Genomic DNA, 57671 nt, shown 5'->3' with positions numbered 1-57671 from the left:
ACTTGAAAAAGCCTTGTAAAAAAGGTATAACTTATAGTGACTATAAAAAAGTGATAACAGTAATTGTTATCACTTTTTGTTATACTTAGGTAAAGAGGAATTGTAACGATAGATTTAGCTTTGAAAATCGAAAGGGGTAACCTCATGACAAAGGAAGTTCGTGTACGTTATGCACCAAGTCCAACAGGAGATTTACACATTGGAAATGCACGTACAGCATTGTTTAATTATCTATACGCCAAACACTATAATGGAAAGTTTATTATTCGAATTGAAGATACGGATGACAAAAGAAACGTAGCTGGTGGAGAAGAAAGTCAGCTGATGTTCCTGAAATGGCTTGGTATTGAGTGGGATGAAGGGGCCGATGTTGGTGGTAATTATGGTCCATACCGTCAATTGGAGCGATTGGATTTATATAATAAGTATGTTGATGAGTTATTAGAAAAAAACTTAGCTTACAAATGTTATATGACAGAGGAAGAGCTTGATGAAGAGCGAGAAGCACAGCGAGCACGTGGACAAGTTCCTAAATATTCTGGAGCACACTGTGATTTAACTGCAGAGCAAATTGCCCAATTTGAAGAAGAAGGCCGTCAGCCAAGTATTCGCATGCGTGTACCAGCAAATCATACGTTCACATTTAATGATCTTGTTCGTGGCAAAATTACATTTGAATCAGCTGATTTTGGTGATTGGGTTATCGTAAAGAAAAATGGTATTCCAACGTATAACTTCGCGGTTGCTGTTGATGATCATTTAATGGAAATTACGCATGTACTTCGTGGCGAAGAGCATATATCTAACACACCGAAACAAATGATGGTGTATGATGCATTTGGATGGGAAGCACCAACGTTTGGTCATATGACATTAATTTTAAATGAAGAACGTAAAAAATTAAGCAAACGCGATCAGCATATCTTACAGTTCATCGAACAGTACCGTAACTTAGGTTACTTGCCTGAAGCGCTGTTTAACTTTATTACATTGTTGGGCTGGTCACCAGTCGGTGAGGAAGAGATCTTTACCAAAGAAACGTTAATTGATATATTCGATCCGGAACGATTATCTACATCAGCAGCAATCTTTGACAGACATAAGTTAAAGTGGATGAACAACGAATATATTAAAGCTGCTGAACTTGATAAAGTGATTGAGCTTGCAATGCCACATTTGGTAGAGGCCGGTAAGGTCCCTGAGAATATGGATGCGAAACAGAAAGAGTGGACAGAAAGAGTGATCGCTCTTTACCGCGAACAATTAAGGTATGGAGCAGAAATTGTAGAGCTGACCGAGTTATTCTTTAACGAAGAAATCTCCTATGATGAGGGCGCGATGGATGTACTGCAGGAGGAGCAGGTACCTGAAGTACTTCAGGTGTTTGCTGATAAACTCATTCATTTAGATGACTTTACAAAAGATGATATTAAAGCACAATTCAAAGCTACGCAAAAAGAAACTGGGCATAGAGGCAAAAAGCTATTTATGCCGATCCGGGTGGCTACGACGGGGCAAACCCATGGACCGGAACTCCCGCTGGCGATTGAACTGCTAGGAAAAGAAGTTATATTAGCTCGTCTGGATAAAATTTTGAAGCAATTGGGAGCTTAAATGATTCACAATCAAACGGAAATGTAATATAGTAATAATACAAATTAGAACGTTGATGAGGGAAAGTAGAAGATATATACCTTATTCAGAGAGGATCACCTAGGCTGTGAGTGATTCTAAGGATTATTTTTGAAGTGCCCCTCGGAGTCTGTTATGGAATTACAGTACATAACAGCGGAACTCTTCCGTTACCGAGAGCACAAGTTGGGAGGAGGAATCCTCCAAACAGAGTGGAACCGCGCCAAAAGCGTCTCTGTGTATTTTTTACACAGAGACGCTTTTTTAATTTCTGCCAGTAAAGGAGGTTTTACAAATGGGCTTTTTTAAAAGGATAAAGGAAGATATGGATGTTGTATTTGAACAGGACCCAGCAGCAAGAACCTATTTCGAAGTGTTTCTAACTTATTCGGGATTACATGCAGTTTGGTTTCATCGGATTGCTCACGCTTTTTATAAAAAGAAACTTTTTTTCCTTGCACGTGGCATTTCCCAAGTAAGTCGCTTTTTTACAGGAATTGAAATACATCCAGGTGCAATAATAGGCAAGCGTCTGTTTATTGACCATGGAATGGGTGTTGTAATTGGAGAAACATGTGAAATCGGAGAGAACGTCACCATTTTTCAGGGAGTGACTCTGGGTGGGACAGGAAAAGAAAAAGGAAAGCGCCATCCAACCGTTAAAGACAATGCCCTCATTTCAACAGGAGCTAAAGTGCTTGGATCCATAACAATCGGTGAAAATTCAAAAGTTGGTGGCGGGTCTGTCGTACTGAGGGATGTGCCAGATAACTCTACTGTTGTTGGGATACCGGGCAGGATAGTTATTCAAAATGGTGAAAAGGTACGGAGAGATTTGGATCATCATAAAATGCCGGATCCAGTTGAAGAACAATGTGCCAATCTGCAAAAAGAAATTGACCGATTAAAAATAGAAATAGCTAAATTAAAGGAAGTGACTCACTATGACAATAAACATATTTAACACACTCACCCGTCAGAAGGAAGAATTTAAACCACTACAAGAAGGAAAAGTCAGTATGTACGTTTGTGGCCCTACTGTCTATAATTATATTCATATTGGAAACGCACGTCCCGCCATTGTCTTCGATTCTGTACGCAGGTACTTTGAATACAAGGGCTATGATGTGGATTATGTGCTAAATTTTACAGATGTTGATGATAAAATTATTAAAACTGCAAAGGAGTTAGGGGAAGAGGTCCCGGCTATCGCGGACCGGTTTATTAATGCTTATCTGGAAGATGTAAGTGCATTGGGAGTTAAGGAAGCAACACATAACCCACGTGTTATGGACACGATGAATGATATAATCAGCTTTATAAAAACGCTTGTTGCCAAGGAATTTGCTTATGAAGCGGATGGGGATGTCTATTTTAAGCCTCGCTCATTTGAAGGATATGGAAAGCTATCTCACCAGTCGGTTGATGAACTACGCTCAGGTGCGAGAATTCAAGTAGGAGAGAAAAAAGAGGACCCACTGGATTTTGCTTTATGGAAGAGTGCAAAAGATGGGGAAATTGCATGGGATTCGCCTTGGGGTAAAGGACGCCCGGGATGGCACATCGAATGCTCTGCCATGGTAAAGAAATACCTTGGAGACACGATTGATATTCACGCTGGAGGTCAGGACTTAACCTTTCCGCATCACGAAAATGAAATTGCCCAATCAGAAGCGATGACAGGTAAATCCTTCGCGAAATATTGGATGCATAATGGGTATATTAATATTGATAACGAAAAAATGTCAAAGTCATTAGGTAACTTTGTCCTAACCAGGGATTTAATTGAGAAGCACGATCCCCAGGTTTTGCGATTCTTTATGTTAAGTGTTCATTATCGTAATCCAATTAATTTTACGGAGGAGTTATTGGAGGGTGCAAAAAATGGTTTAGATCGTATTAAAACAGCATATATTAACCTGGAGCACCGTAAAAAATCTAGTATGAATTTAGCAAACGACACCGAGCAGTGGTTGAAAAAAACAGCTGCATTCAAGCAGCAATTTGAAGTAGAAATGGATGATGATTTTAACACGGCGAATGCAATTTCAGTTTTATTCGATATAACAAAGGAAGCTAATGTTTATTTGCAATCCAAGCAGACTTCAACAGCTATTATTGATGCTTTTCAAGACTTGATTCTATCATTGGCTCATGTTCTAGGTATTAACATAGCGGAAGAGAGAGAGTTGCTGGATGGAGAAGTTGACAGCCTGATCGATGAGAGAAATGAAGCCAGAAAAAATCGGGATTTTGTTCGTGCTGATGAAATAAGAGATTTACTGAAAGAAAGAGGTATTATTTTAGAAGATACGCAACAAGGGATTCGCTGGAGAAGAGGCTGATCATGGACTTAAATGTAAAACAAATGAAAAGCTTAGCTCTTGCTTATATGGGGGACGCGGTTTATGAGTTACATGTTAGGGAGTACCTCGTACAAGCAGGTCAGGTCAAGCCAAATGATCTTCATAAAAAAGCGATTCAATTTGTATCAGGGAAAGCTCAAGCTGAGGTTATATTGTACTGGCTTAAGGAAAAAGTGCTTACAGAAGAAGAAGAACGTGTAGTTGCAAGGGGGAGGAACGCCAAATCAGGTTCCATCCCTAAAAATACAGATGTTATAACATATCGATACAGTACTGCATTTGAGGCGCTTATTGGCTATCATTATTTGATGAAAGATAAGGAACGGCTAATGGAATTAGTACAAAGGGCAGTTCAGTATACAGAAGGGAGGAACGTATAAAATGGATCAGGAAATGATTATCGGAAAAAATCCGGTTATTGAAGCATTAAAGTCAGGACGCTCTGTAAACAAAATACTTATTTCAGAACAGCTTAACTCTAACACGCAAGGAAAGTTTCATCAGTTAGGGAAAGAAGCGGGGACAATTGTTCAAAAGGTACCAAAAGTAAAGCTCGAACAGCTTACAGGCGGAGATGGAAATCATCAAGGTGTTATTGCCTATGTGGCTTCTTATCAATATGCATCGCTGGACGACTTATTCCAAAAGGCAGAATCAAGAAACGAGGATCCTTTTTTTGTTATTTTAGATGAATTGGAAGACCCGCATAATTTAGGCTCAATTTTACGTACAGCAGATGCTACAGGAGCGCATGGTGTAATTATTCCCAAGCGACGCTCAGTTGGATTAACTGCTACAGTGGCGAAAACAGCTGCAGGTGCTATAGAGCATATTCCTGTTACACGAGTTACCAATATAGCAAATACGATAGAAGAATTGAAGGAACGAAATGTATGGGTAGTGGGCACAGAAGCTGATGCCACAGAAGATTACCGGAAGCTGGAAGGTACACTTCCTATTGCTCTCGTGATCGGAAACGAAGGAAAGGGAATGAGCCGATTAGTGCGCAAGAAATGCGATTGGACGGTAAGTCTACCCATGAGAGGTCAAGTATCATCATTAAACGCCTCTGTCGCATGCAGCCTATTATTATTTGAGGTATACCGCAAAAGGTTTCCGGTTGGTGATTAATGATGATTGTTCTACTGGTGGACGGCTATAATATCATTGGCGCTTGGGATGAACTTCAGAAGTTAAAGAAAACAGACATTGGACAAGCTCGTGACAGGCTTATCGAAATGATGGCAGAGTACCAAGCATATTCCGGACATCGTGTTATTGTTGTATTTGATGCGTATTACGTTCGGGGGATTGCGAGTAAATTAGAATCCTATAAAGTAGAGATTATTTTTACCAAAGAAAAAGAAACGGCTGATGAGTGTATTGAGAAGCTCGTTAAGAAGATAAAAAATATTAAAACACAGGTCTATGTGGCTACATCAGATTATGCGGAACAGCGTACTATATTTGGGCAAGGGGCGTTAAGGAAGTCAGCACGAGAACTGTTTATTGAATTAACAAATATAGAAAAAGAAATTAAAAAAAGTATAGATCATCATACAAAAGTTCAAGCACAATCAAAAATTATACTCAATCAGGAAGTTCTGGATAAATTTGAGAAATGGCGGCGAGGAGATATGTAAGTTGGTACCCACCCGCCCAATTGACTCGCTATGCCTGATAAACGGCCATTTTAGCTTTCAGATCTTATATTGACTAAGAGGAAGCGCTTACGGTATAATGTGTTAAAGTGACTGCACTGTAGTCAGGGGGGCATACTTGGTGAATGTCAAGCAGTTAGAGACAGATAATAAAAGCTTAAAAATGCTTGATGATGACGAGATATTACAGTTGACTCATCAAGGGGATAGTCATGCGCTTGACTATTTAATACATAAGTACCGTAATTTTGTCCGAGCCAAAGCACGCACCTATTTCTTAATTGGTGCAGATAAAGAGGATATTATACAAGAAGGAATGATTGGACTCTACAAGGCGATACGTGATTATGACGGGGACAAGCTGTCTTCATTCAAGGCATTTGCTGAACTGTGTGTCACCCGGCAGATAATCACTGCAATTAAAACCGCAACAAGGCAAAAGCATATTCCACTGAACTCATATGTATCATTGGATAAGCCAATCTATGATGAAGAATCAGACCGCACATTGCTGGATGTTATTGCTGGATCAAAAGCAATTGACCCGCAAGATTTACTTGTAAACAGGGAAAATTTCGGAGATATGGAAACGAAATTATCGGAATTATTAAGCGAGTTAGAAAAGGAAGTACTGCATTTATACTTAGATGGACGTACCTACCAGGAAATTTCCATAGAGTTAAAGCGGCATGTTAAATCCATTGATAATGCACTCCAGCGTGTTAAACGGAAATTAGAACAAGTAATGGAAGCTAACGGAGTAAACTTCTAAAGGAATAACCCCGGAACACATGGAAGAAGCGTTGACAGGTACGTGTAACCATGCTACATTAAAAGTAATAAAAACCCTACGGTATGGGGTGATAGAATGAGTAAAAAGGTATCCTTAGCGTGTTCAAGTTGTTCAAGCAGAAATTACACAACCAGCAAGAATGTATCCACACAACCTACGCGCTTGGAAGTAAATAAATATTGTAAAGTATGTGGGAAACATACCTTACACCGCGAAACGAAATAATAGAGTAGTATTTTCTGGTAGAGTTTAGGGGGTACAAGCATGTTCAAGTTTCTAAAAGATGTATCAAGAGAAATGAAAAAGGTCACATGGCCTAAAGGGAAAGAATTATCAAGTTACACGATAACTGTTATTGCAACAGTAGCCTTTGTGGCACTCTTTTTCTTTGTAATAGATCTTGGAATTACACAGGTTTTAAACTTGTTTTAAAGGCTTTAGACGATTAAATGAATAATCACGATACAATTATGCTATAATGAGTTTAATATCTTTAAATTTAAAAAAAACCCGGATGACGGGTTTTTTAATATTGGATTAAAATTCTATAGTAATGTAAACAAGTGAAATGAAACTGCAATAAAGGGAGGGAAGGGCAGTTACGTTGTCCTGATTAAATGGAGAAAAACTGGTATGTTGTTCATACGTATTCTGGGTACGAAAATAAAGTGAAGTTAAATTTGGAAAAGCGTGTGGAAACAATGGGGATGGAAGATAAGATTTTTCGTGTCATTGTCCCGGAAGATGAAGAAACTGAAATTAAAAATGGCAAAAAGAAAGTAACTAAGAAAAAATTCTTTCCAGGTTATGTGTTAACAGAAATGATTATGACAGATGATTCCTGGTATGTTGTGAGAAACACGCCTGGAGTGACAGGGTTTGTCGGCTCAAGTGGGTCAGGTTCAAAACCAACGCCTTTGTGGCCGGATGAAATGGATGCCGTATTGAAACGTATGGGTGTGGCGGAATCTGTTGTACAATTTGATTTTGAGTTAAAAGAAAATGTCCGTGTTACAGATGGTCCATTTAATGACTTTACAGGTTCGATTGAGTATATTGATACTGATAAACAAAAAGTAAAGGTACATGTTAATATGTTTGGTAGAGAAACACCTGTTGAGCTCGACTTCTCGCAGATTGAAAAGCTGACATAGTTGCTGAAAAGTAATCGAATGAGGAGATAACAGCAAATAAGGACTTGCATTATTTTAAAATACATGCTAAAATTCTTTTGTTATTCATGTCCTCAAATATAAGGAAAAATGAGTAAATATGAGTGGGAGGGGAAAACCCCTATTACCACATCACGGACTTTAAGGAGGTGTGTCTCGTGGCTAAAAAAGTTATCAAGTTAGTGAAATTACAAATTCCAGCTGGAAAAGCTAATCCGGCACCGCCAGTAGGACCTGCACTAGGTCAAGCGGGTGTTAATATCATGGGATTCTGTAAGGAATTCAACGCACGTACTCAAGATCAAGCGGGTATGATTATCCCTGTTGAAATTACGGTATTTGAAGACCGTTCATTTACATTTATTACAAAAACTCCACCTGCAGCTGTTCTGTTGAAAAAAGAAGCTGGCATCGAAACTGGATCTGGGGAGCCTAACCGTAATAAAGTCGCTACTATTAAACGCGACAAAGTAAGAGAAATCGCAGAAACAAAAATGCCTGATCTAAACGCCGCTGATGTAGATGCAGCGATGCGCATGGTTGAAGGAACTGCACGTAGCATGGGTATCACAATCGAAGACTAATCTTAAAAAGCGGAAGTGACCGTTTTGCGACTAGTCACTGAAGAATTCTAATACGGCATAGGTTGCGATGGCTTGTGCCATGACTCGCAACCTTTTTCGTGAATAGGATAGTACGTTGAGGAAAACCTTTAGATAATTAGTAACCTGTAAGTTTTATAAAAGCTGTCTTGCTTTTATAAGTGGGAGGTATAACCGTTATAACCACAATAGAGGAGGAAATAAAATGGCTAAAAGAGGTAAAAAAATTCAAGAAGCGTTAAAGCTTGTTGACCGCACTAAGTTATATGAAGTAAAAGAAGCTGTTGCTTTAGCAAAAGAAGCTTCTAAAGCGAATTTTGACGAAACAGTTGAAGCTGCGTTCCGCTTAGGGATAGACCCTAAGAAAGCAGATCAGCAAATTCGTGGCGCAATGGTACTGCCACATGGAACGGGTAAAACACAACGTGTCCTTGTATTTGCAAAGGGCGAAAAAGCAAAAGAAGCTGAAGCGGCTGGAGCAGATTATGTGGGAGAGTCAGATTACATTAATAAAATAAACCAAGGATGGTTTGAATTTGATGTGATTGTAGCAACTCCTGATATGATGGCTGAAGTTGGTAAACTTGGTAGAGTACTTGGACCAAAAGGACTAATGCCAAATCCAAAGACAGGAACAGTTACATTTGAAGTAGAAAAAGCTGTTAAAGATATTAAAGCTGGTAAAGTTGAGTATCGTGTAGATAAACAGTCTAACATTCATGTTCCTATTGGAAAGCTTTCATTCGACAACGATAAGCTAATCGAAAACTTTATAGCTCTTACAGAGCAACTTGTGAAAGTTAAACCACAAGCTTCTAAAGGGACATATATGAAGAATGTTTCTATCTCTTCAACAATGGGTCCTGGAATTAAGGTTGACGTATCAGGTTTTCGTAAATAGGCATTGACTTATTTTAAACAATTAGTTATACTAAGTTGCGATATATAAATGAATAAATTGTACCGTAGACAGTAGGGGTGAGTTATCGCTTAATATCCTGCCGAGGTGTTTATAAACAAATTGGATAATCCGTTTTGATTGTCAATTGTTATATTAAGCTCCCATGTCTGCATGGGAGCTTTTCTCATGTCTGGTTATAGTCAGGAAGCTTTCGCTTTCGAACGGTATAATTATGAATGCTAATAGGAGGTGGAACAATGTCTGGTATTATCGAAAAGAAAAAACAGATTGTAGAAGAGATCGCTGAAAAATTCAGCGCAAGTCAAACAGCTGTAGTTGTTGACTATCGAGGACTTGACGTATCCGAAGTTACGGAATTGCGTAAAGAACTTCGCGATGCAGGTATCGATTTCAAAGTCTACAAAAATACAATGGCACGTCGTGCGGTGGAATCTGTCGAGTTAAATGATCTAAGTGAGATACTAGTTGGACCAACGGCTCTTGCATTTAGTAATGATGATGTAGTCGCGCCAGCTAGAATTCTTAATAACTTTGCGAAGAAACATGAGGCATTGGAAATCAAAGGTGGAGTAATTGAAGGTAAGGTAGCATCACTTGAGCAAATCAAGGAACTTGCAGATCTTCCGAATTACGAAGGTATGGTTTCTATGTTGCTTAGTGTACTTCAAGCGCCAGTACGTAACTTTGCTTATGTTACAAAAGCTATTTCAGAACAAAAAGAAGAACAGGGCGCATAGGGTTAACCCAACGTTGCCTAAATTAATTTTAATATAAAATAGGAGGAAATATATCATGACTAAAGAACAAATTATTGATGCAATTAAAGAAATGTCAGTATTAGACTTAAATGATTTAGTAAAAGCAATTGAAGAGGAATTTGGAGTAACAGCTGCAGCTCCAGTCGCAGCAGCAGGTGCTGGTGGCGCAGAAGCTGCTGAAGAACAATCTGAATTTGATGTAGTACTTACGGGTGCTGGACAATCAAAAATCAAAGTTGTTAAAGCAGTACGCGAAATCACAGGACTTGGTCTTAAAGATGCAAAAGACATGGTTGATAACGCACCAAAAGCAATCAAAGAAGCAGTATCAAAAGAAGATGCTGAAGAAGTTAAAGCTAAGCTTGAAGAAGCGGGCGCATCTGTAGAAGTTAAGTAATTTCATCAAAAGAGCTCGTCGTAACAATTTGATACGACGGGCTTTCTATATATCAATAAATATGACTGACGCAAACGGACTCCCTTTTTAAATTTTCTAGGGGGATACCATTGCTTTAATTTTTTGCTTGCGCTTTTCATATCTTCTTAATTATATTAAAAAGTAGGTGCCAAATGTCTGAGCATTACTTTTCGAAAAAACCTCAATCAAAAAGTTCACCAAAGACATGGAAATACCAGTTAAGAGAAAAAGAATATACGTTTACCAGTGATGTCGGTGTGTTCTCGAAAAACGAAGTGGATTTCGGGACCAAGTTGTTAATTGAACAATTTAAGGAACCGGCTATTCCAGGAGATGTTTTAGACCTTGGTTGTGGCTATGGGCCTATTGGGATTACATTGGCAGATCAACTAAGAGACCGAACGATTTTAATGGCGGACATTAATGAACGGGCGTTAGCGCTTGCGAAACAAAATGCAGCTCATAACCACGTTAAAAATGTTGACTTTGTCTATAGTGACCGGTTTTCAAATTTATTGCATCGTAGATTTGCAGCTATTCTTACAAATCCGCCTATCAGAGCGGGGAAGAAAGTTGTCCACAATATGTTTGAAGAATCAAAAACAGCATTATCTGAACAAGGTGAGCTGTGGGTTGTTATTCAAAGGAAACAAGGTGCACCTTCGGCAATACAGAAGTTGGAAGAATTATTCGGTGAAGTAGAAGTAGTAACAAAGTATAAAGGTTATTTTATTTTGCGGGCCCGTAATATTTGACCCGAAAATATTCTTGTGATAAGATAGGAAAATGCTAACATGGGGATTCTTCTGTCAAGAGGAATTTTTATGAAATTTGAAACGTATATTTCGTTGGCGAACGGAGACACTGATAAAATCGAGAAAATTTAAAGACCGGGTTTTTAATAAAAAAGCCTTTTTTCTATTTCTTTTCAAAACTTTGTCAGCGTCATATAGTTGATTTCTTGCCAATCTAATATAGGTGGAATTGGCTTGTGATAACTTCTTATTGCAAGTTTGTTCAGCATGTTTTATCAGACTGTTGAACCACATATGGTAGGATGCGGAAAACAAAACTGAAATCAGGTATTTCAGTACGTTTTTCTAAATATAATAACCATTTTAAGTAGATAATAATCTGCTTTAAAATGCTTGATTTAAGGGGTGAAGCAGTTGACAGGTCAACTAGTTCAGTATGGACGGCACCGCCAACGCAGGAGCTACGCGCGTATTAGTGAGGTATTAGAGTTGCCAAATCTAATCGAAATTCAAACAGCTTCTTATAATTGGTTCTTAGAAGAAGGTTTGAGGGAAATGTTTAAAGATATTTCTCCTATTGAAGACTTTACAGGGAACTTATCACTAGAGTTTATAGATTATAGTTTAAGTGACCCTAAATACCCTGTTGAGGAATCAAAGGAAAGGGATGTCACGTATAATGCTCCACTTCGCGTGAAGGTTCGTTTAATTAATAATGAAACCGGCGAGGTAAAAGAACAAGAAGTGTTTATGGGAGATTTCCCACTGATGACAGATACTGGAACATTTGTGATTAATGGAGCAGAACGAGTTATTGTATCACAGCTCGTGCGTTCACCGAGTGTCTATTATAATGAAAAAATCGATAAAAATGGAAAACGAGGCGTGGCTGCTACTGTAATTCCAAACCGCGGTGCGTGGCTGGAATTTGAGACAGATGCCAAAGATGTCGCATATGTCCGCATTGATCGAACTCGAAAATTGCCAATAACCGTGTTGTTGCGGGCCCTTGGTTTTAGTACAGATCAGGAAATCATTGATATCTTAGGAGACAATGAGTACCTGAAGAATACACTTGAGAAAGATAACACTGAAACAACTGAAAAGGCATTATTGGAAATCTATGAGCGTCTGCGTCCGGGTGAACCACCTACCGTAGAGAATGCAAAGAGTTTACTTGTATCACGCTTTTTTGATCCAAAACGATACGATCTTGCGCATGTAGGTCGTTATAAAATGAACAAAAAATTACACATAAAAAATCGTTTATTTAATCAAGTGTTGGCAGAAACAGTTGTCGACCAGGAAACTGGTGAAGTTTTAGCTCAAAAGGGTGACAAACTAGAGCGTAAACTATTAAATAAACTTATTCCATATCTGGAAAATCAAGAAACAAGACTTGGAGAGAAAATTGTAAAGCCTCAAGAGGGTGTTCTGAATGATGAGATTACTCTTCAATCGATTAAAGTTTTAGACCCAACTGACCCAAGTGGTGAGAGAGAGCTAAACATTATTGGGAATGGACATGTCGAATCAACAATTAAAAACATAACACCAGCAGATATTTTATCAGCAATAAGTTATTTCTTTAATTTACTCCATCATGTTGGCGATACAGATGATATTGACCACTTAGGTAATCGTCGGCTTCGTTCAGTTGGAGAATTGCTGCAAAATCAATTTCGTATTGGTTTGTCGCGCATGGAACGCGTAGTGCGTGAAAGGATGTCAATACAGGATACATCAAGTATTACACCACAGCAGTTGATCAATATCAGACCTGTAATTGCTTCTATTAAAGAATTCTTTGGTAGTTCCCAATTATCCCAGTTTATGGACCAAACAAATCCCTTGGCAGAACTTACGCATAAACGTCGTTTATCTGCATTGGGACCTGGTGGATTAACGCGAGAACGTGCAGGGTTTGAAGTTCGGGATGTTCATTATTCCCACTACGGCCGCATGTGCCCGATTGAAACTCCAGAGGGACCGAACATCGGGTTAATTAACTCCTTGTCAAGTTATGCAAAAGTAAATAAATTTGGTTTTATTGAGACACCTTATCGCAGAGTTGATCCGGACTCAGGGAAAGTAACGGCTCAAATTGATTACTTAACAGCAGATGAAGAAGATAACTATGTTGTTGCCCAGGCAAATGCCAAGTTGGGAGACGACGGTAACTTTGTTGATGATGAAGTTATTGCGCGTTTTCGAGGGGAAAACACGATTGTTCCACGTGATCAGATTGATTATATGGATGTTTCTCCAAAACAGGTTGTGTCTGCTGCAACAGCATGTATTCCATTCTTGGAAAACGATGACTCAAACCGTGCCTTGATGGGTGCGAACATGCAACGTCAAGCTGTTCCATTAATGAATCCAGAGGCACCAATTGTAGGTACTGGTATGGAATATGTTAATGGGAAGGATTCGGGAGCTGCTATTATCTGTCGCAATGATGGTGTAATAGAGCGAGTCGAAGCAAAAGAAATACTCGTACGACGCATTTCTGAAGTAGACGGTAAAGAAGTCGAAGGTGATTTGGACCGGTATAAACTGCAAAAGTATATCCGTTCAAACCAAGGGACTTGTTACAACCAGCGCCCGATCATAGCAGAAGGCGACCGTGTTACTAAAGGCGAGATACTTGCTGACGGACCTTCTATGGAAGACGGAGAACTTGCGTTAGGACGTAACGTTCTTGTTGGCTTCATGACATGGGAAGGCTTCAACTATGAAGATGCGATTATTATGAGTGAACGACTTGTTAAAGATGATGTTTATACATCTATTCATATTGAAGAATACGAGTCAGAAGCTCGCGATACAAAGCTTGGACCCGAGGAAATTACAAGAGATATCCCTAATGTAGGTGAAGAAGCACTGAAAAATCTTAATGAGCATGGAATTATCCGTGTTGGTGCAGAAGTTACAGATGGAGATATCTTAGTTGGTAAAGTAACTCCTAAAGGTGTAACAGAATTATCTGCTGAAGAGCGATTATTGCATGCCATTTTTGGTGAAAAAGCCCGTGAAGTACGTGACACGTCACTTCGTGTGCCGCATGGCGCAGGTGGGATTGTCTTAGATGTTAAGATATTCAACCGTGAAGACGGTGATGAACTGTCTCCTGGTGTGAATCAATTGGTTCGTGCGTATATTGTTCAAAAGCGTAAGATACACGAAGGCGATAAGATGGCGGGACGTCATGGTAACAAAGGGGTAATATCCAAACTATTGCCTGAAGAAGATATGCCATTTTTGCCAGACGGTACGCCAATTGATATTATGTTGAACCCACTAGGTGTTCCATCACGTATGAATATCGGACAGGTATTTGAATTACATCTGGGTATGGCTGCAAGAGAGCTGGGCATTCACGTTGCTTCACCAGTTTTTGATGGAGCTACAGAGGATGATGTTTGGGACACACTGGAAGAGGCAGGAATGCCGAAAGATGCTAAGTCCATTCTTTATGATGGAAGAAGCGGAGAACCATTTGATAACCGTGTGTCTGTGGGTGTAGCTTATATGATTAAACTTGCACACATGGTTGACGATAAGTTACATGCACGTTCTACTGGTCCTTACTCACTTGTTACGCAACAACCGCTGGGTGGTAAAGCTCAATTTGGTGGTCAGCGCTTTGGAGAAATGGAAGTTTGGGCACTGGAAGCATACGGGGCTGCATACACACTGCAAGAAATATTAACTGTGAAATCAGATGATATTGTCGGCCGTGTTAAAACGTATGAAGCCATCGTTAAAGGTGAAAACGTACCGGAGCCTGGAGTTCCGGAGTCATTTAAAGTGCTTATTAAAGAACTTCAGAGTCTTGGTATGGATGTTAAGATGCTCTCAAGTGATGAACAGGAAATTGATATGCGTGAACTAGAAGAGGAAGAGACACAGGCAGCAAGTAAGCTCAATTTAGAAGTAGAAGGAATTTAATAAGTTTGGAAAGTTGATCCTATGACGGATCAACTTATCCATCTTTTTATAGAAATACTGTCGATCAAAACTTGTGGTCAAATCGGACACTAAAAGGGAGGTAGCCCCTTGCTAGATGTAAATAACTTTGAGTATATGAAAATCGGTTTAGCTTCTCCTGAGAAGATTCGCTCTTGGTCATACGGTGAGGTAAAAAAACCAGAAACAATTAATTATCGTACATTAAAGCCAGAAAAAGATGGCTTGTTCTGTGAAAGAATATTTGGACCGCAAAAAGACTGGGAATGTCATTGCGGAAAATACAAACGTGTACGTTATAAAGGTGTTGTATGTGATCGTTGTGGTGTCGAGGTTACCAAAGCCAAAGTACGTCGTGAACGTATGGGTCACCTTGAACTAGCAGCGCCAGTTTCGCATATTTGGTACTTTAAAGGTATCCCCAGTCGTATGGGCCTTGCACTGGATATGTCTCCACGTGCCTTGGAAGAGGTTATTTATTTCGCAGCTTATATTGTTACAGATCCTGGCAATACGCCTTTGGAGAAGAAACAGTTATTATCTGAGAAGGAATACAGAGCATATTATGACAAATACGGAAAGACTTTCAAAGCTCAAATGGGAGCAGAAGCAATTCGTAAACTTCTTTTAGACATTAATCTCGAAAAAGAAGCTGACATATTAAGGGAAGACCTTAAAACAGTGCAAGGGCAAAGAAGAACACGAGCAATCAAGCGCTTAGAAGTGTTGGAAGCGTTCCGTCATTCAGGAAACGATACGTCGTGGATGATCCTTGATGTGTTACCAGTAATTCCGCCAGAAATCCGCCCAATGGTGCAGTTGGATGGTGGACGATTTGCAACTTCTGATTTGAATGATCTGTATCGTCGTGTTATTAACCGTAATAATCGCTTGAAGCGCTTATTGGATCTCGGTGCACCAAGCATAATTGTTCAAAATGAAAAAAGAATGCTGCAGGAAGCTGTGGATGCTTTAATCGATAATGGTCGTCGCGGACGTCCGGTTACTGGACCTGGTAATAGACCATTAAAATCCCTGTCCCATATGTTAAAAGGAAAACAAGGCCGTTTCCGCCAAAACTTACTCGGAAAAAGGGTAGACTACTCTGGTCGTTCCGTTATTGTCGTTGGACCCAACCTGAAAATGTATCAGTGCGGTCTGCCGAAAGAAATGGCATTGGAGTTATTCAAACCATTTATTATGAAAGAGTTAGTGGCTAAAGGTATTGCTCATAATATTAAGTCGGCCAAACGTAAAATTGAACGAGTACACCCTGACGTTTGGGATGTGTTGGAAGAGGTAATCAAGGAACATCCTGTTCTGCTTAACCGTGCACCAACCCTTCACAGACTAGGTATTCAAGCATTTGAACCGACATTGGTTGAAGGTCGTGCGATTCGTCTGCACCCATTAGTTTGTACGGCGTATAACGCTGACTTTGATGGTGACCAAATGGCAGTTCACGTACCACTATCAGCCGAAGCGCAAGCAGAAGCACGAATTCTAATGCTTGCAGCTCAAAATATTTTGAATCCAAAAGACGGTAAGCCAGTAGTGACACCTTCTCAGGATATGGTATTAGGAAACTATTACCTAACACTGGAACGAGAAGATGCAGTAGGTGAAGGCTCGGTGTTTAAGGATCTTAACGAAGCGATACTTTCATATCAGAACGGTTACGTACACTTGCACACGAGAGTTGCAGTGCAAGCATCTGGTTTGAAAAACAAAACATTTACGGAAAAACAAAATAATCAATTGCTGATAACTTCAGTAGGTAAACTTATTTTTAATGAGATATTACCAGAATCGTTCCCTTATATAAACGAACCTACGAAAAGTAATCTGGAGATTAAGACACCAGAGAATTATTTTGTAGAAAATGGAGCGAACATAAGAGAAGAAATTAAATCACGTGATATTATTAATCCGTTTAAGAAAGGCTTCTTAGGGGATATTATTGCGGAAGTATTTAAACGATTCAAAATTAGCGAAACGTCAAAAATGCTTGATCGCATGAAGGACCTTGGCTTCAGCTATTCAACTAAGGCAGGTATGACAGTTGGTATCTCAGATATCGTTGTACTAGCAGAGAAGAAGGAAGTTCTGGAAGAAGCCCAAATTAAAGTGGATAATGTACTGAAGCAATTCCGCCGTGGTCTGATAACGGATGAAGAAAGATATGACAGGGTTATTGCTATATGGTCTAAGGCTAAGGATACAATCCAAGAAAAGCTAATGAAATCGTTGAGTAACCGAAACCCTATCTTTATGATGAGCGACTCTGGAGCAAGGGGTAACGCGTCCAACTTCACCCAGCTTGCAGGTATGCGTGGTCTGATGGCCAACCCGGCAGGTAAGATTATCGAACTTCCGATTAAATCAAGCTTCCGAGAAGGGTTAACAGTTCTTGAGTACTTTATATCAACGCATGGTGCACGTAAAGGTCTTGCGGATACAGCATTGAAAACTGCTGACTCTGGTTACTTAACCCGCCGACTAGTTGATGTTGCACAGGATGTTATCGTTCGCGACGATGACTGTGGAACGGATCGAGGCTTAAGTGTATCTGCATTAGTAGATGGAACAGAAATAATTGAACCACTTATCGATCGTTTAATTGGCCGTACAGCCTTTCTTGCTGCAGTACACCCTGAGACAAATGAAGTTATTGTTGAGAGTGATTCTTTAATTTCCGAGGATCAAGCTAAGCAAATTGTCGAAGCTGGTATTGAATCAGTGACTATACGTACTGTGTTTACATGTAATACTAACCATGGTGTCTGCAAGAAGTGTTATGGTCGTAACCTTGCAACAGGCGCGGATGTAGAAGTTGGTGAAGCAGTTGGTATTATTGCCGCACAATCCATTGGAGAACCGGGTACACAGTTAACAATGCGTACATTCCATACTGGTGGAGTTGCCGGGGATGATATTACCCAAGGTTTACCTCGTATTCAAGAGTTATTTGAAGCACGTAATCCAAAAGGTCAGGCTGTTATCAGTGAAGTCCTTGGTACAGTTCATGAAATCAAAGAAGTTAAGGATAAGCAGGAAATCATTGTGCAAAGTGATGTCGAACAGCGTGCTTATGCAGTCCCTTACAATGCACGCATGAAGGTATCTGTAGGTGATGAAGTAATCGCCGGGCAGGAACTGACGGAAGGTTCTGTTGATCCAAAAGACTTGTTACGCGTAAGAGGTGTTGAGGGCGTACAGGATTACCTGTTACGTGAAGTTCAACGCGTTTATCGTATGCAGGGTGTTGAAATTGGCGATAAGCACGTCGAGGTCATGGTACGACAAATGCTGCGAAAAATCCGCGTAACTGAATCTGGCGATACAAAAGTACTTCCTGGTTCATTACTTGAGTTGCACCAATTCAAAGACGCAAACCATACAGTCTTAAATGAAGGACGTCAACCAGCTGTCGGGAAACCTGTATTGCTTGGAATCACAAAAGCGTCTCTTGAAACAGATTCATTCTTATCGGCAGCATCCTTCCAAGAAACAACACGTGTTCTAACGGATGCAGCAATTAAAGGTAAACGTGATGAGTTATTAGGTCTGAAAGAGAATGTAATTATCGGTAAACTTGTGCCAGCAGGTACAGGAATGCAACGGTACCGTAACATAAACGCATCTCTGGACAGTCTGGCAGATGTTACAGACGAATCAGAAGAGGTCGAACCAGTTAAATAAAAAAGTGTACTGTTTTAAGGCGCTCATAGAAGTGCAAGCGATAGATAATGCAATTTAAACAAGTGATAAAAATGTTCGGGAGCACCAAAAATATATCTATATATATATTGACATACAAATATGTGGGTGATAGAATATTCAAGGTGCTTCCGATTTATGCTTGTTGCTTTGGAGGATAGAATAAATGTCTTATGAAAAAGTGGCTCAAGTTCAATCACGCATAATTATCGGGACAAAACAAACACTTAAAGCCATGAAAAATGGTGAAGTAAGTGAAGTGTTTATTGCTGATGATGCTGATCAACAAATAACACAAAAAGTAGCTAGTTTAGCAAATGATCTAGCCATACCATGTGAGCATGTAGAGTCTATGGAAAGATTGGGCGCTGCCTGTGGTATAGAGGTTGGAGCATCAACCGTTGCTGTAAAACGACAGTAGTTTTGGCGAACTATTCGCGAAAGCTTTGTTTTTTGCAAAAAGATGAACCACCTGGCTATGTGGTCTTACAATAACCTAAACTATTGGGTGGTTACTAGAACACAATCTGAGATTTAGAAAGGAGGATATTCAATGCCTACAATTAATCAACTAGTACGCAAAGGTCGTATAAATAAACCTAAAAAGTCTGACTCTCCAGCACTTAATAAAGGGTATAACAGTTTCAAAAAGAAACTTACTAACCAAAACTCTCCGCAGAAACGTGGGGTTTGTACTCGTGTTGGTACATTGACACCGAAGAAGCCAAACTCGGCACTTCGTAAATATGCCCGTGTTCGTTTGTCAAACAACATGGAAGTAACAGCATATATCCCTGGAATTGGTCACAACCTACAGGAACATAGTGTTGTACTGCTTCGTGGTGGACGTGTTAAAGACTTACCTGGTGTACGTTATCACATCGTTCGTGGTGCGCTTGACACTGCAGGAGTAGAGGGACGTGCACAAGGACGTTCAAAATACGGAACAAAAAGACCAAAAGCAAAAAAATAAGTAAAATAATAATGATGTGAAAGGAGGAGGACATATGCCACGTAAAGGACCAGTACCTAAACGCGATGTCTTGCCAGATCCACTTTATAATTCAAAATTGGTGACTCGTTTAATTAACCAAATCATGGTAGATGGTAAGCGCGGAATTGCCCAAAAAATTCTTTATAATGCATTTGAGCTTGTAGGACAAAGAAGTGGTGAAAATGCTATGGAAGTTTTTGAACAAGCAATGAAAAACGTTATGCCAGTACTTGAAGTTCGTGCACGCCGTGTTGGTGGTTCAAACTACCAAGTACCGATGGAAGTTCGCCCTGAACGCCGTCAGGCACTAGGCTTGCGTTATATCGTTAACTATTCACGCTTACGCGGTGAAAAGACAATGGAAGAACGTCTTGCTAATGAAATTCTGGATGCTTCTAACAATACAGGAGCTTCTGTCAAGAAACGCGAAGAATTGCATAAAATGGCTGAAGCAAATAAAGCATTTGCTCACTACCGTTGGTAAGATAAATCTAACAAAGCTTTTAAGAGGAAGGAGAAGAATACATGGCTAGAGAGTTCTCCTTGGAAAAGACGCGCAATATTGGTATTATGGCACACATTGATGCAGGTAAGACCACTACTACTGAGCGTATTCTTTTCTACACAGGACGTATTCATAAAATTGGTGAAACACACGAAGGCGCTTCACAGATGGACTGGATGGAACAGGAGCAAGAGCGCGGAATCACAATCACTTCCGCTGCAACTACTGCTGCATGGAAAGAACATCGAATAAATATCATTGATACACCTGGACACGTGGATTTCACAGTAGAGGTTGAACGTTCACTACGAGTGCTTGATGGAGCAGTAACTGTTCTTGATGCGCAATCAGGTGTTGAGCCTCAAACTGAAACAGTGTGGCGTCAAGCTACAACATACGGAGTGCCACGAGTAGTCTTCGTTAATAAAATGGACAAAATTGGTGCAGACTTCCTGTATTCTACAGGAACTCTAAAAGAACGTTTAGGAGCTAACGCACATCCGGTTCAGTTACCTATCGGCGCTGAAGATAACTTCGAAGGTATTATTGACCTAATTAATATGGAAGCACATTTCTATTTAGATGATCTTGGCACAAAAGATGAATCTCGTGAAATTCCTGCAGAATATATGGATAAAGCGAATGAGTTACGCGCAAACCTAATCGAAGCCGTATCCGAACTGGACGAAGACTTGATGATGAAGTTTTTAGAGGGAGAAGAAGTCTCTAACGAAGAACTTAAAGCTGCTGTTCGTCAAGCTACGTTAAATGTGGAACTTTACCCAGTATTCTGTGGTTCAGCTTTTAAAAACAAAGGTGTCCAATTAATACTAGACGGAGTTATTGACTATCTACCTGCTCCAACAGATGTTGCATCTATCGAGGGAATTGTCCCTGGAACAGAAGATAAAGTTGCTCGTCCAGCTGATGATAAAGCACCATTCTCGGCATTAGCGTTTAAAGTAATGACAGATCCATACGTTGGAAAGTTAACATTCTTCCGTGTATATTCTGGAACTTTAGATTCTGGTTCCTATGTGAGAAACTCAGTAAAAGATAAACGTGAACGTGTGGGACGTATCCTGCAAATGCACGCAAACTCCCGCCAGGAAATCTCAACAGTTTATTCTGGTGAAATTGCGGCAGCGGTTGGTTTGAAAGATACTTCAACTGGGGACACACTGTGTGATGAGAAAGAACTTGTTATCTTAGAATCTATGGACTTCCCAGAGCCAGTTATTGGTGTCGCGATTGAGCCAAAAACAAAAGCAGACCAGGATAAAATGGGGATTGCTTTAGCAAAACTTGCAGAAGAAGATCCTACTTTCAGAACAGAAACAAACGTTGAAACAGGTCAAACGATCATTTCTGGTATGGGTGAACTTCACCTTGATATCATTGTTGACCGACTAAAGCGTGAGTTCAAAGTAGAAGCAAATGTTGGTGCTCCGCAAGTTGCGTACCGTGAAACTTTACGCTCATCAGCTGAAGTTGAAGGTAAATTCGTACGTCAATCCGGTGGTCGTGGACAGTATGGTCACGTTTGGGTGAAATTTGAGCCAAACGAAGAAGGTGCAGGCTACGAGTTTGTAAACAAAATCGTTGGTGGTACGGTTCCACGTGAATACATCCCATCTGTTGATGCAGGAATTGCTGAATCAATGGAGAATGGTGTGCTAGCTGGATATCCGTTAATTGATGTAAAAGCAACATTATATGACGGTAGCTATCATGACGTTGACTCGAATGAGATGGCGTTTAAGATTGCTGGATCTATGGCTTTAAAAGCTGCTAAGACCAAATGTAACCCAGTACTTCTAGAGCCAATGATGAAAGTTGAAATCGTTATTCCTGAAGAATACATGGGAGATATCATGGGAGATGTTACATCTCGCCGTGGACGTGTAGAAGGAATGGATTCACGCGGTAACGCTCAAGTAGTTAGAGGTTTTGTGCCTTTAGCTGAAATGTTTGGTTATGCTACGGCATTACGTTCAAACACGCAAGGGCGCGGTGTTTTCACAATGCATTTCGATCATTATGAAGAAGTACCGAAGAGCATTTCTGAAGAAATCATTAAGAAAAACGCTGGTGCATAATTGATTTTTTAGTTATGATCACGTATAACTTTTAATGAAGGCTTAGAAAAACAAATCTATGTTATTTCTAAGTTGAGCATACTATTAAAAAATACTTTTATTTATTTAAAGGAGGAACTATAAATGGGTAAAGAAAAATTTGATCGTTCGAAAAGTCACGTAAACATTGGTACTATTGGACACGTTGACCATGGTAAAACTACATTAACTGCTGCAATTACAACTGTAATGCACAAGAAATCTGGTAAAGGGTCTGCGATGGCTTATGACCAAATTGATGGTGCACCAGAAGAAAAAGAACGCGGTATTACTATCGCAACATCTCACGTAGAATATGAAACAGATACTCGTCACTATGCACACGTTGACTGCCCAGGTCACGCTGACTATGTTAAAAACATGATCACTGGTGCTGCACAAATGGATGGAGCTATTCTAGTAGTATCTGCTGCTGATGGCCCAATGCCACAAACTCGTGAGCACATTCTTCTTTCACGTAACGTAGGAGTGCCTACAATCGTAGTATTCCTTAACAAAACGGACATGGTGGATGATGAAGAATTACTAGAGCTAGTAGAAATGGAAGTTCGCGACCTACTAACTGAATATGATTTCCCTGGTGACGATGTACCAGTAGTTAAAGGTTCAGCTCTTAAAGCTCTTGAAGGCGATGCTGAATACGAAGAAAAAATTGTTGAACTAATGAACGCTGTTGATGAGTATATTCCTACTCCAGAGCGTGATAAAGAAAAACCGTTCATGATGCCAATTGAGGATGTATTCTCAATTACTGGACGTGGTACTGTAGCAACAGGACGTGTTGAGCGTGGAGAAGTTAAAGTACAGGATGATGTAGAAATCATCGGTCTTAACGAAACTGCTACGAAAACAACCGTAACTGGTGTTGAAATGTTCCGTAAGCTTCTTGATTATGCTGAAGCAGGAGATAACATTGGAGCACTACTTCGTGGTGTTGCTCGTGAAGATATTAACCGTGGTCAAGTACTGGCTAAGCCTGGTACAATTACACCACACACTAACTTTAAAGCTGAAGTTTATGTACTATCTAAAGAAGAAGGTGGACGTCATACTCCATTCTTCGCTAACTATCGCCCACAGTTCTACTTCCGTACGACTGACGTAACTGGAGTTGTTCAACTTCCAGAAGGAGTAGAAATGATTATGCCTGGAGATAACATTGAAATCTCTGTAGAATTAATCTCACCAATTGCAATTGAAGACGGTACTCGTTTTTCAATTCGTGAAGGTGGACGTACAGTTGGATCTGGTGTTGTAACTTCAATCCAAAAATAATAATGTAACTAAAAACAGGCAGCGTGACGACGCTGCCTGTTTCCTTTATGATAATAAAATACAATAATAATAGAGCTGTAGAGAATGCAGTAGAATTAGTGCAAAGCGAGATAAGGCTTGCTTCTGTGTACTTCACAGACAAAATAACGCTATTCATTTTCAACATGTGCCGGGTACCGGCAATGATGTAATACACATTAATTTCACTCTTAATATAAAAATTTGCATTATCCCCTTGCATTCACTGGATAATATAAGTATAATATGTAAATGTGCAATCAAGATGTTTACTTTTCTTTCATATACAGAATACAAATCATAGTCGTGAAAGATTAAGAAGAAACAAAGAATACTGCTGTATTTTGGCAGTATATGAGGGTAAAAAAGGGTTGCATCTACCAATTATTTTCTATATAATGAGAATGTTGGTCATTAAAGGCGATGAAACGGAAGGTTGTTGGCACACCCGGCCCCTTTGCCATGGCGGGATGCCGAGATATTTTCGTGGAGAATGTCTATAATAATATGGGCGAAAAGGAGGGAAAATAATGGCAAAAGAAAAGATTAGAATCCGACTAAAAGCATATGATCACCGTATTTTAGATCAGTCTGCTGAGAAAATAGTAGACACGGCGAAACGTTCTGGTGCAAATGTATCTGGACCGATTCCGTTACCTACAGAAAGATCTGTTTACACTGTATTGCGTGCGGTGCACAAATACAAGGATTCACGTGAACAATTCGAAATGCGTACACATAAACGTCTTATCGATATTGTTAACCCAACACCACAAACAGTTGATTCACTAATGCGTCTTGACTTACCATCTGGTGTGGATATAGAAATTAAACTATAAAATTAATGTTTTAATAATAGGAGGTGTAACGGATGACGAAAGGAATCTTAGGTCGTAAAATCGGCATGACTCAGCTATTTTCTGAGACTGGTGAATTAATCCCTGTTACAGTAATTCAGGCTGAGCCAAACGTAGTTCTACAAAAGAGAACATTAGAGAATGATGGTTATGAAGCATTGCAAATCGGTTTTGCTGATGAAAAGGAATCACGTACTAACAAGGCGAAAAAAGGTCATGCTGCAAAAGCAAGCACAGCTCCTAAGCGCTACGTTCGTGAAATCCGTAACGCAGATCTTGACGCACATGAAGTTGGTCAAGAAATCAGCGTTGAAGTTTTTCAAGCCGGAGATAAAATCGATGTAACTGGAATCACAAAAGGGAAAGGTTTCCAAGGGTCTATTAAGCGACACAATCAAAGTCGTGGACCAATGTCCCACGGTTCTCATTTTCATAGATCTCCAGGTTCACTAGGTGCGGTTGACCCTATGCGAGTATTCAAAGGGAAACCACTTCCAGGACAAATGGGTGGCACACAAATAACTATTCAAAATCTTGAAGTAGTTAATGTAGATGCAGAACGTAATATCATTTTAATTAAAGGTAACGTTCCTGGTCCAAAAAAATCATTCGTAAAAATCACGAGTGCAATTAAGTCTAACTAATCATATACACGAAGGGAGGATATGTCATGGCTAAAGTAGCACTATTAAAACAAGATGGTTCTCAAGCTGGAGATGTGGAATTAAATGATTCCGTTTTTGGTATTGAGCCAAACACTCATGTATTACATGAAGCAGTAGTAATGCAACGCGCATCGTTGCGTCAAGGTACACACGCTGTTAAAAACCGTTCGGACGTTCGCGGTGGTGGCCGTAAACCATGGCGCCAAAAAGGAACAGGTCGTGCGCGTCAAGGTACTATTCGAGCTCCACAATGGGTAGGCGGCGGAGTTGTTTTCGGCCCGACACCACGTAGCTACAGCTACAAATTACCAAAGAAAGTACGTCGTTTAGCACTTAAATCTGCACTTTCTTCTAAAGTGAAAGAAGAAAATCTGGTAGTTTTAGAAAGTCTTGCATTTGATGCGCCTAAAACAAAAGACGTAGTGAAAATGCTTGAAGCGCTTAATGTTGATACGAAAGTATTAATTGTTACTGCTGAAAAAGATGAAACAGTGATTCGCTCAGCAAATAATCTTCAATCAGTGAAAGTATTGGCTTTAGATGAAATAAATGTACTAGACTTGCTTATGCATGACAAGCTGATCGTAACGAAGGATGCAGCTGAAAAAGCAGGGGAGGTGCTTGCATAATGAAAGATCCACGTGATATTATTAAGCGCCCTGTCATAACTGAGAATTCAGCTGACTTAATGGCAGAGAAAAAATATACGTTTGAAGTAAGTACAAAAGCAAATAGAACTGAAATTAAAGACGCAATCGAGTTGGTCTTTGGTGTTAAAGTTTTAAAAGTAAACACAATGAATATAAAAGGTAAGTTTAAGCGAATGGGTCGTTATGGTGGATATCGCTCAGATCGCAAAAAAGCTATCGTACAACTTTCTGAGGACAGTAAAGATCTAGACTTCTTTGAAGGTTAATAACGAGAAATTCGTGAAGGAGGGAAAACAAGATGGCGATTAAAAAATACAAACCAACATCAGGTGGTAGACGTAATATGTCTGTATCTGACTTTGCGGAGATCACGACAGATACTCCAGAGAAATCCCTGCTAAGCCCTTTATTTAGCCGAGGCGGACGTAACAACCAAGGGAAATTGACTGTTCGTCATCAAGGTGGCGGTCATAAGCGTCAATACCGCATTATCGACTTTAAACGTGATAAAGATGGTATACCAGGACGCGTTGCTACGGTCGAATACGATCCAAACCGTTCAGCAAACATCGCATTGATTAATTATGTTGATGGGGAAAAGCGCTACATTTTAGCTCCAAAAGGACTTAAAGTCGGTCAAATGATCGAATCTGGAGTAAATGCAGACATTAAGGCAGGAAATGCACTTCCACTTGCTAACATTCCAGTAGGTACAATCATTCACAACGTAGAATTAAAACCAGGACGTGGTGGACAGCTTGCTCGTTCAGCGGGTGCTGAAGCACAAATTCTTGGTCGTGAAGATAAGTACACACTAGTACGTTTAGCTTCAGGAGAAGTACGTTTAATATTAACTACTTGCCGCGCTACAGTTGGTCAAGTTGGTAACATTGAGCATGAACTTATTCGTATTGGTAAAGCAGGACGTTCTCGTTGGTTAGGCAAACGCCCAACTGTTCGTGGTTCTGTTATGAACCCTAACGATCACCCACACGGTGGTGGTGAAGGACGCGCTCCAATCGGACGTAAATCACCAATGTCACCTTGGGGTAAACCTACTCTTGGTTACAAAACGCGTAAACGTAACAAGCCAACAGATAAGTATATTGTTCGTAAGCGTAAAAAATAAACTAAAGTAGTGGACGGGAAATAAGACCCGTCTCTCAATTGCGAAAGGAGGTTTATCCATGGGTCGTAGCTTAAAAAAAGGACCTTTTGCAGATGACCATCTATTGTCAAAGATCGAGAAATTAAACGAAACTGATAAGAAGCAAGTTGTTAAAACTTGGTCTCGTCGTTCAACTATTTTCCCTACTTTTATTGGTCATACTGTTGCTGTATATGATGGACGTAAACACGTACCTGTTTACATTACAGAGGACATGGTCGGACATAAATTAGGTGAATTCGCGCCAACTCGTACGTACAGGGGACATTCTGGCGATGATAAGAAAACAAAACGGTAAATGAGAGGAGGCACTCAACATGCAAGCAAAAGCCATTGCAAAATCGGTCCGTATTGCTCCTCGTAAAGTACGTTTAGTCGTTGATCTAATTCGAGGAAAAAACGTTGGTGAAGCAGTCGCGATCCTACGTCATACACAACGCGGTGCTTCTCCAGTCGTAGAGAAAGTTTTGATGTCTGCAATTGCAAACGCAGAACACAACTACGAAATGGACCCAGATAATCTAATGATATCTGAAGCATATGTTAATGAAGGTGCTACAATGAAACGTTTTCGTCCACGTGCACAAGGACGTGCAAGCAAAATCAATAAACGCACAAGTCACGTTACAGTAGTTGTAACAGAAAAGAAGGAGGGATAGTCAGTGGGACAAAAAGTAAATCCAACAGGTCTTCGCATAGGTATCATTAAAGACTGGGAGTCAAAATGGTATGCAGGCAAAGACTATGCAGACTTACTACATGAGGATATTAAGATCAGAGAATATCTTGAAAACCGCTTACGTATTGCTGCTGTTTCTTCTATCGAAATCGAGCGTGCAGCAAACCGTGTAAACATTACAATTCATACTGGTAAACCTGGTATGGTTATTGGTAAAGGCGGATCCGAAGTAGAAGCTCTACGTAAATCATTAAATAGCTTAACTGGCAAGCGTGTTCACATTAATATTGTTGAAATCAAGAAAGTAGATCTTGATGCAACATTAGTTGCTGACAATATTGCTCGTCAATTAGAAAACCGTATCTCATTCCGTCGTGCACAGAAGCAAGCCATTCAACGTGCAATGCGTGGAGGAGCTAAAGGTATTAAAACACAGGTTTCCGGACGTCTTGGTGGCGCAGATATCGCCCGTGCGGAACATTATAGTGAAGGTACAGTACCACTACACACATTACGTGCTGATATTAACTACGGTACAGCAGAAGCTGATACTACTTATGGTAAATTAGGTGTTAAAGTGTGGATCTATCGTGGAGAAGTCCTTCCAACTAAATCAAACAAATAAGGAAGGGGGCAATGCATTATGTTAATGCCTAAACGCGTGAAATATCGCAGACAACATCGTGGTAAAATGAGAGGCCAAGCAAAAGGCGGTACAACAGTAGCTTTTGGTGAATATGGTCTGCAAGCAACGGAGGCTTCTTGGATTACAAGTCGTCAAATTGAGGCAGCTCGTATTGCAATGACTCGTTACATGAAACGTGGCGGTAAAGTTTGGATCAAGATCTTTCCTGACAAACCATATACAGCAAAACCCCTAGAAGTTCGTATGGGTTCTGGTAAAGGTGCTCCTGAAGGATGGGTAGCAGTAGTAAAACCAGGGAAAATTATGTTTGAAATCGCAGGTGTGCCAGAAGAAGTTGCACGTGAAGCGTTACGTCTTGCTTCTCACAAGCTTCCGATTAAAACTAAGTTCGTAAAACGTGAAGAAATTGGTGGTGAAATCAATGAAGGCTAATGAAATCAGAGAACTAACCACTGCCGAAATTGAACAAAAGGTTAAGACGTTAAAAGAAGAACTATTTAATTTACGTTTCCAACTTGCAACTGGCCAATTGGAAAACACAGCACGAATTCGTGAAGTAAGAAAGGCTATTGCACGTTTGAAAACGGTAGTTCGTCAACGTGAACTAAGCGTAAATAACTAGAATCCCGAGAGGAGGTTAGCCTCAAAATGACTGAGCGTAATAATCGTAAAGTATACACAGGTCGTGTCGTATCAGATAAAATGGATAAAACAATTACTGTTTTAGTTGAAACATATAAGTTTCATAAGTTATACGGTAAACGTGTGAAGTACTCTAAAAAACTCAAGACACATGATGAGAATAACCAAGCAAAAACTGGTGATGTTGTTAAGATCATGGAAACTCGTCCGCTATCAGCAACGAAACGTTTTCGTCTAGTTGAAGTTGTAAAAGAATCCGTAATTATATAATTTAAGTTCGCTCGGAAGGTATCCGAAGGGAGGTCACAGCGATATGATTCAGCAAGAAACTCGTTTAAAAGTTGCAGATAACTCTGGTGCACGCGAAGTACTAACTATTAAAGTACTAGGTGGATCAGGACGTAAAACTGCCAATATTGGTGATGTAATTGTTTGTACAGTGAAACAAGCAACACCAGGAGGCGTTGTCAAAAAAGGTGAGGTTGTTAAAGCCGTCATCGTACGTACTAAATCTGGTGCACGTCGTAAAGATGGGTCATATATTCGTTTTGATGAAAATGCAGCGGTAATTATCCGTGATGACAAAAGTCCAAGAGGTACACGTATCTTCGGACCGGTTGCACGTGAGTTACGTGATGCTAAATTCATGAAAATCGTATCTCTAGCTCCAGAAGTTTTATAAGCTAAATTTAGCCTTGCAAGGAGGTGCGTCAAGCATGCATGTAAAAAAAGGTGATAAAGTCAAAGTTATAACTGGTAAAGACCGTGGTAAACAAGGCACTATTTTAGAAGCATATCCGAAGAAAGAACGGGTTCTTGTTGAAGGTATCAACATGATAAAGAAACACGCAAAACCTTCACAGGATAATCCGCAGGGCGGAATTCTTAACCAAGAAGCGCCTATTCATGTTTCTAACGTAATGCTAATAGATTCTAAATCCGGTGAGCCAACTCGTGTTGGGTATGAAGTACGTGATGGAAAGAAAGTCCGCATCGCTAAAAAATCCGGTGAAGTAATAGATAATTAATTTAGCGACGAAAGGAGGGCGACATGATGAATGAACTAAAACAAAAATACCAAGATGAAGTACTACCATCTTTGATGAATAAATTTAATTATGAATCTGTTATGCAAGTACCAACAGTTGATAAAATTGTAATCAACATGGGTGTAGGTGATGCAGTTCAAAATTCAAAAGCACTAGACAGTGCTGTAGAAGAACTTGCACTAATTTCTGGTCAAAAACCAATGGTAACTCGTGCTAAGAAATCAATTGCTGGTTTCCGCCTTCGCGAAGGTATGCCGATCGGTGCAAAAGTAACACTTCGTGGCGAGCGCATGTATGAATTTTTACAAAAACTCATCGCGGTATCACTTCCACGTGTACGTGACTTCCGTGGTATTTCTAAAAAAGCATTTGATGGCCGTGGTAACTATACATTAGGTGTTAAAGAACAGCTAATTTTCCCAGAAATCAACTATGATAAAGTAAATAAAGTCCGCGGTATGGATATTGTTATTGTAACAACTTCTAATACTGATGAAGAAGCTCGTGAACTTTTAGCTCAGCTAGGCATGCCTTTCCAAAAATAAGCTTAGAAGCTAATAAAAGGAGGGAAAATTGTGGCTAAAAAATCGATGGTCGCGAAACAAAAGCGCCCACAAAAGTATCAAGTACGTGAATATACACGTTGCGAACGTTGTGGCCGTCCACATTCTGTAATTCGTAAATTTAAACTTTGCCGTATTTGTTTCCGTGAACTTGCCTATAAAGGTCAAATTCCTGGTGTCAAAAAAGCAAGCTGGTAAACCCCGATTCGGGAAGGAGGTAATTAGTAATGGTTATGACAGATCCAATCGCAGATATGCTAACTCGTATTCGTAATGCTAACATGGTGCGCCATGAAAAGTTAGAGCTTCCGGCTTCTACAATGAAAAAGGAGATCGCTGATATCCTAAAACGTGAAGGTTTTGTTTCTGGTTATGAGTTTGTTGAAGACAACAAACAAGGTGTTCTGCGTATTTTCCTTAAGTACGGTGCAAAAGAAGAGCGAGTAATTACAGGTATCAAACGTATTAGTAAGCCAGGACTACGTGTTTATGCTAAAGCTAACGAAGTACCTCGTGTACTAAATGGCTTGGGTATAGCTATCGTTTCAACATCAAAAGGAGTGCTATCTGATAAAGAAGCGCGTTCTCAAGCTGTTGGTGGCGAAGTTCTAGCGTATGTTTGGTAATTAACATTTTTAAGACAGGAGGTGCATGGAATGTCTCGTATAGGACTTAAGCCAATTGAAATTCCACAAGGTGTAGAAGTGAAACTTAATGATAATACTGTTACTGTTAAGGGACCTAAAGGTGAATTAACCAGAGATCTACACCAGGATATGAAGATTAATATAGAAGATAATATTATTACAGTTGAGCGTCCAAGTAACCATAAAGATCATCGTGCATTGCACGGTACTACTCGTAGTCTGATCAGCAATATGGTTGAAGGCGTAAGTAAAGGTTTCGAAAAATCCCTTGAAATCATTGGTGTTGGTTATCGTGCACTAAAACAGGGAGACAAAATAGTGATTAGCGCAGGTTATTCACATCCAGTCGAACTTGATTCCATTGAAGGAATCGAAATAGACGTTCCTAAAAACACACAAGTAATTGTTAAAGGTATAGATAAAGAATTGGTTGGAGCAGTTGCTGCTAATATTAGAGCAATCAGACCGCCGGAGCCTTATAAAGGTAAAGGTATTCGTTACGCAGGCGAATATGTACGCCGTAAAGAAGGTAAAACTGCTAAGTAAGATTAGTTAGGGAGCAGAAAGGAGTGACCTATATGATCACAAAGCCTGACAAAAATGTTACACGTAAAAAGAGACATGCGCGTGTTCGTAAAAATCTTTTTGGAACACAAGAACGTCCTCGTCTAAACGTGTATCGTTCAAATAAACACATCTATGTGCAATTAATCGATGATAATAGTGGAGTTACTGTTGCAAGTGCTTCTACGAAAGATAACGAAGTAAATGCCGAAGCTTCTGCTAACACAGAAGCAGCTAAGCAAGTCGGAGAAATGATCGCTAAACGTGCCCAGGATAAAGGTTACAAATCGGTTGTATTCGATCGCGGAGGCTACCTTTATCATGGACGTGTAAAAGCTTTAGCAGATGCTGCTCGCGAAGCAGGTCTTGAATTTTAAACGATAAAGGAGGGACATACATGAGAATAAGCATTGATCCAAATAAATTGGACCTTGAAGAACGTGTTGTTACGGTCAACCGTGTTGCAAAAGTAGTTAAAGGTGGACGTCGTTTCCGCTTTGCGGCATTGGTAGTGGTCGGGGACAAAAACGGTCATGTAGGTTTTGGCACAGGTAAAGCACAAGAAGTACCAGAAGCAATTAAAAAAGCAGTTGATGATGCAAAGAAAAACTTAATAGAAGTACCTATCGTTGGAACTACAATTCCTCATGAAATCAATGGTAGATTTGGTTCTGGAAATGTATTAATGAAACCAGCTGCAGAAGGTACAGGAGTAATTTCGGGCGGACCTGTTCGTGCAATTCTTGAATTAGCAGGTGTTGGTGATATTTTAACTAAATCACTAGGCTCAAATACGCCAATTAATATGATTCGTGCAACATTAAACGGCTTAACCAATTTAAAACGTGCAGAAGACGTAGCAAAACTACGCGGAAAGTCTGTAGAAGAACTGTTAGGATAAGGAGGGAACTGTTATGTCTAAAAAATTAGAAATCACCCTCACGCGCAGTGTTATTGGTGGAAACGATGGGCAACGTAAAACTGTTCAGGCATTAGGACTTAAGAAAATTCGCCAATCCGTAGTTTTTGAAGATACTCCAGCCGTACGCGGTATGATCAACAAAGTATCTCATCTAGTAACGGTTAAAGAGGCTTAATTAATACAAAGCGTAAAGAGGAGGTGCTCGCATGAAACTTCATGAATTGAAGGCATCAGAAGGAACTCGCAAAAATCGAAATCGTGTAGGTCGCGGTATGTCATCTGGTAACGGAAAAACTTCCGGAAGGGGACATAAAGGACAAAACGCACGTTCAGGCGGCGGTGTACGTCCAGGTTTTGAAGGTGGACAAATGCCACTATTTCAACGCTTGCCTAAACGTGGGTTCACAAACATCCATCGTAAAGAGTTTGCTATTGTAAACTTAGATGCGCTAAATCGTTTTGAAGACGGCACAGAAATTACACCTGAGCTATTACTTGAAGAAGGTGTCGTAAGCAAACTTAAAGCAGGTATTAAAGTGCTAGGTAAGGGAGCTATCGAAAAGAAATTGACAGTAAAAGCTCACAAATTTTCTGCTTCAGCTGTTGAAGCAATTGAGGCAGCGGGCGGTAAAACAGAGGTGATTTAATGTTCCGTACAATCTCCAATTTTATGCGCGTAGGTGACATTAGACGGAAAATAATCTTTACATTGCTCATGTTAGTTGTCTTCCGTCTAGGCACTTTTATACCAGTACCTTATACAGATAAGAGTGCTATTGATTTTATGAATCAGCAAAATGTATTTGGATTCCTGAACACATTTGGTGGAGGGGCTCTCCAAAACTTCTCCATATTTGCAATGGGTATTATGCCATATATTACGGCATCCATAATCATGCAATTACTGCAGATGGATGTTGTACCTAAGTTTGCAGAATGGAAAAAGCAAGGGGATATGGGCCGCAAGAAATTAGCTCAAGTCACTCGTTACGGTACAATAGTTCTTGCATTTATTCAGGCGATTGCCATGTCAATTGGTTTTAATGCGATGGCCGGGGGGATGTTAATTGCTGACCCTAACGCAACCAAATTCCTGATGATTGCTATCGTACTGACAAGTGGAACTGCATTTCTAATGTGGTTGGGTGAGCAAATTACAGCAAATGGAGTTGGAAACGGAATTTCCATTTTAATCTTTGCAGGTATTGTTGCCGCAGTACCAAATGGTGTTCAACAATTATACAGCCAGTATTTTATTAATCCTGGTGATGAATTATTTATAAATATAATTATTGTTGCCTTAATCGTATTGGTTGTTATTGCTGTAACTGTTGGAGTTATTTTCATTCAGCAGGCTTTACGTAAAATACCAATTCAATACGCAAAAAAAGTTGTTAATCGTTCACCGGTGGGTGGGCACTCTACTCATTTACCACTAAAAGTAAATGCTGCTGGAGTTATCCCGGTAATCTTTGCAATTGCATTTATTATTGCGCCAAGAACGGTGGCCAGTTTCTTTGAAGGTAGTCAGGTCGCATCAACTATTGAGTTGATTTTTGATTATACACAGCCAATTGGTATGGTAATATATGTTGCATTAATCATTGCATTCACTTATTTTTATACATTTGTTCAAGTTAACCCTGAGCAAATGGCTGAAAACTTACAAAAGCAAGGTGGATATATTCCAGGTATTCGTCCTGGTAAAAATACAGAAACGTATCTAACACGCGTAATGTATCGCTTAACATTTGTAGGAGCAATCTTCTTAGCGGCAGTTTCTGTCCTACCTATTGTTCTAGGTGGTCTTGCAAATTTACCAACCGCAGTACAAATCGGCGGCACAAGTTTACTAATCGTTGTAGGAGTTGCATTGCAAACAATGAAACAACTGGAAAGTCAGTTGGTAAAGCGTCACTACAAAGGATTTATAAAGTAAGATCCGCTGCCAGTGAGAGCGAGGCGAACTTTGTTGAACTTGATATTAATGGGTCTGCCTGGTGCCGGTAAAGGCACGCAGGCTGATAAAATAAACAATAAATATGACATTCCTCATATATCAACAGGAGATATGTTCCGATTAGCTATCAAAGAAGGCACTGCCCTTGGAAAGAAAGCTAAAGAATATATGGACCAAGGCGAACTTGTTCCGGATGAAGTAACAATAGGAATTGTTAGAGAACGCTTGAGTAAAGACGATTGCAAAAATGGTTTCTTATTGGATGGATTTCCTAGAACCATTGCACAAGCTGAAGCTTTACAAGAGCTGCTGACAGATCTTAAAGCATCGATTGATTATGTAATCCATGTAGATGTACCGGAAGAAAACTTAGTGGAGCGTCTGACTGGGCGTAGAATTTGTCCGACATGTGGAACTACTTACCATGTACTATATAACCCACCTAAATCTGAGGGTGTATGTGATAAGGATGACACTAGGTTAATTCAGCGTGATGATGATAAAGCCGAAACTGTTAAGAAACGACTGGCTGTCAATATTGAGCAATCAAAACCTTTGCTGGATTTTTACCAAGATAGAGGCTATCTTGTAGCTGTGAACGGTGATCAGGAGATTGATCAGGTGTTCCGGGATATTCAAACTGAAATCGAGAATTAAGCTGCTTAACTGTATTTTTGACACACAATGGATGCAATTCTATGTGTTAATAGTTATAATATGTGTCGTAAGCAATTGTGAAAACAAGTGGATTACTTCATATAAATGTGGCGCAGTATGAAATAAAGAAGTATCCCTTTTTCGAGAAGGGAAGCAATATAAACTATAGCCTAAGTGAAGGTGATCGTTGTTGAACGAGGATGATTCGATTCCGCTAATAGGTCAAATTGTTCGTATTATGCAAGGACGTGAAGCGGGACAGTATGCGATAGTCATAAAAGTGATGGATGATCGGTATGTTCTGCTAGCAGATGGGGAAAAACGTAAATATGATCGACCAAAGAAAAAGAATTTACATCATATTGAAACGATGGATTACATTTCTCCGGAAGTCCAAAGCAGCCTTCTAGAAACTGGTCGTGTCACAAATGGTAAGTTACGATTTGCCATAGCTAAATTTATCAATGAGGTTGTGACTGATTTGAAGAAGGGAGACCAACACGATGGCGAAAGACGATGTAATTGAAGTGGAAGGTACCGTAAAGGAAACATTGCCGAATGCGATGTTTAATGTTGAGCTTGAAAATGGCCATACGGTCTTAGCACATGTATCTGGTAAAATTCGTATGCATTTCATTCGTATTCTACCAGGTGATAAAGTAACGGTTGAACTTTCTCCGTATGATTTAACCAGAGGACGAATAACGTACCGTTATAAATAAGCGGGCTCCGATATAAAAGGAGGTAAAGATGATGAAAGTAAGAGCATCTGTAAAACCAATTTGTGAAAAATGTAAAGTAATAAAGCGCAAAGGTAAAGTAATGGTGATTTGCGAAAACCCGAAACACAAACAGAAACAAGGCTAATAACCAAGGAGGTGCTAAATATTTATGGCACGTATTGCAGGTATTGATATTCCACGTGATAAGCGTGTAGTCATTTCATTAACTTATATTTATGGAATTGGAAAAGTTACCGCACAGAAAGTCCTTCAAGAGGCAGGCGTTTCAGAAGATACTCGCGTTCGCGATTTAACTGAAGATGAATTAGGCAAAATCCGTAAAGCGATTGATGAATTCACTATTGAAGGGGACCTTCGTCGTGAAATATCACTTAACATCAAGCGTTTAATCGAGATTGGCTCTTATAGAGGAGTTCGTCACCGTCGTGGACTGCCAGTTCGTGGGCAAAAAACGAAAAACAATTCACGTACTCGTAAAGGACCTCGTCGAGCAGTTGCAGGTAAGAAAAAATAACGTGAAGGAGGTAAGCTAATCAATGGTACGTAAAACAAATACACGTAAGCGTCGTGTGAAAAAGAATATTGATACAGGTATAGCACATATTCGTTCTACGTTTAACAATACGATTGTTACGATTACGGATGTTCAAGGAAATGTAATTGGCTGGAGCTCAGCTGGAGCACTTGGCTTTAAAGGATCACGTAAATCAACACCGTTTGCTGCACAAATGGCTGCAGAAAGTGCTGCCAAAACTGCAGTGGAAAATGGAATGAAAACACTCGAAGTTACAGTTAAAGGACCAGGGGCTGGCCGTGAAGCAGCAATTCGTTCACTTCAAGCTGCAGGCTTAGATGTCACTGCGATTATTGATGTAACACCAGTTCCTCATAATGGCTGTCGCCCACCAAAACGTCGTCGTGTATAATTATACCGTATAGAATTTGTCACCCTGTCAATAATGGGTTATGATAGCTAAAAGTGTAAAGGTTGTTAAACCTTTACCAAACAGCATCCAAGAGACAAGAAAGTACGTAGAAATATAATAGTGCAGAAACGCCAACTGCCTATTTGAGGAATTTCGGTTAGACATGGGTCTAACCGGGGTTTCGACGTTTTAAAGGAGGGTTTTATTGAATGATCGAAATTGAAAAACCAAAAATTGAAACGGTAGAAATCAGCGAGGATGCTACATTTGGCAAGTTTGTAGTCGAACCGCTTGAACGTGGATATGGTACCACTCTAGGAAACTCCTTGCGTCGTATCCTGCTATCCTCACTTCCAGGTGCTGCTGTGACTTCAGTTCAAATTGATGGAGCTCTACATGAATTCTCAACAATTGATGGTGTTGTTGAAGATGTAACTACGATAATTTTGAATCTGAAAAAACTAGCTCTAAAGATTTACTCTGAAGAAGAGAAAACATTAGAGATTGATGTACAGGGGGAAGGGAAAGTTACGGCTGCAGATCTAACATTTGATAGTGATGTGGAAGTACTAAATCCAGAATTGCCTATTGCTACCATTAACAGCAAGGGTAGTTTGCATATGAGGATTACTGCTGAACGTGGTCGTGGCTATCGCCCGGCTGAGGCAAACAAAAGGGATGATCAACCAATTGGCGTAATTCCAATTGATTCTATTTTTACTCCCGTAAAACGTGTAACCTATCAAGTAGAGAATACACGTGTTGGCCAAGTTGCCAACTTTGATAAACTTACAATGGATGTATCTACTGATGGAAGCATTCGACCTGAAGAAGCAGTTTCATTAGGAGCCAAAGTCTTTACAGAGCATTTGAATATTTTCGTAGGCTTAACAGACGAAGCGCAAAATGCAGAAATTATGGTAGAAAAAGAAGAAGATCAAAAAGAAAAAGTCATGGAAATGACTATTGAAGAACTTGATTTATCTGTTAGATCATATAATTGCTTGAAACGTGCTGGTATTAATACAGTGCAAGAGCTTTCAAATAAATCAGAAGAAGATATGATGAAAGTGCGTAATTTAGGCCGTAAATCATTAGAAGAAGTAAAAGTAAAACTAATTGACCTTGGCTTAGGCTTACGTGATGATGATTGATACAGACACCTTTAGATATGGAACAAAAGCACAAGCGCCTGTTCAACGGTGTACTTAGGCAGAAATTCCTCTGTTATATAGTTAAAGAAAAGCTCGCGTGATGGCTGGAATGTTCTCTAATGAACAGAATGAAATCTACGTAAGTTTGGCTTTATTGAGGGAATTATACAAGCCGTTAGGCGCTGGAGCTGGACATGGCCCTATGCAGTTGTTCAAATAACCTCGGGGTTTATAATAGATCCTTAGACAACAAGAAAGGGAGGGATAGTCCATGGCTAGAAAATTAGGTCGTACAACAGATACTCGTATGGCACTACTTCGCAATCTTGCATCTGATTTAATTATTCATGAGCGGATTGAAACAACAGAAGCAAAAGCGAAAGAGCTTAAATCTGTAGTAGATAAAATGATTACGCTTGGTAAGCGCGGTGATCTTCATGCGCGTCGTCAAGCAGCAGCATTTCTATATAACCAAGAAGCAAACGAAAATGAAAGTGTTCTTCAGAAACTTTTTGATGACGTTGCTGCACGCTACGAAGACCGTCAAGGTGGATACACACGTGTACTTAAACTAGGGGCTCGTCAAGGTGACGGAGCAAAAATGGCAATAATAGAACTAGTTTAATGCAACAAAATGCGTCAAGGGCAGGACTGAATCTCTTTAACGAGGTGAATCCAAGCCCTTTTTTTGTAGTATTGAAAGGCGAAAGCGACTGTTCAGAAGCTGAATCTAGATCTAGTATTGAAAGGCGAAAGCGACTGTCCAGAAGCAGACGCATAAGCAAGTAGTAGATAAAAGACTCACAGAGGCCGTTTAAGGCGTCTTCTCCCTAAAGATATACAAATGTCCATTTGCAAGGTGTTGCAGCCTCAGAGTATCTCTATTGAGCTGCAACAATTGCCTTAGCACACTCTATTGCTTTTAAAATAGCTAGTAGAGAACTACATAAATAATATTGCGTTTTTTCGATTTTTTTGTAGAATTACATAGTAGGCGAAATCCCAGGCGCAAGCAGAGAGGTAGCGGTGACTTATAATGAGAAAGAAAGTAATAGAGTTTAGAAATGTATCATTCAGATACGGAGATGAGCAGCCCTGGGTATTGAGAAATTGTACGTTTGAAATTTATGAAAAAGAATGGATTGCTATCATAGGTCATAATGGATCTGGTAAATCAACTATTGCCAAGCTGCTAAATGGTTTACTGTCACCCCAGGAAGGTGAAATTATCATCGATGGCCAGCAGGTAAATCAGGATACCATCTGGAATATCCGCAAAGATGTCGGAATGGTTTTTCAAAATCCCGATAATCAGTTTGTAGGTACGACTGTGCAGGATGATGTAGCATTTGGTATGGAGAACAGGGGATTTGTCAGAGAGGAAATGATTAAGCGTATCGACGAAACACTGTCTGCAGTTGGTATGCAGGACTATCTTCTAACAGAACCTCATCGTTTATCTGGCGGACAAAAACAACGTGTGGCTATAGCTAGTGTTCTTGCAATATCACCACAGGTTCTTATTCTGGATGAAGCAACTGCCATGCTCGATCCAAAGGGGCGCAAGGAGATAATGCAAACCGTTTCAGATGTTCAGGAGAAAAACGATCTTACTTTAATTACAATTACACATGATCTGCATGAGGTTGTTCAGGCTGAACGTGTTATTGTAATGAATAATGGAGAAATATGGGACGAAGCACTTCCGAGAGAAATATTTTCCAAAAAAGAAGCACTACGGAAAATAGGGCTTGATGTACCTTTTGTTGCAATTTTAGCAGATGAACTTAAAGAAGTCGGAATAAAAATTACCCAGGAACCTTTAAATCAAGAGGAATTGTTGGAGGACTTATGGACATTACATTCAAGAACGTAACCTATATATATCAACGTAACTCACCATTTGCCCATAAAGCAATTGATGATCTCTCATTTCATATTCCATCCGGTTCATTCGTTGCAGTCATAGGTCATACCGGCTCAGGAAAGTCGACGCTCATACAGCATCTAAATGGACTAGTCAGGCCTAGTGAAGGAGAAGTCTCTATTGGTGATTTTCATTTAACAGCTGAAGAGAAACCTAAGAATATGAAAGAGTTACGCAGCCGTGTGGGTGTAGTCTTTCAATACCCTGAACACCAGCTGTTTGAAGAGACGGTTGAAAAGGACATTGCTTTTGGTCCACAAAACTTTGGGGTAGCCATGGAAGAAATTAATAAACGCATTAAAAAAATTATACCAGCAGTAGGTCTTCCTGAAGATTTACTTAAGCGCTCCCCCTTTGATTTAAGCGGTGGGCAAATGCGCAGAGCAGCAATTGCAGGTGTACTGGCAATAGAACCAGAGGTACTGGTACTGGATGAGCCGACGGCAGGTCTAGACCCGCGTGGACAAAAAGAAATGATGGATATGTTTTATAATTTGCATAAGAACCAGGGCTTAACGACTATTCTTGTCACACACAGTATGGAAGATGCGGTTAAATATGCTGATCATGTCATTATTTTGAACAAAGGTACTAAATATATGGAGGGCAAGCCAGAGGAAGTTTTTATTCAAAGGGAAGCATTGAAAAATGTCCAGCTTGATGTACCAGAGATGGTACAATTTATAAATTTGTTTGAAAAAAGATTCGGTAAGTCTATACGATTTGAACGTCAAACGGTAAGTGAATTAGCTCAAGCGATTCAGAAGAGATTCAGGGAGGATGACTCCAATGAATAATTCGTTAATAATAGGTCAGTATGTTCCTGGAGAATCGCTGGTTCATCGATTGGACCCACGTACGAAGATTACGATCATATTCTTTTTCGTCTTTATTGTATTTTTTGCAAATAACGTACTAAGTTATGCTACGTTAACAGCATTCGCAGCAGCTAGCGTAATTGCATCACGCGTGCCAATACGTTTTATTATAAAAGGCTTAACACCTGTTTGGTTCTTAATCATATTTACCTTTATTCTGCACTTATTTGTAACAAAAGAAGGTACTGTCATTTTTGAGTTTTCTATTTTTGAAATATATTCTGGTGGTGTGGTCCAGGGGTTCGCAATCTCGATGCGCTTTTTCCTGCTTATTCTTATTACATCCCTATTAACATTAACAACGACGCCAATTGAGATTACTGATGCAATAGAAGATATGCTCCATCCATTAAAAAAGTTCAAATTCCCGGTTCATGAGCTTGCTTTAATGATGTCTATTTCCTTGCGGTTTATACCGACATTAATGCAAGAAACGGAAAAGATATCAAAAGCACAAGCGTCGCGTGGAGTTGATTTTAGAACAGGACCTGTAAAAGAGCGTGCTAAAGCTGTTGTTCCATTATTGGTTCCCCTTTTCGTTAGTGCATTCAAACGTGCAGAAGAGTTGGCTATGGCAATGGAGGCACGTGGCTATCAAGGTGGAGAAGGCCGCACAAAGCTTCGGGAGTTAAGGATAAATAGGCGTGATATACTCATTTATCTATTGTTTATATTAGTTGTAGCTGGGTTATTCTATACAAGAAATTACTAGATCAGATCTGTGAAGATTAGCAAAGGGGGATTCGGAGTGGTTAGACTTAAGTGCATTATTAACTATGATGGTTCCCAATTTTCCGGGTTTCAGATTCAGCCTAATAAGCGTACGATCCATGGCTCACTGGAAAAAGCATTACTGAAAATGCATAAAGGGGAACATGTGCGTATTATTGCTTCAGGACGTACGGATACAGGCGTACATGCTAAAGGACAGGTAATTCACTTTGATTCCTCCTATGACATACCTGTGCTTAATTGGAAGCAAGCGCTCAATACGCTGCTGCCTGATGATTTATACATCCAGGAAGTAAAAGTTGTACCAGATATCTTTCATGCAAGGTTTGATGTAATGGAAAAAGAATACCGGTACTATGTCTGGAATGAAAAAGAAGCAGATGTTTTTAAACGAAACTATTTTTATCAATTTCCATATTCATTGAATATCGAAGCAATGCAGGAGGCTTGTCGCTACTTAGTAGGAACCCATGATTTTACGACATTTTCCTCAGCAAAGGCAACAACAAAAGGAAGTAAAGAAAGAACAATCTATAAAGCTTCATGTACGGAAAGAGGATCAGAAATAGAGTTTATATTTCGTGGTAGTGGTTTTTTATATAATATGGTACGAATTATCATTGGGGTTTTATTGGATATTGGCCAAGAAAGACGTAAACCCTCTGACATAGAAAATTTGCTGGAAAATAAGGACCGAAGACTTGTAGGGGAGACAGTTCCACCGCAGGGACTCTACTTATGGGAGGTAAAGTACCGAGAAGATTAGTAAGAATTTGCATTAACAAGCAAAATAGCTTAGTATACCCCTTGACAAATTCCACTAAAATGGTATATTATGATCTATGGCATTTTATTTATTTCTAAACCATGATTAGCCCCGGAATCTAATTATGTTGAAATATAGGAATAACGAGATATTTTAAATTTGGAGGGAAACAATCATGCGCACAACTTTCATGGCGAATGAATCGAATATCGAACGCAAATGGCTTGTTGTGGATGCTGAAGGCCAACGTCTTGGTCGTTTAGCGAGTGAGGTTGCTGCGATCCTTCGTGGAAAGCACAAACCAACTTACACACCACACGCTGATACTGGTGATAATATAATTATCATCAACGCTGAAAAAATAGAGTTAACTGGTAATAAAATTAACGACAAAATGTACTACCGTCACTCAGGATATACAGGTGGAATTAAAGAACGTAATGCAGATGAAATGCGTACTAAATATCCACAGCAAATGCTTGAGCTTGCAGTAAAAGGTATGCTTCCTAAAGGTCCACTTGGCCGTAAAATGAGCAAAAAACTGCATGTATTCAGAGGTCCTGAACACAATCACCAAGCACAAAAACCAGAAGTCTATGAACTTCGCGGGTAACTAAAAGGAGGTAAATCAATTTGGCACAAGTACAATATTACGGGACAGGTCGTCGTAAAACATCAACTGCTCGTGTACGTTTAGTTCCAGGAACTGGAAATGTATTAATAAATGGTCGTGAGGCGAAAGCCTATTTCCCATATGAAACACAGCTTCTAATCCTGAACCAACCATTAGCAGCTACTGAAACAGAAGGCACTTATGATGTACTAGTAAATGTACATGGTGGAGGATTTACTGGTCAAGCTGGTGCGATCCGTCATGGTATCGCTCGTGCATTACTAAAAGCAGATCCAGAATACCGTCCTGCACTAAAAAGTGAAGGCTACTTAACACGTGATTCACGTATGGTAGAACGTAAGAAATACGGTCTTAAAGGCGCACGTCGTGCACCACAGTTCTCAAAACGTTAAGACAAATGTTGTCATATCAAGGGTTTGCATGCATTTTTTGATACAAGTCGTGATACAACGCATAATATTACATTTAAACACCGGCACAAATGTCGGTGTTTTTGTATGTTTTTCTTTAAATCGAGTTTAGTAAGTTTAAGGCATCTTCGTCTTGTTCATGCTTCATTTCTGGCATTAATTGTATGTAATTGTTTTATGTCGAGTCTTTTTGATGTTAACGTGACCTACGATGAGAAATACAGAAAACTAATAGCGAAATTGGGATAAAAAGGATATAATAAGGCAAGTTAATGCAAATTTCAGGAAAATATGCAGGAGGTATTTCATATTGCGAAAAAATTACATTCTCGCCTTACTGTTAGTTGCTATCATTAGTATAGGCGTTTTTTTCTATTTGAAAGAAAAAAATAGTAATCCATCTACTAAGGAAAGCCCGGAAGAAATATTGGAAAAAGTAGAAGTTGCTAGTGAAGAAAAGATAATTACGTATGAGAATGGCGATTTTGTATATATCCCTTCTAATGACGCTATTGGCTACGATAATGAAGAGGAAATCTATTTTTATGATAATCTGTTAAATATTTATCTAACATCAGAAGTTTCGGACAGTCAAGCTGAAGAACTTGCAGAGATGGTCGATGGTGTTGTGGTTGGAAAACTAGAGGGTGCAATCAATTTGCTGCAACTTCAAGTAGAAAAGAGTTCAATTGGCGCTCTTAGGGAACTTGCGAATCGTTTCCAGGATACTGAGTTAGTGGAGTTTGCGCATACATCAACGCCATCATTCATTTCCGATTTAAATGATAATGACCTTGACCGTTCAAAAGAAAATGCTACTGTTGATGGAAATTGGTGGACAGTAGCAATTAATGCTCCCGAAACTTGGGAATATGTAGATAATCATAAAGAAAAACTTCATGAGGTTAAAGTAGCCGTATTGGAAACAGGTCGTTTAGGCGAAGAAAAAGATGCTGTTTATGATGCTGATTTGAAAGGTAATGTGATTCCGGATAATAGTCATGGTAAAGATTTTTGGACTACGAACCGTAACGACGAGAAAATTTTTGATAGTCACGCAAGGTGGGTGACTAAATTTATTGTAGCAGATCAAGATAAAAATCCATATGATTTTCGAGGAGTTGCGGCAGGAGTTGCAAAGATTAATTTCAATGCTATTGGCGAGTATGCTGATAAATTAAGTGATGATGTCTCAATGAACGGTGTGACTGAACCTTATATTTTTTCAATACTCAAATCGAATCTTGATAAAGGTGTAAAAATAATCAATAATTCATGGGGATTCCCACCTGACAGTGAAGAAAAATGGAAGAACACAATTTTATGGAAAAGGGGTGCTTTTACATATAACGGTTACTTGCAAGACGTCAAGAATTCACAAGATGAAGTTTCCGCGCAATTAATCATAATTTTAGATCGTCTACTAGCTGATAAAAATAATGATTTTTTAATTGTACAAGCAGCTGGTAATGGTAAACAGAGATTTGTGCATGAAACGGATGAAGATAAAGATGAAGAGTGGACTGACGAAACTGCGACAGAGGCAGTAAATACAGGTGTTTTTACTAATATCAATCAAAGTACATATGATAAAGCTTCAAATATAGGAAGAAATATTGCAACGGAATTGAAGGATATTCAAAATCATATTATAGTCGTAGGTGGGGCTGAACCAAAAGGAAATGATAGTTACCAAGCACCGAAATGGGCTAGCTATGGGGCAGCAATAGATCTTGCTGCCCCTGCGAGTAACTTGCTTGTTGACAGCAACAAAAATAAAAATGAACAAATGACAGTCAAAGGAACATCCTTTGCGACACCTATGGTATCAGGAGCAGCAGCGCTCATATGGTCATATAATCCTGAGTTAAGAGCAAGTGAAGTAAGGAATATCTTAGTGAAGGGTGCGGAACATACTGTAGAAGATAAAAGAGATGACGAAACCTATGTATACCCTCTGTTAAATACGACTGCGTTTTTGAATGGCTATTCTTATTATAATAATCTAATGGAGCTTTATAGAACAGCTATTGAAGAACAATGGGATGTGGAGAGGTTAATGGCGGAAGATTTGGGTCCACAAGATGGTTACTTAATCGATAGGCTTTCTGACACCTACGGCTATGAATTTAGGGATATCAATGGTGATGGACTCCCTGAATTAATATTAGGTGATTACCGAGAGGACGGGAGCGCAGAGATTTACGAAATATATGCTTTACAAAATAATGAACCAGTCAGGATTTTTATGAACGGGATACGTACGAATTTAAATATTTACGAAGACGGAACAATTTCAGAAACATACGGTATCCGGTTTATGCGTTACTATAAGTTAGATGATAATGGAGAGAAAGAATTAGCAGCTGGTTATGGAATAAATAATGTTGGAGAATACGAAAACTTAATAGAACCTTACCATTCAATGACAGAAGCGGCTGTAAAAGCATTGGATAAGGAATATGATGAGATTGGGATTGTCAAACATTCATTTAAACCATTTGTTATACAGGCAGTATCACAGGATGATACAGTAAAGAATATGATGAAAGCAAACTATAGTAAGTTAGAGAAATTTTTTTTAGAAGATGGTATAGATCATCTGTATGAGAAATATTATAGCATTGAAGAAGCGCAAAAAATTTATGAAACCGGAGTCGATCCGAACAGTCCGTTCTATGTAGAATTGTATCAATTGCTCTATCCAAAAGTGAAGCATCTTGTAGCGGAAGAAGGAATGGAATCACTCATCAATATAAAATATGCCATGTACTGGAATCCACCAGGAACAATAACATTTTACGGTCCAGAATATGATTTAGAAGTGTTAGAGAAGGGTAGCAAACATTTTGTACTGAAACAAACGAAAGAAATCCCTCCCCAAGATGTTGGCGTCGGCGGGGATTCTTATTACCACATCTATCATGTGAAGTTTGTGAAAGAAGATGGAGACTGGAAGTTTGCAGGAGCTGAAGAGCAAAAAATAGTTATTTAAAATACTGGAAGTACAAGATGGTTGGGAAGGTCCCTTTCTAATTTATTAAAGGAAATGGAGCGTATGTAAAGACATTCGATATTTTCTAAGACGATGAATAGGTAGGAGAGGGTCCCTTTTGTGTGGAGTGCATGGGGTTTCGAGGCTAATTATAATCTCCTATTGCGTCTATAAAGCAGAGACGAATTATCGATTATGTAAAGGGTCTTCGTTCTTCGGATGTTTTGAGTCAGCCAAGTAGGATAAGGGTGCGTAGAAAGCAATTAACGCTTTTAACGCACCCTAATTCATTGGGCTTCCCCAAAACATATACGAATCACTTGATAGCTTTGCTACTTGCGCCACTTGACAATAATCGATGCGGAGATTCTCTATATGGTGACCAAAAAGGTCAAAAAAATTATAGAGAGGTTGATCTAAATGGAAACCATTTTAGAAGTAGTTCGCATTGAACAAATTATTCGAGAGGCAGAAGAAGGAGTTAATTACATTATTCGTAGCCCAGAGGACGGAGCGAAGATAGCGTCTCGCTTTATTGGGCGTGATGATCGTGAAGTGTTTTTTGTTATGTGTTTAAATACGAAAAATAATGTTATCGCAGTTCATCGTTGTCATGTTGGTTCGTTGAATTCCTCACTCGTTCATCCACGTGAGGTGTTTAAATCAACGATACTTAATAACGCAGCAAGTGTAATTGTTGCACATCAGCATCCAAGTGGTGATATAAAGCCGTCGATGGAAGACATTAATGTTACAAAGAGATTAGTCGAAGCTGGAAAGTTATTAGGCATCGAAGTGCTTGATCATTTAGTAGTAAATAGTGATAACAGTTTTACTAGCCTGAAAAAAAGAGGCTATATTTAAAAGGGAGAAACAACTCCCTTTTTTTCTTCAAAATATAATTGAGCAAGTCCTTTATATGATAGAATATAAATAGAAAGATAAGATATGGAATAATGAAAAAGACCCAATACTTTAGGCTATACTTTCAAAACGTAGCAATTGTAAATCAAGTAGACCTTTTGGAGCTACATGAAAATGATTTGTTCAGATAAATAAATAGTTTGATAAAATAAATAATTCATTATGAACTATAAATTTTAGTAAGAATTATTATTTGTATTGTTGTTATCTTATAGGGGGAAATTGAATTGAAGCAAGATAGAATAAATGAGTTAAAGAAAAAATTGTGGGGTGTAGCAGATGATCTTCGTGCTAATTCAGGTTTAAAAGCATCTGCATATTCTACACCGGTATTAGGATTAATCTTTCTAAAGTTCGCGGATAGTAAATTTGAACAATACAGAGAAGAAATAGAAGAAGAGTATGATGCTTTAAAAGGCGGAAGACGTGAAAAGAAAATAGAGGAAATTGCAATTGAGAAATGTGGATTTTATTTACCTGATCATTCGCGTTACGAATACCTACTAAATCTTAGTGAAGAAGAAGATATTGCAAATAAAATAAAATCAGCGATGGAAGGTATAGAAAAATATTCACCCGAGTTTGTCGGCGTATTACCGAAAGATAGTTACCATGACTTGAGTTCAGATGATAATAACAAAATTCTAAATCGTTTATTAAGGAACTTCCATGATATCCCAACGGATGTGGAAAATGATATATTCGGTGAAGTATACGAATACTTCCTAGGTGAATTTGCATTGGCAGAAGGTCAAGGTGGAGGAGAATTCTACACACCAAGAAGCGTTGTTCGTTATATGGTAGAAGTGCTACAGCCTTCAGAAGGGAAAGTTTTAGACCCCGCATGTGGATCAGGTGGAATGTTTGTACAAACAGCACATTATGCAAATGAACATAAACAAAAAAATGGAGGGACACCTTTAAATTTAAGAGCATACGGAGTGGAACGGACGGGAGAAACGGTAAAGTTAGCAAAAATGAATTTATTCTTAAATAATATACGCGGAGAAATAACGGAAGCGAACTCTTATTATGCCGACCCCTATGATTCTTTTGGTAACTTTGATTATGTGTTAGCTAATCCTCCTTTTAATGTGGACAATGTTGAATTAGACCTAGTAAAAGACCAAAAGAGGTTTAATACATATGGTGTTCCTCAAACAAAGGGAAAAAAACCAACAGTACCTAATGCTAACTATTTATGGATTAATCAATTTGCAACTGCATTAAATAAAACAGGAAGAGCTGGACTTGTTATGGCGAACTCAGCTTCAGATGCAGGACATAGTGAAAAAGAGATTCGAAAAAGTTTAATAGAAGATGGTGTAATCTCACAAATGGTTTCCCTTCCTTCGAATATGTTTAGTACGGTAACGCTACCTGCTACACTATGGTTCTTTGATAAACAACAAAAAAAGAAAGATGAAATATTATTTATCGATACCCGAAATACATTTACACAAGTAAATCGAACTTTTAGAGAGTTCTCCGATGAACAAATAAAGAATCTATCTATCATTACGCGTTTATATGAAGGAGATTCTGCAAGCTTTTATGAATTAATAAAAGAGTATGAAGATAGTAGGGATCGAGCAGAAGCAGGAGAAGAAAAAGAATATTTCCAAAAGCAAATTGATTGGTTACTAGAACGATTCCCTAATGGAAAGTATCAAGATGTTATCGGCCTATGCAAAGTAGCAAACCTAGAAGGAGAAGACGGAATTATTGACCAAGATTATTCGTTAAACCCGGGAAGGTACGTAGGGGTTGTTATTGAAGATGATGGAATGACAGCAGAGGAGTTTAAAGCAAATTTAGCAGGATTAAATGATGAGTTTAAACTACTGAATGATGAAGCAAAAGTAATAGAAAAGAAAATTGAACGTAATTTAGATAGCTTGGTGATTGAATATGAGTGAGTGGAGAGAGGTTAGGTTTCAGGATGTAATTGAGTTTAACCCAAAAGTGAAATTAGAAAAAAACAAAGAATACCCCTTTATTGGAATAGCGGATATAGATGAAAGTTCTTTCAATGTATTTGAAAAAAACAGGGAAGAATATACGGGACAGAGTTCTAATAAATTTAAGTCTGGGGATGTGTTATTCTCTAGGATAACTCCTTGTTTGGAAAATAGAAAAATAGCGAGAGCTTTTTTGGAAAGTTCAGACATAGGATTTGGATCTACAGAATTATTTGTTTTTAAAGGAAAACAAAACGAAACATTAACTGAGTTTGTTAGTTATTTAGCTCAAACCGATAGTATTGTGTTACCAGCAATTAATAGCATGAGCGGCGCAAGTGGACGACAGAGAGCAGATAGTAATTTTATTAAAAAACTAAAAATAAATATTCCTGATTTGAAAGTACAAGAAAAAATAGCAAATTTCCTTTCTACTTACGATAAACTAATTGAAAATAATAATCGTAGAATAGCAACCTTAGAGAAATTAGCCGAAGAAGTTTATAAAGAATGGTTTGTTCGAATGAGGTTTCCTGGTTATGAAAATACTAAATTTGAAAAAGGTCTTCCTACAGGTTGGGAAGTGAAGAGAGTGAAAAGCCTTGGAGAAGTCATTACTGGGAAAACCCCTTCAACAAAAGTACCAGAATATTATGATGGAGAGATAATGTTTATTAAAACACCTGATATGCACGGAAATGTATTTACAGCGCAAACAGAAAGTTATTTGAGTAATGAAGGAAGTGAAAGTCAGGTTAATAAATTACTTCCCGAAGATTCTATAATGGTAAGCTGTATAGGTACTGGTGGGGTAGTTTCACTAAATATGTTTCCTGCTCACACCAACCAACAGATAAATTCTATAGTATTAAAAGATTCTGTATTAAGAGAATGGGCTTTCTTTACTTTAAAGTCTATGAAAAAAACCATTGAACTGTTTGGAGCAACTGGAGCCACGATGACTAACTTAAGTAAGGGCAAATTTGAAGGGTTAAAAATACTATATCCGAGTAATGAATTATTAGTAGAGTTTAATACGATAACAAAACCATTTTTGGAAAAAATAAAAAGGATAATGTTATCTAACCAAAACTTAAGAAAACAAAGAGATCTCCTGTTACCGCGTTTGATGAACGGTACAATTGAGGTGAAGTAGAGGAGGGATAGTATGCGAAAGATTATTACGGAAGATATGATTGAAAAGGCGTGTATTCAAGCTTTAACGGATAAGGATCAATATAAATGGATAGACGCAAATATTAGTTCAACTAAAGTCTTTTCTTCATTGAATGTATTAGAACATGAAGAAGACGGGACTGGACGCTCAAATATTCAGGAAGTGATTCTACCAGAAGTCTTATATCAGAGTCTAAAGGATTTAAACCCCAATATTCCAGAACATTTTCTGAGACAGGTTGTAGAAGAGTTTAGGATACCATTTTCGGATAAAGAGTTAGAGGTAATTAATTATGATAACTATAAAAAGTTAAAAAACGGCATTAGTGTAGAGTTTGAAGAGAATGGTAAGAAGAAACACGAAACAATCCGAATACTGGATTATAATACTGTAACAGATAATACATTTACAGTTGTTTCACAAATGTGGATTAAGGGAGAAACACAACATCGTAGACCAGATTTACTTCTATTTGTGAATGGACTACCATTAGTCTTTATTGAACTAAAGAATTCGGACATAAAGTTACGAACAGCTTACGAAAAGAACCTGAAAGATTATATTCGTGATATTCCGCAACTATTCCACTTTAACCAGTTTTGTGTACTATCGAATGGAACAGAAACAAGAGTTGGTAGTTATACAGCACACTATAATCACTTCTTTGAATGGTTAAGAGCGACAGAAGAGGATAAAGTAGACCGTAAGTTAATTCGGTCAGGTGGAACCAGTATTGAATACCTGTTAGGTAGTTTATTGCAACGTGCGACGTTACTAGACTATGTGGAAAACTTTATTTTGTATGAGAACAAAAGAATGAAAATCCTAGCTAAAAACCACCAGTATTTAGGGGTAAACAATGGGGTAGAAGCATTTAAAAGACGGGACGAATTAAATGGAAAGCTTGGTGTGTTCTGGCACACACAAGGAAGTGGAAAGTCCTATTCTATGGCAATGTTTATGAATAAGATTAATAGAAAGATAACAGGAAACTTTACTTTCTTTATGGTGACAGACCGGAATGATTTAGATAACCAACTTTATAAAAACTTTTTGAGAACAGAAACGATTACCGAAGAAGATGCGGCTAACCCTAAGAATAGCGGAGAATTAAGAAGTGTCCTCCGCACGAATAAGCCTTTTTTATTTACCTTAATTCAAAAGTTTCGATACGAAAAGGGGAAGAAGTACCCTCTTTTATCAGACCGAAATGATATTGTTGTTATTGTGGATGAGGCACATCGGACGCAGTACAAATCATTAGCAGAAAACATGAGGACGGCTTTACCTAATGCTCAATATATTGCTTTTACAGGAACCCCATTGTTAGGTTCTAAACGTCTTACGAATCAATGGTTCGGAGATTATGTTAGTGAATATAACTTTGCTCAATCGATTGAAGATGGATCAACTGTACCTTTATATTACTCAAGAAGAGTGCCTGAAGTATGGTTAACAAATGACTTTTTGGAAGATGACTATTTAGAAATCATTGAAGATGAAAACCTGACTCCTGAAGAAGAGGAAAAGCTATCTAACTACTATTCGAAAACGAATGAAGTGTTAAAACGGGATGACCGATTAAATATAGTTGCAAAAGACATTGTTGAACATTTCCCTAACAGAGGATATCTAGGTAAAGCGATGGTTATATCGGTAGACAAATTCACTACTGTACGAATGTATGACAAAGTAAAGTATTACTGGAATGAAAAGTTAAAAGAATTATATCAAAAGCGTTCCAGTGCTTCATCAAGAGAAGAACGAGAAAGACTTAATAGGCAAATTAAATATATGCAACAAGTAGAGATGGCTGTTGTTGTTAGTGAAGATGGCGATGAGGATGAAAGGTTTAAAAATGAGGGGCTAGATTTCAAGAAACATCGTGAACGGATGAATCACATTGATGAAAATGGACATGACATAGAAGATAACTTTAAAGATCCTAAAAATCCATTATCACTTGTTTTTGTTTGTGCCATGTGGTTAACAGGATTTGATGCACCAAATACTTCAACCATTTATTTAGATAAACCGATGAAAAGTCATACGTTAATGCAAACAATTGCTCGGATTAATAGGGTGTTTCCTGGGAAGAATTCAGGATTGATTGTTGATTATCTGAATTTATTTAAATATATGAAGGAAGCCCTTGGTGATTATGCAAATCCCGATAGTGATGACAACATGCCTGTCAAAAATATTGAAGAACAAATAAAATTATTAGAAGATGTCATTCAAGAAACAATAAGGTTTTGTAATCAACTAAACATAAGATTAGATGAAATACTCCAAAGGAATGAAACATTTGATCAGATTGATCTCTTTCAACAGTATACGAATATCTTACTAGATAAAGATGAATATCATGAGGAATTTAAGATATATGTAAATTTGTGTAAAAACATATATGAAGCTTGTAAACCAGAAATATTTGAGTTTGATTGGAAAAATAATTATCTATCTATTATTTTTTATTTAGGTGATATGATTAAAGCCTCTGTTAGAGAAGAAAATATTGAAAGTGCAAAAATAGCACTTAGTAGGACTCTAGATTTAAGTGTGCAATCTAAATATGTTAAAGAAGATGCGGGAGAAAATAAATACGAAGTTACAACAATGAAAACATTAAATTTATCAGAAATAAATACGGATGATATTCGTCGGACAATCAAGGAGTCCCCTTATAAAAATATAGAGATTCAAGAGCTGAGATCATTTATTGAAGATAAGTTGAACAAACTTTTAGAAGATAATAAAACGCGTACCAATTTTGTAGAGCGATATAAAGAGTTAATCAATCGCTATAATGCTGGTAACTCGACAAATGAGGATTATTATGAAGATTTAGTTGACTTTGTAGATAATCTAAAACAAGAAGATGAACGTCATGTCAAAGAAGGTTTGACTGAAAAAGAGCTAGAAATATATGACTTGTTAAAAAAGGACAAGTTAACGAAAAAAGAAGAAGAAAAAGTGAAGTTATCTGCTAGGAGATTATACGAGTCTCTTAAAAATGACCAAAGTAAAACAAATGTCATTGATTGGTATAAAGATGAGCAACCTAGACAAGCTGTTAAATTTGAAATAGAAGAATTATTAGATGAAACATTACCAGACAGCTACAACAAAGAAATGTTTAATTTAAAGACAGAAGTTATTATGACTCATTTAATGGAAGAAGCTATGATGGAAAGTGCTGTCTCTTAATGAAGAAATGTGACAGGTTGACAAAAAGTAACAAATTTTCAAGCATCAGCAGAAATGTTGATGCCTTTTTTATAGTTTCGATTCGGTATATTACAAAATCTGAAAAACAATTTTAAGTATAGATAATATAATTGAGATGGGAGTATGAAGATGAGTGAAGATATAATAAAACAATTGCGAAAACTAGCAATCACTAAACAACTTAATTTTCTTTTAGGTTCCGGGACATCAGTACCCGCTATTCCATTAATGGGAGCATTTCATGATATAAATGGCAAGTCGGCTAATGAGCAGTTATTTGAACGGGTTGAGGAGGTTAGTAAAAAATTATTAACGACGAGTAAGTTTGAACTAGCTGAAAAAAATACTTATACAGTTTTGGGAAACTATCAAAAGTTTATAGAGAGCGTTGTTTCAATTTTGAACTTATCTAACTCCCGACAGATACCAAAGAATGTGAATATCTTTACGACTAATTATGACTTGTATATTGAAAAAGCAACTGATCAGATTTTAAAAAAGTATAAGTTAGTATTTAATGATGGAGCTACTGGGTACTTTGATCGCTACTTAGACAGTTCAAATTTTAATCGAACGGTTTCTTATAAGGGATTAAATGATAATTATATCAATGAAATCCCATCGATAACATTGATAAAGCCACACGGATCAATCAATTGGGAAAAACAAGATGAAAATATTTTAATAAAAAATGAAGTAGTTAATGAACCAGTTATTGTTAAACCAGACGGATATGAAGCCTCAACCACCTTTGAAAGTAATCATTTTCATGAAATGTTGCGTATTTTTCAAATGGAATTAGATAAGCCACAATCAGTTTTATTTGTTATTGGATTTTCTTTTCAAGATAAACATATTGCAAAAATGGTTAAACGAGCAGTACAAAATCCTGAACTGATGGTGTATGTATTTGGGTATACAGATAGTGATAGACAAACCTTTTTAAATAACTTGAATTTCGAAAATGAAAGATTCAATTTCAAAATTTTGACACCTGAAAATTTTGAAGATGATTATAATAATAAGAATGTTGACGATAAAAGCAATGAATGGTTTAGCTTTACTCTATCAAACCTAACGAATATTTTAAGTGGTACTAAATTGGAGGAATCCAAGGATGACAATGCATAATAAAAGATTAGGTGTGATTGTAGGTGTTGAAGGTGATATATCTCAGGTTGGTATGTATCATATGTCTAATGATGCTGAGTTTATATGGTATGGAGATATTTTGACGGGACCTAAAATAGGTGCATTTCTAACTATTAATCAAAATGAAGTTAAAATTATTGCAACAGTTTCAACGGAAAAGATCATAGATCAACAAAATACGATTAGAAGTACTGAATTCGATAATCGATATACTAAGAATTCTATTAATCGTATAATAACTCTAAAAGTGAAAGGAGTAATATGCGGAGATAAATTTGAAGTTACTAGTCAGTATGTTCCGATGATTGGTAATGAAGTAACTTTAACTACAAAAGAAGAACTGAGAATTATTTATGGAATTGATTATACTGAATCAACGATTGCTATTGGAGAATCAATCCTAGAAGGACAACCAATACAACTGTCTATCAATAATTTTTTTGCATCACATATTGGGATTTTTGGTAATACTGGTAGTGGAAAATCAAATACTTTACATAAATTATTTTTAGAGCTTTTTAGATCTGAATATTATCTGCAAATTACTCAAAAGTCTCAATTTTTTATTATAGACTTTAACGGGGAATATACAGGTTTAGATATGTTTGGTGTAAAAATGGAACATAAAGAAATTTTTGAAGTTAATACTAGAAATGAGGGTCAAGGTCGTAAATTGCCGGTGAAAAAAGATTATTTATTTGACGCTGACATTTTAGCAATATTGTTTGATGCTCGACCGGCAACTCAGGTACCTTTTTTACGAACAGCACTAAAGACTTATAAAGAGAAAGTACAGGATGCAGAGAGCTTTGCAAAACTAGAGATTGGGTTATTAATATCAATCATTAGGGGTACTAAAAGTGTGGCTGGTGACGCACTTGATAATTGGATATCAGCTGCTGAAAGTCTAGGTGTTGAAAAAGGTTATTTTCAAGGGCTTGAAGATAATCTTATAAAAAATCATTTTGGTAATTTGGAGATAAAGTCAGCAACGGGAATAATGATTCTTGAAAATGGGCAAATTACTCAACAAGGAAAGGAAGAACTTAAACTTGATGATTTGAAGAGAGAACTCAGTGCTTTATTTAATAGTGCTACTCCTATTCAAAGTCTTAACTATTTTCTTCAGTTTCAAAGAGTTTATGTTTCTGCATGGAAGTCTGCCAATATTGAACATATTAATCCATTATTTAATCGGATAAAAACATCATTTGATAGTCTAGAAAAGGTTATTGATGTTTATGATGATATTTCAGGGAAATATAAGGCAATGAATATAATCTCTCTAGTTCATGCAAATGAAGAAGTCACCCGTTTAATTCCTATGCTGATATCAAAAATGATTTATGATGAACATAGATTTAAAGTTGCAGGCCAAAGTATCAATCAAACAAGACATTTGATTATCGATGAAGCTCATAATATTTTAAATGCTGAGTATAGAAACAACGGTGATGATTGGCAAGATTATCGTTTATCAGTGTTTGAAGAGATTATTAAAGAAGGTAGAAAGTTTGGCTGTTTTTTGACGCTTGCAAGTCAACGTCCTGCGGATATTTCACCAACTATTTTATCACAAACACATAATTACCTTATACATCGTCTTGTAAATGAGAAAGATTTGCGCATGCTAGAGAATACTATGCCAACGCTTGATAAAAGTTCGTATCAAATGATTCCTAGTTTAGGAAAAGGTGAAGTAATTATAACGGGTAATGCAATGCAAGTTCCGGTCTTTGTCAAAATACCAAAAGAGAAAAATATACGTCCTAACAGTGATGATGTATTGCTAACAAATTTATGGGGGGATTTATCTAACTTTACAGAACCTATTGTGGAGTAGTTAAGATTTCATTTAGAATTAATGAGTAGGAGAACAATTCGGAAAATAACAACCTGGAAAATCAGTATAAATAGAATAATGATGAGTAAACTGATGGTATTGTGTATGTGATTATATTTAGGATTAAATTTAAGTCAAGAGAAAATTAGTTTTATAGAGGGGTTATTGTATTCAACTAACATCCATCATTTTGGTTCAAATTGGTTCAAGTAATACCATTTTCAATACCTGTTCATACATTTTTATCCAAATGCAAACTTGTAAAACATTGATACAAAAGGATTTCAATGGATTAGGTATACTTAAAACTCACAGGTATATTTCTCAAAACGTTAATAAACCTTATATACCAAGGGTTTGCCCTCTTTGCTCTTATAAAGCAGAGAGGGCTTTTTCATGTCCTAATTTGGAATTGAATACCCCTTGAACAACCCGAGCTAAAATGTCATGTACTTCTGGAACATCTCCGCTGTATTCTCCTTCGCTTCATCGGTCACATGAGTGTAAATATCCATCGCGGTTTTAATATCGGTATGGCCGAGTCGGGATTGTACATCTTTGATAGAAGCACCGTCTGCAAACAACAAACTGGCATGTGTATGCCGGATTTTTAAACGGATTTACTTCAGAGGTTCATAAGCAAAAACACATGCGATTTCACAGCAGAAATCACATGTGTTTTTTTGTTCTATCAATGTTTTATTACTAAATAGACATGAAATCATAAAGTAATTCACACACATATTCGTGTAGGTGTAAATAATATATCCTTCTTGTGATTTCGATGTGATTTGCCATGTGAATTTTTACAATTACGATGAACGTAATAATAATTAGTGATAAAATTAAAC

General features: G+C 38.3%; 66 protein-coding genes, 1 pseudogene and 2 other annotated features (1 of these 69 running past the window's edge). Of the genes and pseudogenes, 66 read left to right on the top strand and 1 reads right to left on the bottom strand.

Translation table 11 applies throughout. The features are described from left to right. The 66 genes from QGM71_RS18990 to QGM71_RS18665 all read left to right on the top strand — a co-directional run. On the top strand, positions 1–19 hold the end of the coding sequence (locus tag QGM71_RS18990) for a PIN/TRAM domain-containing protein (RefSeq protein ID WP_327609145.1). The gene continues 1073 nt to the left of window position 1, outside the view; the window shows 19 of its 1092 coding nt (coding positions 1074–1092); its start codon lies beyond the left edge, outside the window; it ends in the stop codon at positions 17–19. Positions 20–144: 125 nt separating this feature from the next. Next, complete coding sequence (gene gltX / locus QGM71_RS18985) at positions 145–1614, top strand: glutamate--tRNA ligase (RefSeq protein ID WP_327609144.1); 1470 nt, start codon at positions 145–147, stop codon at positions 1612–1614. 43 nt (positions 1615–1657) lie between these two features. After that, positions 1658–1872: a binding site (T-box leader), on the top strand. Between the two features lie 55 nt (positions 1873–1927). Continuing rightward, positions 1928–2596, top strand: coding sequence for a serine O-acetyltransferase (cysE, locus tag QGM71_RS18980; RefSeq protein ID WP_327609143.1), 669 nt, complete (start codon positions 1928–1930; stop codon positions 2594–2596). Then, on the top strand, positions 2577–3977 hold the full coding sequence (gene cysS, locus QGM71_RS18975; protein ID WP_327609142.1) for a cysteine--tRNA ligase: 1401 nt from the start codon (positions 2577–2579) through the stop codon (positions 3975–3977). Before cysE ends, cysS begins: the two co-directional genes overlap by 20 nt. A 2-nt stretch (positions 3978–3979) precedes the next feature. Beyond that, positions 3980–4378: a Mini-ribonuclease 3 gene (locus tag QGM71_RS18970; protein WP_327609141.1), complete on the top strand. Its 399-nt coding sequence runs from the start codon at positions 3980–3982 to the stop codon at positions 4376–4378. Position 4379: 1 nt separating this feature from the next. Further along, a complete protein-coding gene (rlmB, locus tag QGM71_RS18965) occupies positions 4380–5129 on the top strand; it encodes a 23S rRNA (guanosine(2251)-2'-O)-methyltransferase RlmB (protein WP_327609140.1) in 750 nt (249 codons plus the stop codon). 2 nt (positions 5130–5131) lie between these two features. Continuing rightward, a complete protein-coding gene (locus QGM71_RS18960) occupies positions 5132–5641 on the top strand; it encodes an NYN domain-containing protein (RefSeq protein ID WP_327609139.1) in 510 nt (169 codons plus the stop codon). Positions 5642–5780: 139 nt separating this feature from the next. Further along, positions 5781–6431: an RNA polymerase sporulation sigma factor SigH gene (gene sigH, locus QGM71_RS18955; protein WP_327609152.1), complete on the top strand. Its 651-nt coding sequence runs from the start codon at positions 5781–5783 to the stop codon at positions 6429–6431. 96 nt (positions 6432–6527) lie between these two features. Then, entirely contained in the window at positions 6528–6677 is a 150-nt protein-coding gene (gene rpmG / locus QGM71_RS18950) for a 50S ribosomal protein L33 (RefSeq protein WP_327609138.1), read from the top strand. A gap of 39 nt (positions 6678–6716) precedes the next feature. Continuing rightward, positions 6717–6884: a preprotein translocase subunit SecE gene (secE, locus tag QGM71_RS18945; protein ID WP_327609137.1), complete on the top strand. Its 168-nt coding sequence runs from the start codon at positions 6717–6719 to the stop codon at positions 6882–6884. Between the two features lie 185 nt (positions 6885–7069). Beyond that, positions 7070–7606, top strand: a complete 537-nt coding sequence (nusG, locus tag QGM71_RS18940; protein WP_327609136.1) for a transcription termination/antitermination protein NusG — start codon at positions 7070–7072, stop codon at positions 7604–7606. 176 nt (positions 7607–7782) lie between these two features. Further along, on the top strand, positions 7783–8208 hold the full coding sequence (gene rplK, locus QGM71_RS18935; protein ID WP_327609135.1) for a 50S ribosomal protein L11: 426 nt from the start codon (positions 7783–7785) through the stop codon (positions 8206–8208). A 223-nt stretch (positions 8209–8431) separates the two neighbouring features. Beyond that, positions 8432–9127, top strand: coding sequence for a 50S ribosomal protein L1 (rplA, locus tag QGM71_RS18930; protein WP_327609134.1), 696 nt, complete (start codon positions 8432–8434; stop codon positions 9125–9127). Positions 9128–9171: 44 nt separating this feature from the next. Then, positions 9172–9321: a sequence feature (ribosomal protein L10 leader region), on the top strand. A gap of 63 nt (positions 9322–9384) precedes the next feature. Further along, positions 9385–9885: a 50S ribosomal protein L10 gene (gene rplJ / locus QGM71_RS18925; RefSeq protein ID WP_327609133.1), complete on the top strand. Its 501-nt coding sequence runs from the start codon at positions 9385–9387 to the stop codon at positions 9883–9885. 55 nt (positions 9886–9940) lie between these two features. Then, a complete protein-coding gene (gene rplL, locus QGM71_RS18920; protein WP_327609132.1) occupies positions 9941–10303 on the top strand; it encodes a 50S ribosomal protein L7/L12 in 363 nt (120 codons plus the stop codon). A 173-nt stretch (positions 10304–10476) separates the two neighbouring features. Then, a complete protein-coding gene (locus tag QGM71_RS18915; RefSeq protein WP_327609131.1) occupies positions 10477–11079 on the top strand; it encodes a class I SAM-dependent methyltransferase in 603 nt (200 codons plus the stop codon). 414 nt (positions 11080–11493) lie between these two features. After that, positions 11494–15030, top strand: coding sequence for a DNA-directed RNA polymerase subunit beta (gene rpoB / locus QGM71_RS18910; protein WP_327609130.1), 3537 nt, complete (start codon positions 11494–11496; stop codon positions 15028–15030). 108 nt (positions 15031–15138) lie between these two features. Continuing rightward, on the top strand, positions 15139–18750 hold the full coding sequence (rpoC, locus tag QGM71_RS18905; protein WP_327609129.1) for a DNA-directed RNA polymerase subunit beta': 3612 nt from the start codon (positions 15139–15141) through the stop codon (positions 18748–18750). Positions 18751–18934: 184 nt separating this feature from the next. Further along, the gene (locus QGM71_RS18900) at positions 18935–19189 is read left to right on the top strand and encodes a 50S ribosomal protein L7ae-like protein (RefSeq protein WP_327609128.1); all 255 of its coding nucleotides are present in this window, start codon (positions 18935–18937) and stop codon (positions 19187–19189) included. A 132-nt stretch (positions 19190–19321) separates the two neighbouring features. Further along, a complete protein-coding gene (gene rpsL, locus QGM71_RS18895) occupies positions 19322–19741 on the top strand; it encodes a 30S ribosomal protein S12 (RefSeq protein WP_327609127.1) in 420 nt (139 codons plus the stop codon). 34 nt (positions 19742–19775) lie between these two features. Next, positions 19776–20246 (top strand): 30S ribosomal protein S7, encoded by a 471-nt coding sequence (gene rpsG / locus QGM71_RS18890; RefSeq protein ID WP_327609126.1) that lies wholly within the window; start codon positions 19776–19778, stop codon positions 20244–20246. A 41-nt stretch (positions 20247–20287) separates the two neighbouring features. Then, positions 20288–22366: an elongation factor G gene (fusA, locus tag QGM71_RS18885; protein ID WP_327609125.1), complete on the top strand. Its 2079-nt coding sequence runs from the start codon at positions 20288–20290 to the stop codon at positions 22364–22366. Positions 22367–22489: 123 nt separating this feature from the next. Then, positions 22490–23680: an elongation factor Tu gene (gene tuf, locus QGM71_RS18880; RefSeq protein ID WP_327609124.1), complete on the top strand. Its 1191-nt coding sequence runs from the start codon at positions 22490–22492 to the stop codon at positions 23678–23680. 548 nt (positions 23681–24228) lie between these two features. Then, positions 24229–24537, top strand: coding sequence for a 30S ribosomal protein S10 (rpsJ, locus tag QGM71_RS18875; protein WP_019375535.1), 309 nt, complete (start codon positions 24229–24231; stop codon positions 24535–24537). A 32-nt stretch (positions 24538–24569) separates the two neighbouring features. After that, positions 24570–25199, top strand: coding sequence for a 50S ribosomal protein L3 (gene rplC / locus QGM71_RS18870; RefSeq protein WP_327609123.1), 630 nt, complete (start codon positions 24570–24572; stop codon positions 25197–25199). A 26-nt stretch (positions 25200–25225) separates the two neighbouring features. After that, complete coding sequence (gene rplD, locus QGM71_RS18865) at positions 25226–25849, top strand: 50S ribosomal protein L4 (RefSeq protein WP_327609122.1); 624 nt, start codon at positions 25226–25228, stop codon at positions 25847–25849. Then, positions 25849–26136 carry a 50S ribosomal protein L23 gene (gene rplW, locus QGM71_RS18860; protein WP_327609121.1) on the top strand — a complete coding sequence of 96 codons (288 nt, stop codon included), beginning with the start codon at positions 25849–25851 and terminating at the stop codon, positions 26134–26136. The genes rplD and rplW overlap by 1 nt, the downstream gene beginning before the upstream one ends. Before the next feature lie 32 nt (positions 26137–26168). Beyond that, positions 26169–26999, top strand: a complete 831-nt coding sequence (gene rplB, locus QGM71_RS18855) for a 50S ribosomal protein L2 (RefSeq protein ID WP_327609120.1) — start codon at positions 26169–26171, stop codon at positions 26997–26999. A 58-nt stretch (positions 27000–27057) separates the two neighbouring features. After that, the gene (gene rpsS / locus QGM71_RS18850; RefSeq protein WP_327609119.1) at positions 27058–27336 is read left to right on the top strand and encodes a 30S ribosomal protein S19; all 279 of its coding nucleotides are present in this window, start codon (positions 27058–27060) and stop codon (positions 27334–27336) included. 19 nt (positions 27337–27355) lie between these two features. After that, positions 27356–27697: a 50S ribosomal protein L22 gene (gene rplV, locus QGM71_RS18845; protein ID WP_327609118.1), complete on the top strand. Its 342-nt coding sequence runs from the start codon at positions 27356–27358 to the stop codon at positions 27695–27697. Positions 27698–27700: 3 nt separating this feature from the next. Then, on the top strand, positions 27701–28342 hold the full coding sequence (gene rpsC, locus QGM71_RS18840; RefSeq protein WP_327609117.1) for a 30S ribosomal protein S3: 642 nt from the start codon (positions 27701–27703) through the stop codon (positions 28340–28342). Positions 28343–28360: 18 nt separating this feature from the next. Further along, complete coding sequence (rplP, locus tag QGM71_RS18835) at positions 28361–28795, top strand: 50S ribosomal protein L16 (RefSeq protein WP_327609116.1); 435 nt, start codon at positions 28361–28363, stop codon at positions 28793–28795. Further along, the gene (gene rpmC, locus QGM71_RS18830; protein WP_327609115.1) at positions 28785–28985 is read left to right on the top strand and encodes a 50S ribosomal protein L29; all 201 of its coding nucleotides are present in this window, start codon (positions 28785–28787) and stop codon (positions 28983–28985) included. The genes rplP and rpmC overlap by 11 nt, the downstream gene beginning before the upstream one ends. A gap of 26 nt (positions 28986–29011) precedes the next feature. Continuing rightward, positions 29012–29275, top strand: coding sequence for a 30S ribosomal protein S17 (gene rpsQ, locus QGM71_RS18825; protein WP_327609114.1), 264 nt, complete (start codon positions 29012–29014; stop codon positions 29273–29275). Between the two features lie 43 nt (positions 29276–29318). Then, positions 29319–29687, top strand: coding sequence for a 50S ribosomal protein L14 (gene rplN, locus QGM71_RS18820; protein ID WP_036578659.1), 369 nt, complete (start codon positions 29319–29321; stop codon positions 29685–29687). A gap of 34 nt (positions 29688–29721) precedes the next feature. Beyond that, positions 29722–30033 (top strand): 50S ribosomal protein L24, encoded by a 312-nt coding sequence (gene rplX, locus QGM71_RS18815; RefSeq protein WP_327609113.1) that lies wholly within the window; start codon positions 29722–29724, stop codon positions 30031–30033. Positions 30034–30059: 26 nt separating this feature from the next. Then, positions 30060–30599 (top strand): 50S ribosomal protein L5, encoded by a 540-nt coding sequence (rplE, locus tag QGM71_RS18810; RefSeq protein ID WP_327609112.1) that lies wholly within the window; start codon positions 30060–30062, stop codon positions 30597–30599. 30 nt (positions 30600–30629) lie between these two features. Further along, positions 30630–30815: a type Z 30S ribosomal protein S14 gene (locus tag QGM71_RS18805; protein ID WP_047185890.1), complete on the top strand. Its 186-nt coding sequence runs from the start codon at positions 30630–30632 to the stop codon at positions 30813–30815. Between the two features lie 29 nt (positions 30816–30844). Further along, positions 30845–31243 carry a 30S ribosomal protein S8 gene (gene rpsH / locus QGM71_RS18800; protein ID WP_327609111.1) on the top strand — a complete coding sequence of 133 codons (399 nt, stop codon included), beginning with the start codon at positions 30845–30847 and terminating at the stop codon, positions 31241–31243. Positions 31244–31273: 30 nt separating this feature from the next. After that, on the top strand, positions 31274–31810 hold the full coding sequence (gene rplF / locus QGM71_RS18795; RefSeq protein WP_327609110.1) for a 50S ribosomal protein L6: 537 nt from the start codon (positions 31274–31276) through the stop codon (positions 31808–31810). Between the two features lie 32 nt (positions 31811–31842). Then, positions 31843–32205 carry a 50S ribosomal protein L18 gene (gene rplR, locus QGM71_RS18790; protein ID WP_327609109.1) on the top strand — a complete coding sequence of 121 codons (363 nt, stop codon included), beginning with the start codon at positions 31843–31845 and terminating at the stop codon, positions 32203–32205. A 20-nt stretch (positions 32206–32225) separates the two neighbouring features. Continuing rightward, complete coding sequence (gene rpsE / locus QGM71_RS18785) at positions 32226–32729, top strand: 30S ribosomal protein S5 (protein WP_327609108.1); 504 nt, start codon at positions 32226–32228, stop codon at positions 32727–32729. 13 nt (positions 32730–32742) lie between these two features. Then, the gene (rpmD, locus tag QGM71_RS18780) at positions 32743–32925 is read left to right on the top strand and encodes a 50S ribosomal protein L30 (RefSeq protein ID WP_327609107.1); all 183 of its coding nucleotides are present in this window, start codon (positions 32743–32745) and stop codon (positions 32923–32925) included. A 31-nt stretch (positions 32926–32956) separates the two neighbouring features. Then, on the top strand, positions 32957–33397 hold the full coding sequence (gene rplO / locus QGM71_RS18775; protein WP_327609106.1) for a 50S ribosomal protein L15: 441 nt from the start codon (positions 32957–32959) through the stop codon (positions 33395–33397). Next, on the top strand, positions 33397–34689 hold the full coding sequence (gene secY / locus QGM71_RS18770; RefSeq protein WP_327609105.1) for a preprotein translocase subunit SecY: 1293 nt from the start codon (positions 33397–33399) through the stop codon (positions 34687–34689). Before rplO ends, secY begins: the two co-directional genes overlap by 1 nt. Before the next feature lie 33 nt (positions 34690–34722). Continuing rightward, entirely contained in the window at positions 34723–35367 is a 645-nt protein-coding gene (locus QGM71_RS18765) for an adenylate kinase (RefSeq protein ID WP_327609104.1), read from the top strand. A 190-nt stretch (positions 35368–35557) separates the two neighbouring features. Next, entirely contained in the window at positions 35558–35893 is a 336-nt protein-coding gene (locus QGM71_RS18760) for a KOW domain-containing RNA-binding protein (protein WP_327609103.1), read from the top strand. Next, on the top strand, positions 35871–36089 hold the full coding sequence (infA, locus tag QGM71_RS18755) for a translation initiation factor IF-1 (protein ID WP_327609102.1): 219 nt from the start codon (positions 35871–35873) through the stop codon (positions 36087–36089). The genes QGM71_RS18760 and infA overlap by 23 nt, the downstream gene beginning before the upstream one ends. 31 nt (positions 36090–36120) lie before the next feature. Next, complete coding sequence (gene rpmJ, locus QGM71_RS18750) at positions 36121–36234, top strand: 50S ribosomal protein L36 (protein WP_010095733.1); 114 nt, start codon at positions 36121–36123, stop codon at positions 36232–36234. Between the two features lie 24 nt (positions 36235–36258). Continuing rightward, positions 36259–36624, top strand: a complete 366-nt coding sequence (gene rpsM, locus QGM71_RS18745; RefSeq protein ID WP_327609101.1) for a 30S ribosomal protein S13 — start codon at positions 36259–36261, stop codon at positions 36622–36624. Positions 36625–36646: 22 nt separating this feature from the next. After that, positions 36647–37036, top strand: a complete 390-nt coding sequence (rpsK, locus tag QGM71_RS18740; RefSeq protein ID WP_327609100.1) for a 30S ribosomal protein S11 — start codon at positions 36647–36649, stop codon at positions 37034–37036. 209 nt (positions 37037–37245) lie between these two features. Further along, positions 37246–38190 carry a DNA-directed RNA polymerase subunit alpha gene (locus tag QGM71_RS18735; protein WP_327609099.1) on the top strand — a complete coding sequence of 315 codons (945 nt, stop codon included), beginning with the start codon at positions 37246–37248 and terminating at the stop codon, positions 38188–38190. Positions 38191–38461: 271 nt separating this feature from the next. Then, positions 38462–38815, top strand: a complete 354-nt coding sequence (rplQ, locus tag QGM71_RS18730) for a 50S ribosomal protein L17 (RefSeq protein ID WP_327609098.1) — start codon at positions 38462–38464, stop codon at positions 38813–38815. A gap of 411 nt (positions 38816–39226) precedes the next feature. Then, positions 39227–40066, top strand: a complete 840-nt coding sequence (locus QGM71_RS18725; RefSeq protein WP_327609097.1) for an energy-coupling factor ABC transporter ATP-binding protein — start codon at positions 39227–39229, stop codon at positions 40064–40066. Next, positions 40042–40914 carry an energy-coupling factor ABC transporter ATP-binding protein gene (locus QGM71_RS18720; protein ID WP_327609096.1) on the top strand — a complete coding sequence of 291 codons (873 nt, stop codon included), beginning with the start codon at positions 40042–40044 and terminating at the stop codon, positions 40912–40914. The genes QGM71_RS18725 and QGM71_RS18720 overlap by 25 nt, the downstream gene beginning before the upstream one ends. Beyond that, complete coding sequence (locus QGM71_RS18715; protein WP_327609095.1) at positions 40907–41707, top strand: energy-coupling factor transporter transmembrane component T family protein; 801 nt, start codon at positions 40907–40909, stop codon at positions 41705–41707. Before QGM71_RS18720 ends, QGM71_RS18715 begins: the two co-directional genes overlap by 8 nt. 36 nt (positions 41708–41743) lie before the next feature. Further along, positions 41744–42493 (top strand): tRNA pseudouridine(38-40) synthase TruA, encoded by a 750-nt coding sequence (gene truA / locus QGM71_RS18710; RefSeq protein ID WP_327609094.1) that lies wholly within the window; start codon positions 41744–41746, stop codon positions 42491–42493. A gap of 175 nt (positions 42494–42668) precedes the next feature. Further along, the gene (rplM, locus tag QGM71_RS18705; protein WP_327609093.1) at positions 42669–43106 is read left to right on the top strand and encodes a 50S ribosomal protein L13; all 438 of its coding nucleotides are present in this window, start codon (positions 42669–42671) and stop codon (positions 43104–43106) included. Between the two features lie 20 nt (positions 43107–43126). Further along, entirely contained in the window at positions 43127–43519 is a 393-nt protein-coding gene (rpsI, locus tag QGM71_RS18700; protein WP_327609092.1) for a 30S ribosomal protein S9, read from the top strand. Positions 43520–43847: 328 nt separating this feature from the next. After that, positions 43848–46532, top strand: a complete 2685-nt coding sequence (locus QGM71_RS18695) for a S8 family peptidase (protein WP_327609091.1) — start codon at positions 43848–43850, stop codon at positions 46530–46532. Positions 46533–46952: 420 nt separating this feature from the next. Then, on the top strand, positions 46953–47396 hold the full coding sequence (locus QGM71_RS18690; RefSeq protein ID WP_327609090.1) for a JAB domain-containing protein: 444 nt from the start codon (positions 46953–46955) through the stop codon (positions 47394–47396). A gap of 287 nt (positions 47397–47683) precedes the next feature. Next, positions 47684–49375, top strand: a complete 1692-nt coding sequence (locus QGM71_RS18685) for a type I restriction-modification system subunit M (RefSeq protein ID WP_327609089.1) — start codon at positions 47684–47686, stop codon at positions 49373–49375. Then, positions 49368–50573 carry a restriction endonuclease subunit S gene (locus tag QGM71_RS18680; RefSeq protein ID WP_327609088.1) on the top strand — a complete coding sequence of 402 codons (1206 nt, stop codon included), beginning with the start codon at positions 49368–49370 and terminating at the stop codon, positions 50571–50573. The genes QGM71_RS18685 and QGM71_RS18680 overlap by 8 nt, the downstream gene beginning before the upstream one ends. Positions 50574–50585: 12 nt before the next feature. Continuing rightward, positions 50586–53804 (top strand): type I restriction endonuclease subunit R, encoded by a 3219-nt coding sequence (locus tag QGM71_RS18675; protein WP_327609087.1) that lies wholly within the window; start codon positions 50586–50588, stop codon positions 53802–53804. Positions 53805–53954: 150 nt separating this feature from the next. Next, entirely contained in the window at positions 53955–54956 is a 1002-nt protein-coding gene (locus QGM71_RS18670) for an SIR2 family protein (protein ID WP_327609086.1), read from the top strand. Next, complete coding sequence (locus QGM71_RS18665) at positions 54943–56820, top strand: ATP-binding protein (RefSeq protein WP_327609085.1); 1878 nt, start codon at positions 54943–54945, stop codon at positions 56818–56820. The genes QGM71_RS18670 and QGM71_RS18665 overlap by 14 nt, the downstream gene beginning before the upstream one ends. A 437-nt stretch (positions 56821–57257) precedes the next feature. On the opposite strand, the pseudogene QGM71_RS18660 reads toward QGM71_RS18665, so the two are convergent. Then, a pseudogene (locus QGM71_RS18660) lies at positions 57258–57428 on the bottom strand (tyrosine-type recombinase/integrase); the annotation flags it as partial. Between the last annotated feature and the right edge of the window lie 243 nt (positions 57429–57671).

This window comes from Virgibacillus tibetensis (assembly GCF_036026595.1).
In the GTDB taxonomy this organism is placed as follows: domain Bacteria; phylum Bacillota; class Bacilli; order Bacillales; family Amphibacillaceae; genus Virgibacillus_P; species Virgibacillus_P tibetensis.
The sequence above is the reverse complement of the archived record's forward strand: the minus strand, read 5'-3'. Positions and strand labels throughout refer to the sequence as shown.

Excerpts from the sequence above, each read along its gene's own strand:
- rpmC (WP_327609115.1), top strand. The coding sequence starts at position 28,785 with ATGAAGGCTAATGAAATCAGAGAACTAACCACTGCCGAAATTGAACAA.
- rpsM (WP_327609101.1), top strand. The coding sequence starts at position 36,259 with ATGGCACGTATTGCAGGTATTGATATTCCACGTGATAAGCGTGTAGTC.
- rpsQ (WP_327609114.1), top strand. The coding sequence starts at position 29,012 with ATGACTGAGCGTAATAATCGTAAAGTATACACAGGTCGTGTCGTATCA.
- rplL (WP_327609132.1), top strand. The coding sequence starts at position 9,941 with ATGACTAAAGAACAAATTATTGATGCAATTAAAGAAATGTCAGTATTA.
- QGM71_RS18675 (WP_327609087.1), top strand. The coding sequence starts at position 50,586 with ATGCGAAAGATTATTACGGAAGATATGATTGAAAAGGCGTGTATTCAA.
- tuf (WP_327609124.1), top strand. The coding sequence starts at position 22,490 with ATGGGTAAAGAAAAATTTGATCGTTCGAAAAGTCACGTAAACATTGGT.
- rplJ (WP_327609133.1), top strand. The coding sequence starts at position 9,385 with ATGTCTGGTATTATCGAAAAGAAAAAACAGATTGTAGAAGAGATCGCT.
- rpmG (WP_327609138.1), top strand. The coding sequence starts at position 6,528 with ATGAGTAAAAAGGTATCCTTAGCGTGTTCAAGTTGTTCAAGCAGAAAT.
- rplC (WP_327609123.1), top strand. The coding sequence starts at position 24,570 with ATGACGAAAGGAATCTTAGGTCGTAAAATCGGCATGACTCAGCTATTT.
- rpmJ (WP_010095733.1), top strand. The coding sequence starts at position 36,121 with ATGAAAGTAAGAGCATCTGTAAAACCAATTTGTGAAAAATGTAAAGTA.
- rplA (WP_327609134.1), top strand. The coding sequence starts at position 8,432 with ATGGCTAAAAGAGGTAAAAAAATTCAAGAAGCGTTAAAGCTTGTTGAC.
- rlmB (WP_327609140.1), top strand. The coding sequence starts at position 4,380 with ATGGATCAGGAAATGATTATCGGAAAAAATCCGGTTATTGAAGCATTA.
- QGM71_RS18720 (WP_327609096.1), top strand. The coding sequence starts at position 40,042 with ATGGACATTACATTCAAGAACGTAACCTATATATATCAACGTAACTCA.
- rplM (WP_327609093.1), top strand. The coding sequence starts at position 42,669 with ATGCGCACAACTTTCATGGCGAATGAATCGAATATCGAACGCAAATGG.
- QGM71_RS18690 (WP_327609090.1), top strand. The coding sequence starts at position 46,953 with ATGGAAACCATTTTAGAAGTAGTTCGCATTGAACAAATTATTCGAGAG.
- QGM71_RS18725 (WP_327609097.1), top strand. The coding sequence starts at position 39,227 with ATGAGAAAGAAAGTAATAGAGTTTAGAAATGTATCATTCAGATACGGA.
- rplD (WP_327609122.1), top strand. The coding sequence starts at position 25,226 with ATGGCTAAAGTAGCACTATTAAAACAAGATGGTTCTCAAGCTGGAGAT.
- rplF (WP_327609110.1), top strand. The coding sequence starts at position 31,274 with ATGTCTCGTATAGGACTTAAGCCAATTGAAATTCCACAAGGTGTAGAA.
- secY (WP_327609105.1), top strand. The coding sequence starts at position 33,397 with ATGTTCCGTACAATCTCCAATTTTATGCGCGTAGGTGACATTAGACGG.
- rpsL (WP_327609127.1), top strand. The coding sequence starts at position 19,322 with ATGCCTACAATTAATCAACTAGTACGCAAAGGTCGTATAAATAAACCT.
- QGM71_RS18900 (WP_327609128.1), top strand. The coding sequence starts at position 18,935 with ATGTCTTATGAAAAAGTGGCTCAAGTTCAATCACGCATAATTATCGGG.
- nusG (WP_327609136.1), top strand. The coding sequence starts at position 7,070 with ATGGAGAAAAACTGGTATGTTGTTCATACGTATTCTGGGTACGAAAAT.
- QGM71_RS18670 (WP_327609086.1), top strand. The coding sequence starts at position 53,955 with ATGAGTGAAGATATAATAAAACAATTGCGAAAACTAGCAATCACTAAA.
- QGM71_RS18735 (WP_327609099.1), top strand. The coding sequence starts at position 37,246 with ATGATCGAAATTGAAAAACCAAAAATTGAAACGGTAGAAATCAGCGAG.
- rpsG (WP_327609126.1), top strand. The coding sequence starts at position 19,776 with ATGCCACGTAAAGGACCAGTACCTAAACGCGATGTCTTGCCAGATCCA.
- QGM71_RS18970 (WP_327609141.1), top strand. The coding sequence starts at position 3,980 with ATGGACTTAAATGTAAAACAAATGAAAAGCTTAGCTCTTGCTTATATG.
- secE (WP_327609137.1), top strand. The coding sequence starts at position 6,717 with ATGTTCAAGTTTCTAAAAGATGTATCAAGAGAAATGAAAAAGGTCACA.
- rplB (WP_327609120.1), top strand. The coding sequence starts at position 26,169 with ATGGCGATTAAAAAATACAAACCAACATCAGGTGGTAGACGTAATATG.
- cysS (WP_327609142.1), top strand. The coding sequence starts at position 2,577 with ATGACAATAAACATATTTAACACACTCACCCGTCAGAAGGAAGAATTT.
- gltX (WP_327609144.1), top strand. The coding sequence starts at position 145 with ATGACAAAGGAAGTTCGTGTACGTTATGCACCAAGTCCAACAGGAGAT.
- QGM71_RS18960 (WP_327609139.1), top strand. The coding sequence starts at position 5,132 with ATGATTGTTCTACTGGTGGACGGCTATAATATCATTGGCGCTTGGGAT.
- rpsK (WP_327609100.1), top strand. The coding sequence starts at position 36,647 with ATGGTACGTAAAACAAATACACGTAAGCGTCGTGTGAAAAAGAATATT.
- rplX (WP_327609113.1), top strand. The coding sequence starts at position 29,722 with ATGCATGTAAAAAAAGGTGATAAAGTCAAAGTTATAACTGGTAAAGAC.
- rplE (WP_327609112.1), top strand. The coding sequence starts at position 30,060 with ATGAATGAACTAAAACAAAAATACCAAGATGAAGTACTACCATCTTTG.
- rplR (WP_327609109.1), top strand. The coding sequence starts at position 31,843 with ATGATCACAAAGCCTGACAAAAATGTTACACGTAAAAAGAGACATGCG.
- rplV (WP_327609118.1), top strand. The coding sequence starts at position 27,356 with ATGCAAGCAAAAGCCATTGCAAAATCGGTCCGTATTGCTCCTCGTAAA.
- cysE (WP_327609143.1), top strand. The coding sequence starts at position 1,928 with ATGGGCTTTTTTAAAAGGATAAAGGAAGATATGGATGTTGTATTTGAA.
- QGM71_RS18915 (WP_327609131.1), top strand. The coding sequence starts at position 10,477 with ATGTCTGAGCATTACTTTTCGAAAAAACCTCAATCAAAAAGTTCACCA.
- infA (WP_327609102.1), top strand. The coding sequence starts at position 35,871 with ATGGCGAAAGACGATGTAATTGAAGTGGAAGGTACCGTAAAGGAAACA.
- rpmD (WP_327609107.1), top strand. The coding sequence starts at position 32,743 with ATGTCTAAAAAATTAGAAATCACCCTCACGCGCAGTGTTATTGGTGGA.
- rplN (WP_036578659.1), top strand. The coding sequence starts at position 29,319 with ATGATTCAGCAAGAAACTCGTTTAAAAGTTGCAGATAACTCTGGTGCA.
- rpsJ (WP_019375535.1), top strand. The coding sequence starts at position 24,229 with ATGGCAAAAGAAAAGATTAGAATCCGACTAAAAGCATATGATCACCGT.
- QGM71_RS18665 (WP_327609085.1), top strand. The coding sequence starts at position 54,943 with ATGACAATGCATAATAAAAGATTAGGTGTGATTGTAGGTGTTGAAGGT.
- rpsE (WP_327609108.1), top strand. The coding sequence starts at position 32,226 with ATGAGAATAAGCATTGATCCAAATAAATTGGACCTTGAAGAACGTGTT.
- rpsH (WP_327609111.1), top strand. The coding sequence starts at position 30,845 with ATGGTTATGACAGATCCAATCGCAGATATGCTAACTCGTATTCGTAAT.
- fusA (WP_327609125.1), top strand. The coding sequence starts at position 20,288 with ATGGCTAGAGAGTTCTCCTTGGAAAAGACGCGCAATATTGGTATTATG.
- QGM71_RS18680 (WP_327609088.1), top strand. The coding sequence starts at position 49,368 with ATGAGTGAGTGGAGAGAGGTTAGGTTTCAGGATGTAATTGAGTTTAAC.
- rplO (WP_327609106.1), top strand. The coding sequence starts at position 32,957 with ATGAAACTTCATGAATTGAAGGCATCAGAAGGAACTCGCAAAAATCGA.
- rplQ (WP_327609098.1), top strand. The coding sequence starts at position 38,462 with ATGGCTAGAAAATTAGGTCGTACAACAGATACTCGTATGGCACTACTT.
- rplW (WP_327609121.1), top strand. The coding sequence starts at position 25,849 with ATGAAAGATCCACGTGATATTATTAAGCGCCCTGTCATAACTGAGAAT.
- rpsS (WP_327609119.1), top strand. The coding sequence starts at position 27,058 with ATGGGTCGTAGCTTAAAAAAAGGACCTTTTGCAGATGACCATCTATTG.
- rplP (WP_327609116.1), top strand. The coding sequence starts at position 28,361 with ATGTTAATGCCTAAACGCGTGAAATATCGCAGACAACATCGTGGTAAA.
- QGM71_RS18715 (WP_327609095.1), top strand. The coding sequence starts at position 40,907 with ATGAATAATTCGTTAATAATAGGTCAGTATGTTCCTGGAGAATCGCTG.